The organism is Enterobacter mori LMG 25706, assembly GCF_000211415.1.
In the GTDB taxonomy this organism is placed as follows: Bacteria; Pseudomonadota; Gammaproteobacteria; order Enterobacterales; family Enterobacteriaceae; genus Enterobacter; species Enterobacter mori.
In genome coordinates, this window is the sequence record NZ_GL890775.1 from 110,844 (window position 1) to 164,820 (window position 53,977).

At 55.8% G+C, this 53,977-nt stretch carries 49 protein-coding genes and 1 pseudogene; 37 read left to right on the forward strand and 13 right to left on the reverse strand.

Features of this window, described 5'->3' with window-relative positions; all coding sequences use genetic code 11:
- Positions 1–18 precede the first annotated feature (18 nt).
- Both olsF and hemB read right to left on the reverse strand, forming a co-directional pair.
- Positions 19–1,719 (reverse strand): bifunctional ornithine lipid synthase OlsF, encoded by a 1,701-nt coding sequence (gene olsF / locus ENTMO_RS0105590; RefSeq protein ID WP_010427976.1) that lies wholly within the window; start codon positions 1,717–1,719, stop codon positions 19–21.
- 72 nt (positions 1,720–1,791) lie between these two features.
- Positions 1,792–2,766, reverse strand: a complete 975-nt coding sequence (hemB, locus tag ENTMO_RS0105595) for a porphobilinogen synthase (protein ID WP_010427978.1) — start codon at positions 2,764–2,766, stop codon at positions 1,792–1,794.
- A gap of 451 nt (positions 2,767–3,217) precedes the next feature.
- Here hemB and ENTMO_RS0105600 point away from each other — a divergent pair, with 451 nt between their 5' ends.
- Both ENTMO_RS0105600 and ENTMO_RS0105605 read left to right on the forward strand, forming a co-directional pair.
- Positions 3,218–5,992: an autotransporter outer membrane beta-barrel domain-containing protein gene (locus ENTMO_RS0105600; protein WP_010427980.1), complete on the forward strand. Its 2,775-nt coding sequence runs from the start codon at positions 3,218–3,220 to the stop codon at positions 5,990–5,992.
- Between the two features lie 92 nt (positions 5,993–6,084).
- The gene (locus ENTMO_RS0105605) at positions 6,085–6,714 is read left to right on the forward strand and encodes a helix-turn-helix domain-containing protein (RefSeq protein ID WP_029484991.1); all 630 of its coding nucleotides are present in this window, start codon (positions 6,085–6,087) and stop codon (positions 6,712–6,714) included.
- A 1-nt stretch (position 6,715) separates the two neighbouring features.
- Here the strand turns inward: ENTMO_RS0105605 and ampH are convergent.
- Positions 6,716–7,877: pseudogene (ampH, locus tag ENTMO_RS23875) on the reverse strand (D-alanyl-D-alanine-carboxypeptidase/endopeptidase AmpH).
- Between the two features lie 204 nt (positions 7,878–8,081).
- Between ampH and ENTMO_RS0105615 the strand changes: the two are divergent.
- The 3 genes from ENTMO_RS0105615 (at position 8,082) to ENTMO_RS0105625 (ending at position 11,062) form a co-directional block, all read left to right on the forward strand.
- Entirely contained in the window at positions 8,082–8,615 is a 534-nt protein-coding gene (locus ENTMO_RS0105615) for an isochorismatase family protein (RefSeq protein ID WP_010427984.1), read from the forward strand.
- A gap of 114 nt (positions 8,616–8,729) precedes the next feature.
- The gene (sbmA, locus tag ENTMO_RS0105620; RefSeq protein ID WP_010427985.1) at positions 8,730–9,950 is read left to right on the forward strand and encodes a peptide antibiotic transporter SbmA; all 1,221 of its coding nucleotides are present in this window, start codon (positions 8,730–8,732) and stop codon (positions 9,948–9,950) included.
- 14 nt (positions 9,951–9,964) lie between these two features.
- Complete coding sequence (locus tag ENTMO_RS0105625) at positions 9,965–11,062, forward strand: DUF1615 domain-containing protein (protein ID WP_010427986.1); 1,098 nt, start codon at positions 9,965–9,967, stop codon at positions 11,060–11,062.
- Here the strand turns inward: ENTMO_RS0105625 and ENTMO_RS0105630 are convergent.
- Positions 11,059–11,361, reverse strand: a complete 303-nt coding sequence (locus ENTMO_RS0105630; RefSeq protein WP_010427987.1) for a DUF2755 family protein — start codon at positions 11,359–11,361, stop codon at positions 11,059–11,061. The genes ENTMO_RS0105625 and ENTMO_RS0105630 overlap by 4 nt on opposite strands.
- 248 nt (positions 11,362–11,609) lie before the next feature.
- Between ENTMO_RS0105630 and ENTMO_RS0105635 the strand changes: the two genes are divergently transcribed.
- A complete protein-coding gene (locus ENTMO_RS0105635) occupies positions 11,610–11,846 on the forward strand; it encodes a DUF2754 family protein (protein WP_010427988.1) in 237 nt (78 codons plus the stop codon).
- Here ENTMO_RS0105635 and ddlA read toward each other — a convergent pair.
- Positions 11,843–12,943, reverse strand: coding sequence for a D-alanine--D-alanine ligase (gene ddlA / locus ENTMO_RS0105640; protein ID WP_010427989.1), 1,101 nt, complete (start codon positions 12,941–12,943; stop codon positions 11,843–11,845). The two genes, ENTMO_RS0105635 and ddlA, sit on opposite strands and share 4 nt — an antisense overlap.
- Positions 12,944–13,045: 102 nt before the next feature.
- On the opposite strand from ddlA, the gene ENTMO_RS0105645 reads away from it, so the two are divergent.
- From ENTMO_RS0105645 to adrA, 6 genes are all read left to right on the forward strand, one after another.
- Complete coding sequence (locus ENTMO_RS0105645; RefSeq protein WP_010427990.1) at positions 13,046–13,729, forward strand: extensin-like domain-containing protein; 684 nt, start codon at positions 13,046–13,048, stop codon at positions 13,727–13,729.
- Between the two features lie 169 nt (positions 13,730–13,898).
- A complete protein-coding gene (locus tag ENTMO_RS0105650; RefSeq protein WP_010427992.1) occupies positions 13,899–15,113 on the forward strand; it encodes a multidrug efflux MFS transporter in 1,215 nt (404 codons plus the stop codon).
- Between the two features lie 206 nt (positions 15,114–15,319).
- Positions 15,320–15,580, forward strand: coding sequence for an anti-adapter protein IraP (gene iraP / locus ENTMO_RS0105655; protein WP_010427994.1), 261 nt, complete (start codon positions 15,320–15,322; stop codon positions 15,578–15,580).
- Positions 15,581–15,679: 99 nt separating this feature from the next.
- The gene (phoA, locus tag ENTMO_RS0105660) at positions 15,680–17,095 is read left to right on the forward strand and encodes an alkaline phosphatase (protein ID WP_010427996.1); all 1,416 of its coding nucleotides are present in this window, start codon (positions 15,680–15,682) and stop codon (positions 17,093–17,095) included.
- Positions 17,096–17,187: 92 nt separating this feature from the next.
- The gene (psiF, locus tag ENTMO_RS0105665; RefSeq protein ID WP_010427999.1) at positions 17,188–17,508 is read left to right on the forward strand and encodes a phosphate starvation-inducible protein PsiF; all 321 of its coding nucleotides are present in this window, start codon (positions 17,188–17,190) and stop codon (positions 17,506–17,508) included.
- Between the two features lie 102 nt (positions 17,509–17,610).
- Positions 17,611–18,714 carry a diguanylate cyclase AdrA gene (gene adrA / locus ENTMO_RS0105670; RefSeq protein ID WP_010428001.1) on the forward strand — a complete coding sequence of 368 codons (1,104 nt, stop codon included), beginning with the start codon at positions 17,611–17,613 and terminating at the stop codon, positions 18,712–18,714.
- Positions 18,715–18,730: 16 nt separating this feature from the next.
- Here adrA and proC read toward each other — a convergent pair whose 3' ends face one another.
- A complete protein-coding gene (proC, locus tag ENTMO_RS0105675) occupies positions 18,731–19,540 on the reverse strand; it encodes a pyrroline-5-carboxylate reductase (protein ID WP_010428003.1) in 810 nt (269 codons plus the stop codon).
- A 105-nt stretch (positions 19,541–19,645) separates the two neighbouring features.
- Here proC and ENTMO_RS0105680 point away from each other — a divergent pair, with 105 nt between their 5' ends.
- The 5 genes from ENTMO_RS0105680 (at position 19,646) to ppnP (ending at position 22,284) form a co-directional block, all read left to right on the forward strand.
- Positions 19,646–20,104: a YaiI/YqxD family protein gene (locus tag ENTMO_RS0105680; protein ID WP_010428006.1), complete on the forward strand. Its 459-nt coding sequence runs from the start codon at positions 19,646–19,648 to the stop codon at positions 20,102–20,104.
- Positions 20,105–20,249: 145 nt separating this feature from the next.
- The gene (gene aroL, locus ENTMO_RS0105685) at positions 20,250–20,774 is read left to right on the forward strand and encodes a shikimate kinase AroL (RefSeq protein WP_010428008.1); all 525 of its coding nucleotides are present in this window, start codon (positions 20,250–20,252) and stop codon (positions 20,772–20,774) included.
- A 44-nt stretch (positions 20,775–20,818) separates the two neighbouring features.
- Positions 20,819–21,010 (forward strand): protein YaiA, encoded by a 192-nt coding sequence (gene yaiA / locus ENTMO_RS0105690; RefSeq protein WP_010428011.1) that lies wholly within the window; start codon positions 20,819–20,821, stop codon positions 21,008–21,010.
- Between the two features lie 237 nt (positions 21,011–21,247).
- A complete protein-coding gene (locus tag ENTMO_RS0105695) occupies positions 21,248–21,925 on the forward strand; it encodes an AroM family protein (RefSeq protein ID WP_010428013.1) in 678 nt (225 codons plus the stop codon).
- A 71-nt stretch (positions 21,926–21,996) separates the two neighbouring features.
- Positions 21,997–22,284 (forward strand): pyrimidine/purine nucleoside phosphorylase, encoded by a 288-nt coding sequence (gene ppnP, locus ENTMO_RS0105700; protein ID WP_010428016.1) that lies wholly within the window; start codon positions 21,997–21,999, stop codon positions 22,282–22,284.
- A gap of 48 nt (positions 22,285–22,332) precedes the next feature.
- Here ppnP and rdgC read toward each other — a convergent pair whose 3' ends face one another.
- Complete coding sequence (rdgC, locus tag ENTMO_RS0105705; protein ID WP_010428018.1) at positions 22,333–23,247, reverse strand: recombination-associated protein RdgC; 915 nt, start codon at positions 23,245–23,247, stop codon at positions 22,333–22,335.
- 123 nt (positions 23,248–23,370) lie between these two features.
- Here rdgC and mak point away from each other — a divergent pair, with 123 nt between their 5' ends.
- Positions 23,371–24,276 carry a fructokinase gene (mak, locus tag ENTMO_RS0105710; RefSeq protein ID WP_010428020.1) on the forward strand — a complete coding sequence of 302 codons (906 nt, stop codon included), beginning with the start codon at positions 23,371–23,373 and terminating at the stop codon, positions 24,274–24,276.
- Between the two features lie 65 nt (positions 24,277–24,341).
- On the opposite strand, the gene sbcC is transcribed toward mak, so the two are convergent.
- Positions 24,342–27,473 (reverse strand): exonuclease subunit SbcC, encoded by a 3,132-nt coding sequence (gene sbcC / locus ENTMO_RS0105715; protein ID WP_010428023.1) that lies wholly within the window; start codon positions 27,471–27,473, stop codon positions 24,342–24,344.
- Positions 27,470–28,675, reverse strand: a complete 1,206-nt coding sequence (gene sbcD / locus ENTMO_RS0105720; RefSeq protein ID WP_010428024.1) for an exonuclease subunit SbcD — start codon at positions 28,673–28,675, stop codon at positions 27,470–27,472. Before sbcD ends, sbcC begins: the two co-directional genes overlap by 4 nt.
- Positions 28,676–28,862: 187 nt before the next feature.
- Between sbcD and phoB the strand changes: the two genes are divergently transcribed.
- The 7 genes from phoB (at position 28,863) to ENTMO_RS0105755 (ending at position 40,121) form a co-directional block, all read left to right on the forward strand.
- A complete protein-coding gene (gene phoB / locus ENTMO_RS0105725; RefSeq protein ID WP_010428026.1) occupies positions 28,863–29,552 on the forward strand; it encodes a phosphate response regulator transcription factor PhoB in 690 nt (229 codons plus the stop codon).
- A gap of 21 nt (positions 29,553–29,573) precedes the next feature.
- The gene (phoR, locus tag ENTMO_RS0105730; RefSeq protein WP_010428028.1) at positions 29,574–30,869 is read left to right on the forward strand and encodes a phosphate regulon sensor histidine kinase PhoR; all 1,296 of its coding nucleotides are present in this window, start codon (positions 29,574–29,576) and stop codon (positions 30,867–30,869) included.
- A 409-nt stretch (positions 30,870–31,278) separates the two neighbouring features.
- Positions 31,279–32,598, forward strand: coding sequence for a branched-chain amino acid transporter carrier protein BrnQ (gene brnQ, locus ENTMO_RS0105735; RefSeq protein WP_010428030.1), 1,320 nt, complete (start codon positions 31,279–31,281; stop codon positions 32,596–32,598).
- A gap of 81 nt (positions 32,599–32,679) precedes the next feature.
- On the forward strand, positions 32,680–34,053 hold the full coding sequence (proY, locus tag ENTMO_RS0105740; RefSeq protein WP_010428032.1) for a proline-specific permease ProY: 1,374 nt from the start codon (positions 32,680–32,682) through the stop codon (positions 34,051–34,053).
- Positions 34,054–34,217: 164 nt separating this feature from the next.
- Entirely contained in the window at positions 34,218–36,035 is a 1,818-nt protein-coding gene (malZ, locus tag ENTMO_RS0105745) for a maltodextrin glucosidase (RefSeq protein WP_041951369.1), read from the forward strand.
- Positions 36,036–36,123: 88 nt separating this feature from the next.
- Entirely contained in the window at positions 36,124–38,739 is a 2,616-nt protein-coding gene (locus ENTMO_RS0105750) for a DUF2339 domain-containing protein (protein WP_010428034.1), read from the forward strand.
- Positions 38,736–40,121 (forward strand): DUF3999 domain-containing protein, encoded by a 1,386-nt coding sequence (locus ENTMO_RS0105755; RefSeq protein WP_010428036.1) that lies wholly within the window; start codon positions 38,736–38,738, stop codon positions 40,119–40,121. Before ENTMO_RS0105750 ends, ENTMO_RS0105755 begins: the two co-directional genes overlap by 4 nt.
- A gap of 42 nt (positions 40,122–40,163) precedes the next feature.
- Here the strand turns inward: ENTMO_RS0105755 and ENTMO_RS0105760 are convergent, their stop codons facing one another.
- Together ENTMO_RS0105760 and acpH are read right to left on the reverse strand one after the other, a co-directional pair.
- Complete coding sequence (locus ENTMO_RS0105760; protein ID WP_010428037.1) at positions 40,164–40,766, reverse strand: peroxiredoxin C; 603 nt, start codon at positions 40,764–40,766, stop codon at positions 40,164–40,166.
- Positions 40,767–41,017: 251 nt separating this feature from the next.
- Complete coding sequence (acpH, locus tag ENTMO_RS0105765; RefSeq protein WP_010428038.1) at positions 41,018–41,599, reverse strand: ACP phosphodiesterase; 582 nt, start codon at positions 41,597–41,599, stop codon at positions 41,018–41,020.
- Positions 41,600–41,691: 92 nt separating this feature from the next.
- Between acpH and queA the strand changes: the two genes are divergently transcribed.
- The 7 genes from queA to ENTMO_RS0105800 all read left to right on the forward strand — a co-directional run bounded on the left by queA (position 41,692) and on the right by ENTMO_RS0105800 (position 48,359).
- Entirely contained in the window at positions 41,692–42,762 is a 1,071-nt protein-coding gene (gene queA / locus ENTMO_RS0105770; RefSeq protein ID WP_010428039.1) for a tRNA preQ1(34) S-adenosylmethionine ribosyltransferase-isomerase QueA, read from the forward strand.
- A gap of 55 nt (positions 42,763–42,817) precedes the next feature.
- The gene (gene tgt, locus ENTMO_RS0105775; RefSeq protein ID WP_010428041.1) at positions 42,818–43,945 is read left to right on the forward strand and encodes a tRNA guanosine(34) transglycosylase Tgt; all 1,128 of its coding nucleotides are present in this window, start codon (positions 42,818–42,820) and stop codon (positions 43,943–43,945) included.
- Between the two features lie 22 nt (positions 43,946–43,967).
- Positions 43,968–44,300, forward strand: a complete 333-nt coding sequence (yajC, locus tag ENTMO_RS0105780; RefSeq protein ID WP_003021544.1) for a preprotein translocase subunit YajC — start codon at positions 43,968–43,970, stop codon at positions 44,298–44,300.
- A 27-nt stretch (positions 44,301–44,327) separates the two neighbouring features.
- Complete coding sequence (secD, locus tag ENTMO_RS0105785; RefSeq protein WP_010428058.1) at positions 44,328–46,175, forward strand: protein translocase subunit SecD; 1,848 nt, start codon at positions 44,328–44,330, stop codon at positions 46,173–46,175.
- A gap of 10 nt (positions 46,176–46,185) precedes the next feature.
- Complete coding sequence (gene secF, locus ENTMO_RS0105790; protein ID WP_010428060.1) at positions 46,186–47,157, forward strand: protein translocase subunit SecF; 972 nt, start codon at positions 46,186–46,188, stop codon at positions 47,155–47,157.
- A gap of 141 nt (positions 47,158–47,298) precedes the next feature.
- A complete protein-coding gene (locus tag ENTMO_RS0105795) occupies positions 47,299–47,664 on the forward strand; it encodes a VOC family protein (protein WP_010428062.1) in 366 nt (121 codons plus the stop codon).
- Positions 47,665–47,678: 14 nt separating this feature from the next.
- On the forward strand, positions 47,679–48,359 hold the full coding sequence (locus ENTMO_RS0105800) for a helix-turn-helix transcriptional regulator (protein WP_010428064.1): 681 nt from the start codon (positions 47,679–47,681) through the stop codon (positions 48,357–48,359).
- Positions 48,360–48,477: 118 nt separating this feature from the next.
- Here the strand turns inward: ENTMO_RS0105800 and ENTMO_RS0105805 are convergent, their stop codons facing one another.
- Entirely contained in the window at positions 48,478–49,362 is an 885-nt protein-coding gene (locus tag ENTMO_RS0105805; protein WP_010428066.1) for a nucleoside-specific channel-forming protein Tsx, read from the reverse strand.
- 268 nt (positions 49,363–49,630) lie between these two features.
- The gene (locus ENTMO_RS0105810) at positions 49,631–50,170 is read right to left on the reverse strand and encodes a SadB/YajI family lipoprotein (protein ID WP_010428067.1); all 540 of its coding nucleotides are present in this window, start codon (positions 50,168–50,170) and stop codon (positions 49,631–49,633) included.
- Positions 50,171–50,322: 152 nt separating this feature from the next.
- On the opposite strand from ENTMO_RS0105810, the gene nrdR reads away from it, so the two are divergent.
- The 5 genes from nrdR to thiL all read left to right on the forward strand — a co-directional run bounded on the left by nrdR (position 50,323) and on the right by thiL (position 53,928).
- A complete protein-coding gene (gene nrdR / locus ENTMO_RS0105815) occupies positions 50,323–50,772 on the forward strand; it encodes a transcriptional regulator NrdR (protein ID WP_006176872.1) in 450 nt (149 codons plus the stop codon).
- Between the two features lie 4 nt (positions 50,773–50,776).
- Positions 50,777–51,880, forward strand: coding sequence for a bifunctional diaminohydroxyphosphoribosylaminopyrimidine deaminase/5-amino-6-(5-phosphoribosylamino)uracil reductase RibD (gene ribD / locus ENTMO_RS0105820; RefSeq protein ID WP_010428073.1), 1,104 nt, complete (start codon positions 50,777–50,779; stop codon positions 51,878–51,880).
- 87 nt (positions 51,881–51,967) lie between these two features.
- The gene (gene ribH, locus ENTMO_RS0105825) at positions 51,968–52,438 is read left to right on the forward strand and encodes a 6,7-dimethyl-8-ribityllumazine synthase (RefSeq protein WP_006176874.1); all 471 of its coding nucleotides are present in this window, start codon (positions 51,968–51,970) and stop codon (positions 52,436–52,438) included.
- 21 nt (positions 52,439–52,459) lie between these two features.
- On the forward strand, positions 52,460–52,879 hold the full coding sequence (gene nusB / locus ENTMO_RS0105830) for a transcription antitermination factor NusB (protein WP_006809908.1): 420 nt from the start codon (positions 52,460–52,462) through the stop codon (positions 52,877–52,879).
- Positions 52,880–52,956: 77 nt separating this feature from the next.
- Positions 52,957–53,928, forward strand: coding sequence for a thiamine-phosphate kinase (gene thiL, locus ENTMO_RS0105835; protein WP_010428077.1), 972 nt, complete (start codon positions 52,957–52,959; stop codon positions 53,926–53,928).
- Positions 53,929–53,977: the final 49 nt, after the last annotated feature.

Sequence of the window (53,977 nt, forward strand, 5' to 3'; positions counted from 1 at the left end):
ACTACAAAAACCGCACATTTAAAGGTGCGCCTCAATATACCGCTGATAGCGGTTCGCCTTCAGGTAACACAAATCCACCAGCACCAGCCCGTCGACGCAGTTGTTGAACGCCGGGTCGCTGCCGAAATCAATAAACTGTACGCCGCCGGGTTCACAGAGTTCGGAATATTGTTTGTAGAGCGGCGGAATGCCACAGCCCAGATTGCCGAGCAGGGATTTCAGCTTCGTCAGATCGTCCACGTAATCCACGCCGCCAAACTGCGCAAGCACGTCCGGCAGCGAGGCGGGATACGGCTGACGTGAGGCGGCTAGCGGATGCGTCGCCGGGAACCACAGGCGGTAAAATGCCACCAGCAGATCCCGCGCGGCAGGCGGTAAGCCGCCGGAGATGGAGACCGGGCCAAACAGGTAGCGGTAGTGCGGGTAACGCGCCAGATAAGCCCCAATCCCGGACCATAAATAATCCAGGCCGCGGCGTCCCCAGTAGCGCGGCTGAATGAAGCTGCGCCCCAGTTCAATACCGTGTTCCAGCACGTCCTGCATTTTGTCGTCGTAGTGGAACAGGCTATAGCTGTACAACCCTTCCAGACCGCGACGTTCAACCTGCTTTGCGGTCGGCATAAAGCGATATGCGCCGACGATCTCCAGATCCTCTTCATCCCAGAGGATCAGGTGTAGATAATCGTCATCATAGCTGTCCGTGTCCCGGCGTTTGCCGCTCCCTTCCTCCACGGCGCGAAAGGCAATCTCGCGCAGGCGGCCTAGTTCGCGCAGCAGAGGAGCCTCTTCTTGCCCGTTGCGCTGCCACAGATAGATGGTTTTGCCGTCGCTGGTTTTCCCCAGGCACTCGGCCTGCGCCAGTTCACGCCTCAGCGTAGCCCGGTCTTCAGGACGGGCAATGGCGCACTGGGTTTTAAAGACGCCAGGCACTCCCTTGCCAAGACGCATCACGTGCTGACGACACTGCTCGGCCATCTCACGCGACGAAAGGGTGGCGCTATGCCAGTGATGCCACGCAATCTGCTGGCCGATTTTAATCGGCAGCTGGCCATGGCGTCGGCGGAACATCTGCTGCATCAGCAGCAGCAAGGACAGCGTCGGCGACACCAGCGTGCTGGCATAAAAGAGCAGGCTGTTATGCGCCTGAATATGCACCGGCAGCAGCGGCGCACGCAGCTTGCTGGCGAGTTTGATAAAGCCTGAGTGCCATTTTTTATCGCGGACGCCTTTTCGCGTCGGACGGGAAACTTCTCCCGCCGGGAAGAAGATCAGCACGCCCGCGTTTTGCAGATGCTGTTCCATCTGAACCAGGGATGTTTTCGCCGTCCTGCCGCCCATATTGTCCACCGGAATAAACAGCGAACTGAGGGGCTCAAGGTGAGTCAGCATCCGGTTGGTCACGACTTTAACGTCGCGTCGCACGCGGGAGACGGCGTACATCAGCGCCAGCCCGTCCAGCGTACCCGTCGGGTGGTTGGCAATAATGACCAGCGGGCCATGTTCGGGGATTTGTTCGAGATCGCGGGCGGAAACGGTGCAGAGAATATCAAGGTGTTCCAGAACTTGCTCCACCATATCCAGCCCTTTCAGGTGGCGGTGGGCTGCGGCAAATTGCTGAAATTCGTCTTCGTAAAACAGTCTTTTTAACAGACTTTTTTGCCAGGGGGCAGGCCTCGCCTGAGGCCAAAGATCGTCGAGAACGCTATCGAGGCTAAACATGGTTACTCCTCCTGCCGTCTTGCGAAGACAGTAGAAGGAGCAGATGTCGGTTGTATTGCAGTTTGGTGAAGATTAGCGGAGGATTTTCTTCTCAGCCAGATCCAGCGCGAAGTAGCTGAAGATCAGGTCCGCACCAGCGCGTTTGATCGCGCCCAGGCTTTCGAGGACCACTTTCTCTTCGTCAATCGCCCCTGCCCGCGCGGCGAATTTGATCATCGCGTACTCGCCACTGACCTGGTAAGCGCCCAGCGGCAGCTCGGTGCGCTCGCGGATGTCGCGCAGGATGTCGAGGTACGCGCCCGCTGGTTTCACCATCAGGCAGTCTGCGCCCTGGGCTTCATCCAGCAGGGATTCACGAATCGCCTCGCGGCGGTTCAGCGGGTTCATCTGATAGGTTTTACGATCGCCCTTCAGCGCCGTACCCGCCGCTTCACGGAACGGACCGTAGAAGGAGGAGGCAAATTTAGTGGAGTAGGACATGATGGCGGTATCGGTAAAGCCCGCCGCGTCCAGCGCCTGACGAATCGCCTGAACCTGTCCGTCCATTGCCGCAGATGGGGCGATGAAGTCCGCACCTGCAGCGGCAGCGACGACCGCCTGCTTGCCGAGGTTCAGCAAGGTGGCATCGTTGTCCACGCCGTGATCGCACAGCACGCCACAGTGGCCGTGAGACGTGTATTCGCAGAAGCAGGTGTCGGACATTACCACCATTTCCGGCACGGTCTCTTTGCAGATGCGGGACATGCGGGCGACGAGGCCATCTTCTTTCCATGCATCGCTGCCGGTGGCGTCGGTATGGTGAGAGATGCCGAAGGTCATCACCGAGCGGATCCCCGCGTTGGCGATGCGTTCAATCTCACGCGCCAGATGTTTTTCCGGAATGCGCATCACGCCCGGCATCGCCTCGATGGCTTTGTAGTCATCGATCTCTTCTTCGACAAAAATCGGCAACACCAGATCGTTTAAGGTCAGGGTTGTCTCTTCAAACATAGCGCGCAGTGCAGGTGACTTGCGCAGGCGGCGGGGACGTGCAATTAAATCGGTCATGGTATGCCTGATGTTTGTGGAACAAAGAAGACCAGTGTACATGAAAGTGAAGAGGGGTGTTTTACGAAATTGGGCATTTTGATGTTGCGAAATGCGCCAAAACAAGCCGCATAAAATGTCGATATTATAGAAAGAATGATGGCTTTTTAGGTGGCGTGAAATATTGGCGGAAGTTTTGAATTGAATGGAAGGTATAATTATAAATCATCTATTGTTTTTTATTATATTGGCTGGGTCAATAAAATAGAATTGTAATTTGCTGATTTTATAATATTTATTCAGGGTGATTCTTATTGTTTCGTTTTTTAGACGTGAGTTGTCTGGATACGGACTTAATTGAATCATTCATTGAACCTTTTAGAAATGAAACTGCATAATCCCCTCCGCAATTAAACATTGCAAAATGATTTGACGGACAAACTTGCTTACGTCCCTGAGGAGGGATGACCCAATGCAAACATGGAAAAAGAAACTGGTTGTATCTCAACTTGCATTAGCCTGCACCCTGGCTATCGCTTCTCAGGCTAATGCGAAGGATATTTCCGGCACGACGTATAATACGTTTGGATATGATAATACCGCCTCTACCCCCTGGTATTATGGTTATGCAGACTGGGATTACTCGGATGCCACCCATGATGGTGATATTTATCCGGTGATTAACAAGTCCACGGTAAACGGTGTTATTTCAACATACTATCTGGATGATGGCGTTAATGGCCGGGCGAATGCGTTAAGTATTTCCAACAGCACCATCAACGGCATGATCACGTCTGAGTGTATGACCACGACGTGTGCCGATGGCACGGAGACGGATGGTACTGCACATACGCAATATGACCGTTTCAGCCTGACGGTAGATAACAGCACCATCAATGACACCTACGAGCATTATGCTTATGACGTTGTGAATGGTGACACCACCGAAACCCATTATCTGGACACCTACGGTCTGGGTAACGCCATTACGCTGGATGTAGAGTCTGATATCGTTATTCAGAATAACTCCCACGTAGCCGGTATCACGCTGACGCAGGGTTATCAGGAACTGGATAATACCCCGTATGACGGTGTGGAAGGCGTTGCCAATAGTAGCAACATCTTTACCGATACCCTGGTGGTGAAAGACTCCGTGCTGACCTCCGGCGCATACAGCGATCTGGGCACCAGCGGTTTCTATGGTCAAACGGCCAAGCCGAGCGACTACGGTGAAACCAACGCGATGGCGGCGGATGACGCAGCGCTGATCGTGGCTGCCAGCGCGTCTGACAACGCGATGCAGACGACAGCGACGTTCGATCACTCCACCGTTACAGGTGACATCCTGTTCTCCAGTACCTTCGATAACAACTTCTACGAGAATGGCGACCCGGCAACCGATACCACCGATGACGGTGTGTATAACCCAACCACCAACGGCTGGGATGGCACCGATACACTGGATGTCACTCTGACTAACGGCAGTAAGTGGGTGGGTGCAGCGCAGTCCAGCGTCGAAGCCATCGGCACCGCGCAAATGTACGGTCAGGGCTATAGCGATGTCGACTGGCGTACGCTCTCGCCAAACAGCATCTGGCCTGATTCTACCTTCGACACCAACGGTCACGTTGCGGGTGAAGAGGTTTATCAGAGCGGTCTGTTCAACGTGGCGCTGGATAACGGTTCCGAGTGGGATACCCGTAAAGTCTCCAACATTGACGCGCTGACGGTGAATAATCAGTCGCAGGTCAATGTTGAAAACTCTGGCCTGCTGGCGGACACCATCACGCTGACCAATGCTTCAACGCTGAATATCGGCGACAGCGGCGCCGTCGCGACCGACAGCCTGTACCTGGACAGCTACAGCCGCGCAGCGCTGACTGAAGAGACCGCTGAGCTGTATGCCAACACCATTACCGTAGACAACGGTGCCGAGCTGGCGCTGGGTATGGGTCAGGTTGATACGCACAACATGGTGCTGACCGACGGCGGCGTGCTGAACGTGGCCAGCCGCGATTACGTGCTGAACAGCGATCTGAACAACGCGCGCTATATCACCAACGATAAGTACAATGCCGATTACGACTACGGCGTTGTGGCGATTAATTCTGATGGCCATCTGTCAGTGAACGGTGACGTTGCACGTAACTACAAAGTGCGCATCGATGATGCGACCGGTGCCGGTTCCGTTGCCGATTACAAAAATAAAGAGATCGTCCGCATCTATGACAATAACGCGGATACCACAGCCAGCTTTACTGCCGCGAACAAAGCCGATTTAGGTGCCTACACCTATCAGGCGCAGCAGAAAGGTGACACCGTTGTTCTGCAGCAGAAAGAGCTGACCGACTATGCCAACATGGCGCTGAGCATCCCGTCTGCTAACAGCAACATCTGGAACCTGCAGCAGGATCCCGTCGGCACGCGTCTGACCAACAGCCGCCACGGCCTGGCGGATAACGGCGGAGCGTGGGTGAGCTACTTCGGTGGTAACTTCGACGCTGATAATGGCAACGTTAGCTACGATCAGGACGTGAGCGGCATTATGGTTGGTCTGGATACCCAGATTGACGGTAACAATGCGAAATGGATCGTCGGTGGTGCTGCAGGCTTCGCGAAGGGCGATATCAGCGATCGTACCGGTCAGGTTGATCAGGACAGTCAGACTGCGATGGTCTACGCATCTGCGAAATTTGCGAACGATGTGTTCCTCGACAGCTCCCTGAGCTACACCCGCTTTAACAACGAGCTCTCGGCCACCATGAGCAACGGTCAGTACGTTGACGGTGACACCACGACCGATGCGGTCGGCTTTGGGATGAAACTGGGCTACGACTGGAAACCAAACCTGTCTGGCTACATCACGCCTTACGCGGCGGTATCCGGCCTGTTCCAGTCCGGGGATGATTACCGGCTGAGCAACGACATGCGAATTGATGGGCAGTCATACGACAGCCTGCGTTATGAGCTTGGCGTAGATGTGGGTTATACCTTCAATTACGGCGGAGAGCAGGCGTTGACGCCTTACTTCAAGCTGGCTTACGTGTATGACGATGCCGACAACAATGCTGATGTGAACGACGACAGCATCGACAACGGTGTTGAAGGTTCTGCGGTTCGTGTGGGTCTGGGCACGCAGTTCAGCTTCACGAAGAACTTCAGCGCATATACTGATGCAACTTATCTCGGTGGCGGCGACGTTGACCAGAACTGGGGTGCAAATCTGGGTGTGAAATATACCTGGTAAAATATAAAAAGCGGGGGAATATTTCCCCCGCTTTTTTATATAACAATTAAAAATAATCGAGAACCGACAGATACAGATGACTTGAGGTCTGCATGAATGTTAATGCGAAGCCACTTTCTGAATTAAGCCGGATCGTACAGTGCCTGGAAGTCGCCAGCACCCCTTTTAAGACCGCGCCACAGAAATTAATTTCAACCGCTAATAATGAGGATGATGTTCCATACACATTTGTAATACAAACCGGCGTCGTTGCCATCCACAGAAAGTCAGATGAACTTCTCGTGGGAATTGCAAAGGCACCCTATATCTATGGTTTAAGCGCGTGGGTAAATAATAGCCATCAGGAATATGTGATGATGGCGCATTCACATTGCTCAGGTTTTTATTTACCGGCCTCTTCACTGTACCAACGGCTTCAGCAAGCCTCACTCTGGCAAGACGCCTTTTGTTGGCTGTCGTGGATCAACCATCATCTGGGTAAACGTGACATGCAACTGGTGGGGAATAACTCTTACAGCCAGATCCGGGCCATGCTCATTAATATGGCCGAGTGGGATGAAACGCTGCGCTCAAAAATTGGCGTTATGAATCATATTCAGCGTAGCACAGGGATCTCACGCTCTGTGGTCGCGGAAGTACTGGCAGCGCTGCGGCAGGGTAATTATATTACGATGAGCCGGGGCAAACTGGTTAGCATCAACCGTCTGCCCGCGGACTATTAGGTCAGTTAGACGCCGTCAGCACCTGCGCTTTATTCGCGCTCAGCTCAGCAACCAGATTATTGATGCCATCGCTCATGTTAACGAAGCGCGTGTTTGGCGAGCGGGTGACGACCACAAACGCCCCTACGGTTGGACTGCGGGATCATCGCCATATAGGTGATGAATCCGCCACCGCCGCCGGTTTTCTGAATAATGCCCGGGCGGCCGTCTTTCGGCGCCATGTACACCCAGCCCAAACCGAGGGCGTCGGCTTTACCCGGTACGTCCATACCGATAACGCGGGTCAGTTGGGTACGCTGATAAATCAGCGTTTGCATGCGGTCGGCCTGGTGGGTGCGAGAGTAGAAATCCGAAGAGAGGAACTGCTGCATCCAGCGCATCATGTCGCCAGGCGTTGAATACACACCACCGCTGCCGATCGCCGCCAGGGTGTTATTACACGGGCTGGCACCTTTTTCAGCGACCATCAGGCGACGGCACTGGTCAGGGGAGGGGGTAAAGGTGGTGTCCTTCATCCCCAACGGACGGGTAATCTGCTCTTCAAACAGCTGAGGATAGGGTTTACCCGAAGCGGTCGATAACGCATCGGCCAGCAGATCAAACGCGAGGTTTGAATAGGCGGCCTGCGAACCCGGCGTGGTTTTCAGCGTCGCGGTGCTCAGGTAATTCCAGCGCTGTTCGCGCGTCGGCCAGACAAAGACGGGACGATGTGCCGCGCCGCCAGGTTGTTCTCGCGGCAGGGCACTGGTGTGGGTCGCCAGGTTGACCAGTCTGATGGGGGCACCCTGATAAGTCGGGACGCGAGCGCCTGGCGGTGCGTATTTGCTGAGCGGGTCGTCGCGTTTAACCACGCCCTGGTCGAGAAGCTTCACCAGCATTTCGCTGGTCATCAGCTTGGTGATGGAGGCAATACGGATCACCGAATCCAGCTGCGGGTGAATGTTATTCCCCGGGCGCGTTTCACCAAAGCTGCGAAACACGCGCTGGTTACCGTCAATGACCACCAGCGCCATTCCCGTCCCGCCGCTACCGTAATAGATCAGGTTCGCGTAGCGATCGGCGATATCAGAGGCTAAAACCGGGGCCGTCAGCGGCTGCGCTGCCTGGGCGGTGGAAAAGCTCACCGCACATAGCGCGGCGAAAGAGAGCAGACAACGTTCCAACGAAAAGCATCCATCAAGTAAATAAGGAAAGTTAGGGGTATTTATACTACTAATCGGTAAGCTGCAAAGGCCCGAATTGCATAACGATAGCGAGAAAAACGTAACCATGGGTAAATATGAACAATTTACTTGCGGCCTGGATCCCATTTTGTGACATCGGGCTTATGATAGGCACCAGTGCGACTCAATCTTGCGGAGAACGGTATGTCTGATAAGCGTGTGGTTATGGTGGTTGATATGCAGAACGGGGTATTCGAGACGCCGCGTCATCAGCGCGAGAAATGTGTCTCTCTGATCAACCAGCTTACGCAGGCAGCCGATAGGGTGGTTTTTATACAGCATACTGAAGCCGGGGGCCTGGAAGAGGGAAGTGAAGGGTTTGCGTTGCTTCCTGAGCTAAATCAGCCAGCAGGTGCGTTGTACGTCACCAAAACCGCCTGTGATGCCTTCTATAACACCGCGCTTGAGACGCTGCTGCGTGAACAGGGCATTCGCGAGTTTGTCATTTGCGGCTGTGCCACCGATTACTGTGTCGATGCCACCCTCAAAAACGGCGTCAGCCGGGGCTACCACATCACGGTTGCTGAAGATGCCCACACCACGGCCAATCGCCCGGCGGCGGAAGCCCAGGTTCTGATTGCGCACTACAACGATGTCTGGCGTAACTTCATCGCCCCTGCCAATCCACCTTCGGTGAAACGCACCGAAACAATTCTCGAAAACTGGAAAGCGAACTAATAATAAACCCACGGGTCTGACCTTTTTGCCTGCGCCGCTGGCGGGTTCAGGTCAGATTTTCGTGTGGCGATGTGTTGAGCACAGCAACAGCCAGAACAACAAAAAGGAAGCACAATGTTTAAGTCTTTTTTCCCAAAGCCGGGGCCTTTTTTCCTGTCGGCATTTATTTGGGCACTGATTGCTGTCATTTTCTGGCAGGCGGGCGGTGGCGCATGGCTGACGCGTATCACGGGGGCAACGGGTGAGGTGCCAATTAGCGCCGCGCGCTTCTGGTCGCTCAGCTACCTGCTGTTTTACGCCTACTACACGGTCTGCGTAGGGCTGTTTGCGGTTTTCTGGTTTATCTACTCTCCACACCGCTGGCAATACTGGTCGATTCTGGGCACCTCGCTGATCATCTTTGTGACCTGGTTCCTGGTCGAAGTCGGCGTGGCGGTGAACGCCTGGTATGCCCCCTTCTACGATCTGATCCAGACGGCGCTGAGTTCCCCGCATAAGGTGACGATTAACCAGTTCTACCATGAGGTGGGTATCTTCCTCGGCATCGCCCTGATTGCGGTCATCATTGGCGTGATGAACAATTCCTTCGTTAGCCACTATGTCTTCCGCTGGCGTACCGCCATGAACGAACACTATATGGCGCACTGGCAGCACCTGCGTCATATCGAAGGTGCCGCGCAGCGTGTGCAGGAAGACACCATGCGTTTTGCCTCTACGCTTGAAGACATGGGTGTCAGTTTTATCAACGCCATTATGACGCTGATCGCCTTCCTGCCGGTGCTGGTGACGCTTTCCGCACACGTGCCGGAGCTGCCGATTATTGGTCACCTGCCGTATGGTCTGGTTATCGCCGCGATTGTCTGGTCGTTGATGGGCACGGGGCTGCTGGCGGTGGTCGGCATCAAGCTGCCGGGTCTGGAATTTAAAAATCAGCGTGTTGAAGCGGCCTACCGTAAAGAGCTGGTTTACGGCGAAGATGATGCTAACCGCGCCTCGCCACCGACCGTTCGCGAGCTGTTTGGCGCCGTGCGTCGCAACTATTTCCGCCTCTATTTCCACTATATGTATTTCAACATTGCACGCATTCTGTATCTGCAGGTTGATAACGTTTTCGGTTTGTTCCTGCTGTTCCCGTCGATTGTTGCGGGTACGATTACGCTGGGCCTGATGACGCAGATCACCAACGTCTTTGGTCAGGTGCGCGGTTCGTTCCAGTATCTGATCAGCTCCTGGACCACGCTGGTGGAACTGATGTCCATCTACAAACGTTTACGCAGTTTCGAGCGCGAGCTGGACGATAAAGATCTGCAGGAAGTCACCAACACATTGAGCTAATACAGGGAGTTGCTATGTCTTTTGCCGTACCGCGTACGTTATCGCTGTCCTTACTTGCTGCCCTGGTACTGGCGGGGTGTGCCGAGAAAGGGGCCACGCCACTCAAAAAAGGGGAAAAGCCCGTGGACGTGGAGAGCGTTGTCCGGCAAAAAATGCCCTCCAGCGTGAAGGATCGCAATGCGTGGGCGGACGCGCTGGCAAAGACCTTTGAAAGCCAGAAAATTGCCCCTACCGAGGAGAATATCTGCTCGGTGCTGGCGGTGGCGCAGCAGGAATCAATGTACCAGTCAGACCCGGTCGTGCCGGGTCTGAACAAAATTGCCTGGAAAGAGATCGACCGCCGCGCGGAATCGATGCATATCCCGGTATTCCTGGTCCATACCGCGCTTAAAATCACCTCGCCAAACGGCAAAAGCTATAGCGATAGGCTGGATACGGTGAAAACTGAGAAACAGCTAAGCGCTATTTTTGATGACTTCATCAACATGGTGCCGATGGGGCAAAAACTGTTTGGCTCGCTTAACCCGGTACACACCGGCGGTCCGATGCAGGTCAGCATCGCGTTTGCAGAAAAACATACCGATGGTTATCCGTGGAAAATTGACGGAACGGTGCGTCAGGAGGTCTTCTCCCTGCGCGGCGGGCTCTGGTTTGGCACTTATCATCTTCTTAACTACCCGACGAATTACAGCGAGCCGCTGTACCGCTTTGCAGACTTTAACGCGGGCTGGTATGCCAGCAGGAACGCAGCGTTCCAGAATGCCGTGAGCCGGGCATCCGGGGTGAAGCTGGCGCTGGATGGCGATCTGATTGCCTACGGCAGCAGCGAAGCGGGTACGACCGAACGGGCAGTGCGCAAACTGGCGACAAAGCTGGATATGAGCAACAGTGATATTCGCCGTCAGCTGGAGAAGGGCGACAGTCTGGCGTTTGAGAAAACGGATTTGTATCAGCAGGTCTTTGCGCTGGCAGAGAAGAAAAGTGGAAAAGCGTTACCGAGGGCTATCCTGCCCGGTATTCAGCTCGAGAGCCCGAAGATCACGCGTAACCTGACTACTGCATGGTTTGCGAAACGCGTCGATGACCGCCGGGCTCGCTGTATGGGGCTTTAGAAACGACGGCGCAGGCGAAGCACTAAGGCAATGACGCCAAGAACCATGCACCCGACGAGGAAGGGGACCAGGCCAAACAGGGTGCTTACCCCGAAACCGATCTCAACGCGTGGGCGCCCGCTATCCTGAACCTGCATCAGGTGTTCATAAACGCCAGGCGCATGAACCAGCATGTTGAGAAGCTGTGAGCCTGCCCAGAAGCAGAACAGCACAAACAGGGCATAGGCGATATTACCCGCCGTGGAGGTTTTTGGTTGTTTGCCGCCAAAAATCGGTTTCGACAATGTAAAATCAGCCATAAAGACCTCCCGAAATGTCACTCTGTTTTATACGTTTCGTATAGGGTGAGTTTGACAGGTCATCGCATTTGTCAATATCAGAATCGTGGTAATTTACCCTCAGGAATGCTCCTGGATTGATGATTTCTGCATCACATCACAATTTGATCACTTAAGTTAAATTGCGTCGCGTTTCAGAATTTCCGCATTCGCCACAGACCCGGCCATAAAACTGTGAGAGGATGTCTTTTTATCCTGCCGGAGTTGTTATGAAGCTCACGTCCAAACTACGCCGTGACTGGCATTACTACGCCTTTGCTATTGGGCTGATCTTTATTCTTAACGGTGTTGTGGGGCTATTGGGGTTTGAGGCAAAAGGCTGGCAAACCTATGCCGTGGGGCTGGTCACCTGGGTCATCAGTTTCTGGCTGGCAGGGTTGATTATCCGCCGCCGCCCTGAAGAGACGACAGCGGAAGAGACGGAAACGGTGAAGAAAACCGATTAACCGTTTACGGAGCTTTTAAGGGCGCTGTCAGCGGCGTGACGCTCCAGCGCCAGTTCGATCAGGCGAGTGATGAGTTCCGGATAGCTCATTCCGCTGGCCTGCCACAGTTTCGGATACATGCTGATGTTGGTGAAGCCTGGCAGCGTGTTGATCTCGTTAATAACCACGTCGTTTTCCGGCGTCAGGAACACATCAACGCGAGCCATACCGCAGCAGCCCAGCGCCTGATAAGCTTCTACGGCGATCGCGCGGATCTTATCGTTGATGACCGGATCGATAACCGCAGGTACCACAACCTGCGCTCCTTTATCATCAATGTATTTGGTATCGTAAGAGTAGAAATCGCTGTTCAACACCACTTCACCGCAGGTGCTCGCTTGTGGGAAATCATTCCCCAGCACGGCGCACTCAATTTCGCGGCCTTTGATACCCTGTTCAACCACCACTTTGTGGTCAAACTCAAACGCCAGACGCACGGCGTCGGTAAATTGCGCTTCGGTGGTGACTTTGCTGACGCCAACGGAGGAGCCCTGATTCGCCGGTTTGACGAACAGCGGCAGGCCGAGCTGGCTGGAAATCTGCGCGAAATCGAATTTCTCGCGGTTGGCGCGGGTGAGCGTGACAAACGGCGCAATATTCAGCCCGGCATCGCGCAGCAAACGCTTGGTGACGTCTTTGTCCATACAGGCGGCGGAGCCCAGCACGTCGGAGCCGACAAACGGCAGGTTCGCCATGCGCAGCATCCCCTGCAAAGAGCCGTCTTCGCCCAGCGTGCCGTGCACGATAGGGAAAATAACGTCAATCTGAGCCAGCGCCTGCGCATTACCGGCGTTGATAAATTGCCCCTGAACCAGGCCTGGTACGGTCGCGACGCTGGTTTCTGAAGGATTAAGGGCGATGTGCGCCGGATCGTTAGCATTGATCAGGTACTGGCTGGCATCGTTAACATGCCACTGACCCTGTTTATCAATACCCAGCAGCACCACGTCGAAACGGCTTTTATCGATCGCATCGACAATATTTTTGGCCGATTGCAATGACACCTCGTGCTCTGCTGATTTTCCCCCAAAGACAATACCTACGCGCTGCTTTGCCATCTCACTCCCTTCCAGTCTGTCGAAAAGCCAATAACATACCACGATGCCCTGCGGGTTTCGCGGCCTTCTGCCATAATGTTTTGGGGTTATCATGGGGGGCGCGTGAAAGGAAAAAGTCTGCTAACCGTTTTCATTATTGTGGCTGCTGCAACGGCGGGTTACCGCTGGTTGCCGTCTCATTACAACCCTTTTACGCCGCTTACCCTTGACGATCCTCCCGGAAAAATCACCCAGTTTAAGCTTCGGCGCTTAACGCCGGAGGCCTGCGAAAGCCTGTTAACCGAAGCAAATCAAAGAGCGCTTATCCGCACGCAGCCGGTGGCTGACAGCGCGGGAACATGCCCGCTCAGTAACGTGGTGCGCGTGAGTAACTTCGGTCCGGTCAGCCTGAACAGCAGTTTTCTGGCCAGTTGCCCTCTGGCATTAAGCTCTGCACTGTTTGTCAGTCAGCAGGCCCGGCCGCTGACGAAAAGCTGGATGGGCAGCGAGCTTACGCGCATCGACCATCTGGGAAGCTATGCCTGTCGTAATATTTACGGCCGCCCGGATGCGCGTCGCAGTGAACATGCCACGGCAGAGGCGCTGGACATCAGCGCATTTCGGCTGGCAAACGGTGAGCGGATCACCATTCTGAGGGGCTGGTCATCGGCTAAAACTCAGCCGTGGCTTCAGGCTCTGCTGGCGGCGAGCTGTGGGTATTACGGTAACGGTCTGGGGCCAGAATATAACGCGGCCCACGCTAATCATTTCCATCTTGGGATGCGCGGCTTTGGCCTGTGTCGCTGAAGCATAATCTTTCGTCAGAAAGTGGATAATTTGTGACTTGTTTCACAAATATGATGACTGGGAAGATAAAACACCAAAGTCAGCAAGGCCGCATCTCTGGTGCGACGTCAACGCGCGTAACTTGCTAATCTGTCGGCGAATTCGCCTAAAAATGAAGACTATTTCTGTTATGGAATCCTGGAAAGTTAACCTCATCTCGGTCTGGTTCGGCTGTTTCTTTACCGGACTGGCCATTAGCCAGATTTTACCCTTTCTGCCGCTGTACGTGTCTCAGCTGGGGGTGACCTCCCATGAAGCCCTCTCTATGTGGTCAGGGTTGACGTTCAGCGTCACGTTTCTGGTTTCGGCCATCGTCTCGCCGATGTGGGGCAGCCTGGCGGACAGAAAAGGCCGCAAGCTGATGCTGCTGCGTGCATCCCTCGGTATGGCGATCGCCATTTTGCTTCAGGCCTTTGCCACCAACGTCTGGCAGCTGTTTATCCTGCGGGCAATCATGGGGCTGACTTCCGGGTATATTCCCAACGCGATGGCGCTGGTGGCCTCGCAGGTGCCGCGTGAACGTAGCGGCTGGGCGCTGAGTACGCTCTCTACCGCGCAGATTAGCGGGGTCATCGGCGGTCCGCTGCTGGGGGGCTTCCTCGCGGATCACGTGGGGCTGCGCGCGGTATTTTTCATCACCGCGATACTGCTGGTGATCAGTTTTCTGGTGACGCTTTTCCTGATCAAAGAAGGGGGCCGTCCCGTTGTCAGCAAATCAGAACGCCTGAGCGGCAGGGCGGTCTTTGCCTCGCTGCCTTATCCTGGCCTGATGATCAGCCTTTTTGTCACCACCATGGTGATCCAGCTGTGTAATGGTTCCGTCGGGCCTATTCTGGCGCTGTTTATCAAGTCGATGGAGCCAGACAGCAATAATATCGCCTTTCTCGCGGGGTTGATTGCGGCGGTGCCTGGCGTGTCGGCGCTGATCTCTGCGCCGCGGCTTGGCAAACTGGGCGACAGGATTGGCACGGCGCGCATCCTGATGGCCACGCTGATATTTGCGGTCATACTCTTTTTCGCTATGTCGTTCGTAACGACCCCGCTTCAGCTTGGCGTTCTACGCTTCTTGCTTGGTTTTGCCGATGGAGCCATGTTGCCCGCCGTGCAAACACTGCTGGTGAAATATTCCAGTGACCAGGTCACCGGGCGTATTTTTGGTTACAACCAGTCGTTTATGTATTTGGGCAACGTCGCCGGTCCGCTTATTGGTGCATCCGTTTCCGCGATGGCCGGTTTCCGTTGGGTATTTGCCGCGACGGCAGTGGTGGTGTTGATAAATATTATCCAGCTGGCTATTGCACTGCGTCGTCGCAGACAATTAGCGGAGGCAAAAGGAGCCCGTTAACCCTGGGGATGTATTATATATTTTTATGGCTGCCGCTTTTTTATATAACAAAAAGCGGCCTGTTGTTATAGAAAAACGTTTCGCTGCGGTGCGCGCTACGCTATTTTTGACGTAACGTCACTTTTGCATAAGATAATACTTTTCTCCTCTTTGCATAAATCATTGAGAGTGCTAATTTCAGGAAAAACCCATAAGGAAATAGCACCATGAAGAATCTCATTACTGAGTTGTTGGTTAAGCTTGCACAAAAGGAAGAAGAGTCGAAAGAATTGGTCGCCCAGGTTGAGGCGCTGGAAATAGTCGTCACCGCGCTACTCAGACATATGGCTTCCCAGGATCAACAGGCGTTAATTGACAGCATTGAAAGCGCGCTGGACAACGCCAAACCTGATTCACAGGTTCCACCTGAGGACGCCGAAATGCTCCATCAATACATAAAAAAGCTGTTAAGGCATCCGCGCAGCTAAACTGTCACAATGCGTGACGGGCTGTCATAGAAATGTCATGCCGGTTGCCTATAGTCGCTCTGTTTTTATTTTTATGTATTTGTACATGGAGAAAATAAAGTGAAACAGAGCGCGCTTTTTATCGCATTAATCCCACTGTTATTTGCCCCCGCTATTCACGCTGAAACCGCGAATATGAACGTCCTCGAACATCGTGCTGCGCAGGGAGATATCACCCAGCCCGGTGGTGCGCGCCGTCTCTCAGAGGATCAGACTGCCGCCATTCGAGCTTCTCTGAATGAAAATCCTGCTAAAAATATTATTCTGCTGATTGGCGACGGAATGGGGGATTCCGAAATTACGGCGGCGAGAAATTATGCCGAAGGGGCGGGCGGCTATTTTAAAGGCATCGATGCGCTGCCTCTGACGGGACAATATACCCATTACTCGCTGGATAAAAAAACCGGTAAACCGGATTACGTCACGGATTCAGCCGCGTCAGCAACGGCGTGGGCAACCGGTGTGAAAACCTATAACGGTGCGCTGGGCGTCGATATTCACGAGAAAGATCATCAAACCATTCTGGAAATGGCGAAAGCGGCGGGGCTGGCAACCGGCAACGTCTCTACCGCTGAGCTTCAGGATGCCACCCCGGCCGCGTTGATGTCGCACGTGACCTCGCGTAAATGCTATGGCCCGTCGGTGACCCGCGAAAAATGTCCGACCAATGCGCTGGAAAACGGCGGTAAAGGCTCGATTACAGAACAGATGCTGAACGCGCGCCCTGACGTGACGCTGGGCGGTGGGGCGAAAACCTTTGCCGAAACGGCGACGGCCGGTGAGTGGCAGGGTAAAACGCTGCGCGAGCAGGCGCAGGCGCGCGGCTATCAGCTGGTAAGCGATGCGGCTTCTCTGGCGGCGATTACCGAAGCAAACCAGGACAAACCGCTGCTGGGACTTTTCTCTGACGGCAACATGCCGGTGCGCTGGGAAGGGCCAAAAGCCTCTTACCACGGCAATATCGATAAGCCAGCGGTGACCTGTACGCCAAACCCGAAACGGAATGACAGCGTTCCTACGCTGGCGGCGATGACGGACCAAGCCATCTCTCTTCTGAGCAAGAGCGAAAAAGGCTTCTTCCTGCAGGTAGAAGGGGCGTCAATCGATAAGCAAGACCACGCGGCGAACCCGTGCGGGCAGATTGGCGAAACGGTGGATCTCGACGAAGCGGTGCAAAAAGCGCTCGAGTTTGCGAAGAAAGACGGTAACACGCTGGTGGTGGTCACCGCTGACCACGCGCATTCCAGCCAGATTATCCCTCCCGATACCAAAGCACCGGGTCTGACGCAGGCGCTGACGACCAAAGACGGTGCCGTAATGGTGATGAGCTATGGCAATTCTGAAGAAGAGTCTATGGAACATACCGGCACACAGCTGCGCATCGCGGCGTACGGCCCACATGCTGCGAACGTGGTGGGTTTGACTGACCAGACCGATCTGTTCTACACCATGAAGGCCGCGCTGGGGCTGAAATAAGTTCGTCACCCGGCGGAAATCGTGGCTGCCGGGTGGTATTTTCCCCGTCACGAACCAGACTTAGAGTGGAAATTCACATAAAGGATAGTGCAATGAAAACGACAATACTGGTTACCTTACTCTCAGGCGTGTTCTTAATGGCTTCTGCCAATGCGGAAGAAAAGACCTTAACGCCCCAACAGCAGCGTATGACAACCTGTAATCAACAGGCGACCTCGCAATCTCTGAAGGGCGATGCCCGTAAGACCTACATGAGCGACTGCCTTAAAAACGGTGCCTCGAAACCGGATGAAAAAAGCCTGACGCCGCAGCAGCAAAAAATGCGCGAGTGTAATGCGAAGGCAACCGAGCAGTCCCTGAAAGGGGATGACCGCAGTAAGTTCATGAGCGCCTGTCTGAAGAAAAAAGTGTAGTTCTAACGGGTGAGTTGCCGTCGCGGCTCACCCGAAATTTCATACTTTCCCCGAAATCCCCCTCTCTATAATTTGGGAAAATGTTTCAGAATATTCCCAAAAATGATGAATGATGAAATCTATTACAACAAAGAGAGCATTCAGGAAGAGTGGAATAAACATCTTTCTCAGGATGACTCACACCGCTCCGGGATACGATTCTGCCGGCGGATCCGGCTGGCGCGCGTGGTGGGGCTGGCAGCCATGTTTTTCCCGATTGCGGGTGTGCTGGTTACCCATTTTCTCCCAGGCGGCTGGTGGTTATTGTTGGTGGGGTGGGCCTTCGTCTGGCCACATCTCGCCTGGCAACTTGCCTGCCGCTCATCCCAACCGTTTTGCAGTGAAATCGTTAACCTGAAGGTAGATGCAATCATCGCCGGTGTCTGGATTGGCCTGATGGGCCTGAATGCACTGCCCACGGCGGCGCTGATCATGATGATCGGCATGAATATGATGGGATCGGGCGGTTTTCGGCTGTTTATTGCCGGTATTATCATTACCTTGTTTTCCGCTATGGTCACGCTGCAGCTGAACGGCAGCATGATTACGCTTTACTCTGAGCCGCTGGAGTGGTGGCTGACGCTACCGGTTCTGATACTGTACCCGATGCTGTTTGCCTGGGTCAGTCACCGGACGGCGGTTCGGCTGGCTGAGCATAAACGGCGGCTTGAGCTAATGAGCACGCGCGACGGGATGACGGGGGTGTTCAATCGCCGCCACTGGGAAACGCTTTTACGCAATGAATATGAGCAATGCCGTCGCAGCCATCAAACGGCGACAATATTGCTCATCGACATTGATCACTTTAAGAGCATTAACGATACATGGGGCCATGACGTCGGCGATGAAGCGATAGTGGCTATCACCCGCCAGCTGCAGTTGACGCTACGCTCGTGTGATTTTATTGGCCGTTTTGGTGGCGATGAATTTGCCGTGATTATGTCCGGTACGCCTGCGGAAAGTGCTATTGCCGCGATGTCCCGTGTACACGAACGTCTGGTCAACATGCCGCTACCCGGAGCACCTTCAGAAAGGATCCGTATTAGCGTCGGGGTTGCCCCCTGGGGACCGCAATTCGGACACTACCGCGAATGGTTAAAAGCAGCAGATGTTGCCCTCTATAAAGCGAAAAATGCCGGACGAGGTCGCACCGAAGTGGCAGCCTGACGCCCGGCTCTGTTTATCAGGATTTACTCAGCTTCTCTGATTTTTCCATGCATTTTGCCATCGCCTCGATGACGGCAGCACGGAATCCGCGCTCTTCCAGCACGCGCACGGCTTCAATCGTTGTGCCGCCCGGAGAGCAGACCATATCCTTCAGTTCACCCGGATGTTTACCCGTCTCCAGCACCATTTTGGCTGAGCCCATGACGGCCTGCGCGGCAAATTTATACGCCTGCGCGCGCGGCATACCGCCCAGCACCGCAGCATCCGCCATCGCTTCAATAAACATAAAGACATACGCGGGGGCCGAACCGCTTACGCCGACAACCGGATGGATCATCGCTTCAGAAATGACTTCTGCCTCACCGAAGCAGCGGAAAATGTTCAGGACATCCGCCACGTCTTCGGCGGTGACCAGCGCGTTAGGGGTGATAGATGTCATCCCGGCGTTCACCAGAGAAGGGGTATTTGGCATCGCGCGGACGATTTTACGGTCGTGACCGAGCGCGCGAGCCAGCTGGTCGAGCGTCACACCGGCGGCAATGGACACCACCAGCGTCTCTTTATTCAGACTGGAGGTGATATCCCTCCGCACTTTGATCATGATGTTCGGCTTCACGGCACCAAAGACGATATCCGCGACCTGGGCGACGTCCTGTGCGCTTTCGGCGGCGTTCATACCGTACTCATCATGCAACGCCGCGACTTTATCCGGTGATGGGGTATAGACCCAAATCTGTCCCGGCAGTACCTGCCCGCTGGCGATCAGGCCACCCAGGATGGCTTTGCCCATGTTACCGCAGCCGATAAACCCGATTTTCTTGTCCATCACGTCTCTCCGTTATTATGCGTTGTTATCTCTGATTGATAGGCTTATAGCTTAACAACGAAAAGCAGGCGACAATAGCCGTCAATGCGATACAAGGGTGACAATATGGCGATTTGGGTTGATGCGGATGCCTGTCCGAATGTGATTAAAGAGATTTTGTTCCGCGCCGCCGAGCGCGTGCAGATGCCATTAACGTTGGTGGCGAACCAGAATATCCGCGTGCCGCCTTCCCGGTTCATCCGCTCTTTGCGCGTACCGGCCGGGTTCGATGTGGCGGATAACGAGATTGTGCGTCTGTGCAGCGCCGAGGATTTAGTGATCACGGCGGATATCCCCCTGGCCGCAGAAGTGCTGGAGAAAGGGGCGGCAGCGCTGAACCCGCGTGGTGAACGTTATTCGCCGTCGACCATTCGCGAAAAGCTCACCATGCGCGATTTTATGGACACCATGCGCGCCAGCGGCGTGCAGACTGGCGGGCCTGATAGCCTGTCTCAGCGTGACCGTCAGCAGTTTGCTGCCGAGCTGGATAAATGGCTGCTGGAAGTGAAGCGCCGCACGGCGTAATGATAACCATTGTCAAAATGTGGTACAGTGTGGCCTCCACAGGGTTGTCATCCCGTACCGCTTTGCAGTAAAGTAAACGCAACATCTTCTGCAATCATTTCTTTACAGTCTTCAGCCTTCCGGCATCAAGGGGAAACACCTGGTTATGAACCCACCCATCTTTTTAGTTGGCCCTCGAGGCTGTGGGAAAACCACCGTTGGCCTGGAACTGGCGCGCGTGTGCCAGAGTCAATTTGTTGATACCGATCACTGGCTTCAGGAACATGCGGCTCAAACCATCGCAGAGATTGTCGAAAAAGAGGGCTGGGAGAGCTTTCGCGCGCGTGAAACCGCCGCGCTGGAAGCGGTAACGTCACCTGCAACTATCATTGCAACGGGTGGGGGCATTATCCTGGCGGAGTACAACCGGCAGTTTATGCGCGAAAAAGGGATTGTGATTTATCTCTGCGCGGCGGTCTCTACCCTTGTTGGACGTCTTGAAGCGTTTCCGGAAGAGGGGCAGCGTCCTGCGCTGACCGCGAAGCCGCTCAGCGAAGAAGTGAGTGAGGTGCTTGCGGAACGCGATGCGTTATACCGCGAGGCGGCACACCACGTTGTGGATGCCTCTGCTTCACCTGAAGAGGTTGTTATTCAGATTATTACCGCCCTTCGTTTGGCCTGCGCCAGCTAACTGCCGTCTATACTCATAGCTCAGACATAAAAAAAGGATGAGCTATGCCAACCAGACCTCCCTATCCGCGTGAAGCACGCATTGTTACCGTTGAAAAGGGTCATGCCGACCATACCGTGACCTGGTATCAGCTGCGTGCCGATCACCCCAAACCCGATTCGCTGATCAGCGAACATGAAACCGAACAAGAAGCGCTGGATGCGAAACGGCGTTACGAAGATCCCGATAAGTCCTGATTAAATTCCTAAACCACGCAAAACCGTGCCTGAATCACATTTTTAACGCATCGTGAATGTTAAGCACGGGTTAATATTTAGTTATTACAGGGTGATTCGGCATGGGCCTGGGATCTTTACATTTCGGTGCAGAGATCCCCTGCTACGCTTGGTGCTGTTTTGTTGAAAAAACGAACGGTGCAGCGTAGTGAGCCTGTACCTGTGTAACGGTTGTGGTAGTAATGGAAGGCGATCAAAATGAAGGCGACATTGGCGATCCTCACTATTGGTGTGGTCCCTGTAAGCGAAGTATTACCGCTCTTAACCGAGCATGTCTCTGAGCAACAGATCGCTCATCTTAGCCTGTTGGGTAAGATGAGTCGTGAAGAGGTCATGGAAGACTACGCGGTGGATGAAGGGGAAGATCCCCTCGCGACGTTATTAAGTGACGGTAAACTGGCGCATGTGTCACGCCAGAAAATCGAGCGCGCGCTTCAGGGTGTTATTGAAGTGCTCGATAATCAGGGTTATGACGTCATTTTATTAATGAGCACGGCACCGATAACAGGACTGGTTGCGCGTAATGCGATTTTGCTGGAACCGATGAGAATTATTCCGCCGCTGGTGGCCTCGATTGTCGACGGTCATCAGGTGGGGGTCATTGTTCCCATCGAGGAACTGATGGATAACCAGGAGGCAAAATGGCAGGTGCTGGAAAAAGTCCCGCTGTATGCGCTGGCTAATCCGTTCTGGGACAGTGAAGCGGCGCTCATTGCCGCAGGACGGGAGCTGATGGAGAGAGGCGCGGATGTGTTGATTCTGGACTGCCTCGGCTTCCCTCAGCACCATCGCGATTTACTGCAAAAAGCACTCGATATACCGGTGCTGTTGTCCAATGTTCTGATGGCGCGTCTGGCGTCTGAATTACTGGTGTAATGATTTTGCGTGACAGGCCATGAGCATGGCCCCTATAGTGGATTTTTATCTATAAATATAAGGGCCAGTTCATGCTTCAAAGTAACGAATACTTTTCCGGTAAAGTGAAATCCATCGGTTTTACCAGCAGCAGCACTGGCCGCGCCAGTGTCGGCGTTATGGCGGAAGGGGCATATACCTTTGGCACTGCGGAAGCAGAAGAGATGACGGTTGTTAGCGGTGCGCTGAACGTCTTACTGCCGGGTGAAACGGAATGGAAAGTTTACGCTGCCGGGCAAGTATTCAACGTCCCTGCCCACAGTGAATTCCATCTGCAGGTTGCTGAGCCTACCTCTTATCTGTGCCGCTATCTGAAATAAAAAATAAGCCGGGTGGCGTTAACGCTTACCCGGCCTACGTTTTGTCTGTTATCTCTGCGCTTCGCCGCCGAGACCTTCCACCAGATTCTGAATCAACGCGGCCAGCTCGCCGGTCATCAGGATGAAGTCCGCGTCAAAACGCTGGGCATAATCTTCCCGGTCGATATCTTCGTTCTGATCGCGCAACTCATCGCAGAACTTGAGGCGTTTCACCGAGCCGTCATCGCACATCATGAACTGAATGCGCTGCTGCCAGTCGAGTGCCAGCTTGGTCACGACTTTGCCCGCTTCAATGTGTACGGCGATCTCGTCGCTCACCAGATCCTGCTTTTTCGCGCGGATCACACCGCCATCTTCCAGCAGGGCTTTCAGCTCCGCTTCATCCAGGATCTGGAAACCTTGCGCGGCAGTCCCGCTGCGTACCCACTCGGTCAGCGTCAGCTCAATCGGCGTTTCCAGCGCCAGCGGAACGACCGGTAAAGAGCCGATGCTTTTGCGCAGCAGGGCCAGCGTGTCTTCTGCTTTCTTGGCGCTGGCGCAGTCCACCATGATCAGCCCGTTTACGGTGTCGATCCACATCATGGTCTGGCTGAAGCGGCTAAACGCGCGAGGCAGCAGGGAGTGCAGCACTTCGTCTTTCAGCGAATCTTTTTCGGTCTTTTTCAGCTTGCGGCCCTGTTCGGCTTCCAGCTTGAAAATTTTCGCTTCGAGCGCCTGCTTGACGACCGGCGTAGGGAGGATTTTTTCCTCTTTACGCGCACAAACGATGATTTGACCGGTGCTGCTGGCGTGGGTCAGGGCATCGCTTTGTGAACCCATTGGCGGAACCCAACCGGTTTTTGCCATATCCTGGCTACCGCAAGGGGAAAAGGTGTAAGCGGCTAACTGTTTTTCCATCTCTTCTGCACGCAGCGAAACGTCGCGGCTGAGACGGTAAACCATCAAATTTTTGAACCACAGCATGATAATTTCCACGGCCTTGTCGTTAAATCAGCGGGCATGATAACGAATTGTCGCATCGCTTGCATTGCTAATCGGGTAGGCGGCTTCTACTCTGTTGATAATCAAAATAATGAGGAGTCTCTTGTGCGTATTGGGATCGATTTAGGCGGCACCAAAACTGAAGTGATTGCGTTGAGCGAGCAGGGGGAACAGCTGTTTCGCCACCGCTTGCCTACGCCGCGTGATGATTATCACCAGACTATCGAGACGATTGCCCGGCTGGTTGAGATGGCCGAGCAGGCAACAGGGCAGACGGGCAGCGTTGGAATGGGGATCCCCGGGTCGATCTCGCCGTACACCGGCGTGGTGAAAAACGCCAACTCTACGTGGCTCAACGGCCAGCCGTTTGATAAAGATTTGAGCGCGCGTCTTAAACGCGATGTGCGTCTGGCTAACGATGCCAACTGTCTGGCGGTATCGGAAGCTATCGACGGTGCAGCTGCAGGCGCCCAGACCGTTTTTGCGGTCATTATCGGTACGGGCTGCGGCGCGGGTGTGGCCTTCGGCGGTCGCGCCCACATTGGTGGCAACGGCACGGCGGGCGAGTGGGGGCATAATCCATTACCGTGGATGGACGAAGACGAACTTAACTATCGCGCGGAAGTGCCGTGCTACTGCGGAAAGCAGGGCTGTATCGAGACCTTTATTTCCGGTACGGGGTTTGCTACGGACTACCATCGCCTGAGCGGGCAGCCGCTGAAGGGGAATGAGATTATGCGTCTGGTTGAAGAACAGGATCCGGTCGCAGAACTGGCGCTTAGCCGGTATGAAATGCGGCTGGCGAAATCGCTGGCGCACGTGGTTAACATTCTCGATCCGGATGTGATCGTGCTTGGCGGTGGGATGAGCAACGTTGACCGGCTGTATGCCACGGTGCCGAACCTGGTGAAACAGTGGGTCTTCGGCGGCGAGTGTGAAACCCCGATCCGCAAAGCGGTGCATGGGGATTCCAGCGGCGTGCGCGGCGCGGCGTGGTTGTGGCCAGAATAAACGTTTTTTCCCTCTCCCTGTGGGAGAGGGCCAGGGTGAGGGCACCAGACCGCACCGCCCCCCATTTATTCCACCGCAAACACCTTATCCAGCCTGCTATACCCCAGCCCGTTAATCTTCTTCACCTTGATCTGCACCGGAATGCGCTCTTTCATCGCTTCAACGTGGCTGATCACGCCGATGGTTTTGCCGGTGGCGTTCAGCGCGTCGAGCGCATCCAGCGCGGTATCCAACGTTTCGCTGTCCAGCGTGCCGAATCCTTCGTCGAGGAACAGGGAATCGATCCGCGTCTTGTGACTCACTAAATCCGACAGCGCCAGGGCCAGCGCCAGGCTCACCAGGAAGCTTTCGCCGCCCGAGAGCGTACGGGTATCGCGCACCGCGTCCGCCTGCCAGGTATCGACCACTTCCAGCTCCAGCGCATCGCTGACTTTCCGCTGAAGCAGATAGCGTCCGTGCAGGCGATTAAGCTGTTGATTAGCGAGCCAGACCAGATTATCCAGCGTCAGCCCCTGAGCGAATTTACGGAATCGGTCGCCGGTGCTGGAGCCAATCAGGGAGTTCAGATAGCCCCAGTCGTCCGCCAGGCGCGCGGCCTCTTCTATTTGCTGCATAAGCGCCTGCTGGTGCAGACGGTTATCGCTGTCCTGCTTGAGCTGCTGGCGGATCTCACCCTGATGCGTAGTGTTCTCACGAAGTTGATGTGCCAGTTGCTGCAATTGCGTTTGTAATGTTTGAACATCGGCGTCCAGCCCTTCCGGACGCAGCGCCTGATGGTCCTCTCGCTGCCGGGTCGCTTGCGCGGAGAGCGCTGTCGCCTGCTGTACCTGGTTTTCCAGCGTCTGCTTTAGCTGCTCAAGTCGTCGAACGGTGTCGGCATCCAGCAGCGCAGAAAGGAACGCGTCTTGATCCTCAAAACAACTTTCCGCCAGTGCCGTGGCGAATTGCGCCTGTGACTGCTGCAAACGTTCGTTCTCCAGCGCCTCCTGCTGTTGCTGCGCGGTAAGCTGACTTTGCAGCGACACGCATTCGTCATGAATTTCGCGCCAGTTCGCGGGGATCGCCGTTTCGGCTTCAGTGGCCTCCGTTGCCGGAAGGGTATCGAGCAGCGGCGTCAGGGCGTTAATACGTTCCAGCGTCGCGCCATGCTGGGTCTGTTTCTCCTGCCACTGCGCGTATTCGCTTTCACGTGAGGCGAGCCAGACGGATTCAGTGCCTGCATCCGGAATACCCAGCGACAGCGTATGCAGGGACGTTTCCACTGCCTGACGCGTCGCCGCCAGCTGTTGCTGGTACTGACGTTCCTGTTCTTCCTGCTCGCTAAGCTGGGTTTGTAGGGTCAAACGCTGGCTGAGCTGATAAAGCTGCTGCTCGTAGTGCTCCTGCTCGCTCATCCAGGGGGCAATATCCTCCTGAATATTCAGCGTAATATTCAGAGAAGCACACACTTCCAGCCACTCTTTAGTGAGCGCTTGCTCTTCCTGAGAGAGCGCCTGCGCTTCGTCTGTCTCGCGTTGGATCTGCTGTGACAGGGCGTTAACCTGGCCGAGAACTAACAAACCTTCGTCTTTAAGTGCGGCGACCTCTTTAGCTAACTGATCGCGGCGGCGTTGATTTTCACTGAGTTCCAGCGCCTGGTATGCCGTCACGGCCGGATGGGTAGTGGAGCCGCACAGCGGGCAAGATAGCCCGGCCTGGAGTTGAGCACGCTCCGCCTCAAGGCTTTTGATTTTCTCTTCCTGCCTGCAGAGTGTTTCAACGTCCAGATAGTGCTGGTTTTTTTCTTTATACTGCTGGCGGCGCTGTGCCAGCGTTTCGTTAAGCGCGACCAGCCCGGTCTGTGCTTTTTGGACGCTTTCGGCGTTCTGACGCTGACGTTTTTGCAGCGGTTGATAGCGGGCATGGAGAGCGGTCAGGCGCTGGCGCGCAGACCGGGTTTGCGCCCGTTGCTCCATCGCCATTGCGACCTCGTCAGCCGTCAGCGTGAGAGAACTTTCTGGCAGACCCGTCAGCTTATGGCGTAATTCAGTGATGCGCGCAGCAAGCGTAGTCAGCTGATTTTTATCGCGATTTAGCTGAGAGAAGTGAGCCCGCCAGCCTGCAATCTCCTGGCCCCACAGGCGGTACCGATCGTGGTCTGTCAGCCACTGTGCCAGTGCCGCCAGTTCTGTCTGAAGCTGCGTATGAGTATGCAAAGCGCCGTTGCGGATCCGCGAGCGCAAGGCGGTTTTTTCCAGTAAGCGAGTATTTACTTCAACAATACGCTGCTTTGTTTGCGCCAGGCGTGATGCCTGTTCTTGCTGATGTTCCCACAGCGGGCGGAGCTGGGACGCGGGTTGCGCGAGCTGGAGCTTTGCCAGATCGGGGGCTGCATCAGTCAGCGCCTGTTGCGTCTGCTGCTGTAAGGTCGCGGCGCGCTGCTGTTCGCGGATAAGCTCTTCGCTGCGCGTAAGCCACTGAAATTCTTTCTGATGGTTCTGCTGCTGCGCCAGCAGGGTTTTCTCTTCGTCAGTAAGTGCCTGCAAACTTTGCTGCAACTGCTGCTGCTGTTCTTCACTCAACAGGACAACGCCCGCCGCTTGCGCTTCGCACATCTCAAGCGCATTGCGCGCGGCTTTGTGTTTTTCAAACACCATGGCGGAAATCTGGCCGTAGATCTCGGTGCCGGTAAGTTCCTCGAGTAGCTCCGCGCGATCGCTCGGTTTGGCATTCAGGAAGGCGGCAAACTGTCCCTGAGAGAGCAGCATCGAGCGGGTAAAACGGCCGTAGTCCAGCCCGGTAAGTGCTGCCGTTTGTTCCAGTTTATCCGTCACTTTGTCGGCAAGGATTTTTCCGTCCTCGCAGCGTGCCAGCTCCACGCGCGGGGCCTGCAGGTTCCCGTCAGGCTGATTGCGCGCACGGTTCTGGCTCCAGAACGCGCGATAGGCGATGCCCTTTACCTCGAACTCCACTTCCGCCAGGCACTCGGCGGTGTCGCGCGTCATCAGGTCGTTTTGCGCCTGAGAGACCTTTTGCAGTCGTGGCGTTTCGTGGTAAAGCGCCAGGCAGATGGCGTCGAGCAGGGTGGTTTTCCCGGCACCGGTGGCACCGGTAATGGCAAACAGCCCATTGCTGGCAAACGGCTCAGCGGTAAAGTCGATTTTCCACTCGCCCTTGAGCGAGTTCAGGTTTTTCAGGCGCAGGCTGAGAATTTTCATGCATTTTCTCCCTCATCGTTAAGCGCATGCAGGGTATGCGTGAACAGCTCGTTGAGCCTTACTCGCTTCGCGTCGTCAATCTCTTCCTGAGACAACCGGCGCTCAAACACCTCTTCGACCCGCAGTTCACTGAGCGTTTCACGCTGCGCACCTGACAGAATTTTCTCGCGCTGCTCCCGGCTGCGGCGAACCAGTAAGACCTCGACGGGCAGATCCTCCGTCAGCACCTGAATTTTTCTTTGCATATCATGCAGGTAGTCATCGGTGGTGATTTCGATATCCAGCCAGACGGGCGGAACCTGCTCGACACCACGCCACTGCTCAAGCTGTTCAGTGATGGCCGCCAGATCGCCTTTTAGCACCGCCAGCGGCTGGGTGACGGGCACGTCCAGCGTCTCGACAGCGCTGAGTTTTCCGTCGGTAAAACTGACCAGATGCACGGATTTGGCTTTGCCTGTTTCATCGAAGCTGAGTGAAATGGGCGAGCCGCAATAGCGGATATGCTCGCAGCCGCCGACGATCTGCGCGCGGTGAATGTGCCCGAGCGCGATGTAGTCGGCAGGCGGGAAGTTCTGCGCCGGGAAGGCATCCAGCGTGCCGATATAGATGTCACGTACGGCGTCACTTTTACTGGCACCAACGGTGGTGAGATGCCCGGTCGCAATCACCGGGATTGCCGCTTCGCCGCGCAAGGCGCAGGCATCGGTATGCTGCTGGTGATAATAATCAGTGATAGCCTGTAATAAATGCTGTTGCTTTTCGCCGCCGGAAAGTCCCGCCTGGCTTTGTACGATATCGCGCGGGCGCAAAAACGGAATGGGGCACAGCACGGCACCCGGCGTGCCGTCACGTTTTTTCAGGATCTGCGGGGCATGTCCGGCGCTGGCCACCACGGTGGTATTGAGAAACGCCAGAATATCGCGGGATTCATTCAGCGTGGCCACAGAATCGTGGTTTCCGGCGACAATCACCAGATGGCAGCCGGTCTGCTGCAGATTCACCACGAAACGGTTATAGAGCTCACGCGCATAGCTCGGTGGGGAACCGGTATCGAAGATGTCACCCGCGACAATAATCGCATCGACGTCATGCGATTGTGCCGTCTCCAGCAGCCAGTTCAGGAAGGCTTCGTGTTCCGCCGCCCGGCTTTTGCTGTAAAAGTTTTGACCCAGATGCCAGTCTGAAGTGTGAAGTATGCGCATAGCTGATCCGTGGCGAAAAGAGTTGATGGCGATTATAAACGCTCAGGGGATGGAAAATAACCGCTGTAATAAAACAACAGTTTGCCATTTATGGTGGTAATGTTTTTCATAAATCTGTCATAAATCTGACGCATAATGACGCCGCATTACAAACTTGTAACTTAAATAAGATAAGACAGGGCAAAGTATGGCGAGACGTATTCTGGTCGTAGAAGATGAAGCTCCAATTCGTGAAATGGTGTGCTTCGTGCTCGAACAAAATGGCTTCCAGCCGGTTGAAGCGGAAGATTATGACAGCGCGGTGAACCAGCTGAATGAACCCTGGCCCGATCTGATTCTGCTTGACTGGATGTTGCCTGGCGGCTCTGGACTGCAGTTTATCAAACATCTTAAACGTGAAGCGATGACCCGCGATATTCCGGTGGTCATGCTGACTGCGCGCGGTGAAGAAGAGGATCGCGTGCGCGGTCTGGAAACCGGCGCGGACGATTACATCACCAAGCCGTTCTCCCCCAAAGAACTGGTTGCTCGTATCAAAGCCGTTATGCGCCGCATTTCGCCGATGGCGGTAGAAGAGGTGATTGAGATGCAGGGCCTGAGCCTTGACCCCACCTCACACCGCGTGATGACGGGCGAAAATCCCCTCGACATGGGGCCTACCGAATTCAAACTCTTGCACTTCTTTATGACCCACCCGGAACGTGTCTACAGTCGCGAGCAGTTGCTGAATAACGTCTGGGGAACTAACGTGTATGTGGAAGACCGGACGGTTGATGTGCATATTCGCCGCCTGCGTAAAGCGCTGGAGCTGAGCGGTCACGATCGCATGGTGCAGACGGTCCGCGGTACGGGTTATCGTTTTTCGACCCGTTTCTGAACAGTGACAGGAGTGTGACGCGTGCTGGAACGTCTGTCATGGAAAAGGCTCGTCTTTGAACTGATCTTATGCTGTATTCCGGCCTTCATTTTGGGGGCCATCGTTGGGCATCTGCCGTGGTTTTTGCTGGCGGCAGTGACCGGGTTACTCGTCTGGCATTTCTGGAACTTACTGCGCCTCTCCTGGTGGCTGTGGGTAGACAGAAGCATGACCCCTCCGCCGGGAAGCGGCAGCTGGGAACCGCTGCTGTATGGCCTGCACCAGATGCAGATGCGTAATAAAAAACGTCGTCGCGAGCTGGGAAGCTTAATCAAACGCTTTCGCAGCGGCGCAGAGTCGCTGCCGGATGCCGTCATTCTGACCACTGAAGAAGGCACCATTTTCTGGTGTAACGGTCTGGCGCAACAGCTGCTGGGCCTGCGCTGGCCGGACGATAATGGGCAAAATATCCTTAACCTGCTGCGTTATCCGGAGTTCACGCTGTATCTGAAAAAGCGTGATTTTACGGGGCCGCACAATCTGAGGCTCAACAACGGGCGTCATCTGGAAATCCGCGTGATGCCTTACAGCGATCGGCAGTGGCTGATGGTGGCGCGGGATGTCACCCAGATGCACCAGCTGGAAGGGGCGAGACGCAACTTCTTCGCGAACGTGAGCCACGAATTACGCACCCCGTTGACCGTGCTTCAGGGCTACCTGGAGATGATGCAGGAGCAAACGCTCGAAGGTGCGCCGCGTGAAAAAGCGCTGCACACCATGCGCGAGCAAACGCACCGTATGGAAGGCCTGGTCAAGCAGCTGCTGACGCTCTCGAAGATTGAAGCCGCGCCTTCACTGGCACTGAATGACACCATCGATGTGCCGATGATGCTGCGGGTGGTGGAGCGGGAAGCGCAAACGTTAAGCCATAAAAAACATCACATTAGCTTTGAGGTCGACAGTACCCTGAAGGTGCTCGGCAGTGAAGATGAACTGCGCAGCGCCATCTCCAACCTGGTGTATAACGCGGTGAATCATACGCCGGAAGGGACCCATATCGTGGTGCGCTGGCAGCGTGTTACCGCGGGCGCTGAGTTTAGCGTTGAGGACAACGGGCCGGGGATTGCCCCTGAGCACATACCGCGTCTGACCGAGCGATTCTACCGTGTGGATAAAGCGCGCTCGCGGCAGACCGGGGGAAGCGGCCTGGGGCTGGCGATTGTGAAACACGCGGTGAATCATCATGAAAGCCGTCTTGATATTCAGAGTACGCTGGGTAAAGGAACCCGCTTCAGCTTTGTTATTCCGGAACGATTAATTGCCAAAAAGATCGCCTGACGGCAGGCGTGTCATTTTACCTTTCCACGGGCCAGCATTTGCTGGCCCGTTTGCTTTGCTGTCAAGCGAAACGCGAGTGAATATTATACGGTTGATGCTTTTTTGTTCGCATGATTAGCCATGGGTTTTTCTTATAATTAGTGCATTGTGCTGGTCTGTTTTTTCATGCTGGCATATTGTTCTGGTTTTACGATCCCTCCTTGCCTTTAAACGTTATAAGCGTTTAAATTGCCCCCCAGATACTGTCAGACCGACTGTATTTGCGTGGTAAATCGAAAAACTATTCTTCTCCACGCCAGGACGGGAGCATTTCCCGCTGAAATTGAGCAAATTTTCCGCTGTATCGTCCCGACAGGGATAGCGAAAATCTCAACGTTTTCAACACCACATCCACAGGCAGTAAGGTTTTATGACCCATCACTTAAAATCGCGTGACATCATCGCGCTGGGCTTTATGACATTTGCGCTGTTCGTTGGCGCAGGTAACATCATTTTCCCTCCAATGGTTGGCTTACAGGCGGGTGAACACGTCTGGACAGCTGCGTTTGGCTTCCTGATTACTGCCGTGGGTCTACCGGTTCTCACCGTTGTCGCGCTGGCGAAAGTCGGTGGCGGCGTGGACAGCCTCAGCACCCCGATTGGCAAAGTGGCTGGCGTTCTGCTGGCGACCGTCTGCTATCTGGCCGTTGGTCCGCTGTTTGCGACCCCGCGTACGGCGACCGTTTCCTTTGAAGTGGGGATTGCTCCGCTGACGGGTGACGGCGCGATGCCGCTGTTTATCTACAGCCTGATCTACTTCGCGATTGTGATTCTGGTTTCCCTCTACCCGGGCAAATTGCTGGATACCGTGGGTAACTTCCTGGCGCCGCTGAAAATTGTGGCCCTGATCGTGCTGGCGGTAGCCGCTATCGTCTGGCCTGCAGGCCCGATTAGCGACGCGATGGACGCCTATAAAAATGCTGCGTTCTCCAACGGCTTTGTAAACGGCTATCTGACGATGGATACGCTGGGCGCGATGGTGTTTGGTATCGTTATCGTCAATGCCGCGCGTTCCCGCGGCGTGACTGAAGCGCGCCTGCTGACTCGCTATACCATCTGGGCTGGCCTGATGGCCGGTGTGGGTCTGACGCTGCTGTATCTGGCACTGTTCCGCCTGGGTTCCGACAGCGCCATGCTGGTCGATCAGAACGCCAACGGTGCAGCTATCCTGCACGCTTACGTTCAGCACACCTTCGGTGGTGCGGGCAGCATGCTGCTGGCGGCGCTTATTTTCCTGGCGTGTCTGGTGACGGCGGTTGGCCTGACCTGTGCCTGCGCAGAGTTCTTTGCACAGTATCTGCCGCTCTCTTACCGCACCCTGGTGTTTATCCTCGGCATCTTCTCTATGGCGGTGTCCAACCTCGGTCTGAGCCACCTGATTCAGGTCTCTATTCCGGTACTGACGGCGATTTATCCGCCGTGTATCGTGCTGGTGGTGCTGAGCTTTACTCGCCCGTGGTGGAACAACTCGTCGCGAATTATCGCGCCAGCCATGTTTATCAGCCTGATTTTTGGTATCCTTGACGGGATTAAAGCATCAGCTTTCGCAGACATCCTGCCTGCATGGACACAGCGTCTGCCGCTGTCTGAGCAAGGCCTGGCCTGGCTGATGCCTACCGTTGTTGCACTGGTTCTGGCGATTATCTGGGACCGTGCTGCAGGGCGTCAGGTCGCATCGAACGCCCATTAATCAACGGCAACAAACTGTTTAACCACGGGGCTTAAGGCCCCGTGGTTTTTTGTTTTTTTCGTGTTGAATGGCAAGATTTAAATGGAAAGCACTAACAAACTTAAACGTGGATTGAGCACGCGCCACATCCGCTTTATGGCGCTGGGCTCGGCTATCGGCACCGGTCTTTTTTATGGCTCGGCAGATGCCATTAAAATGGCCGGTCCCAGCGTTCTGCTGGCGTACATCATCGGCGGCGTGGCGGCCTATATCATCATGCGCGCGCTGGGTGAGATGTCGGTTCACAACCCGTCAGCCAGCTCCTTCTCGCGCTACGCGCAGGAAAACTTAGGCCCGCTGGCCGGGTTTATCACCGGCTGGACCTACTGCTTTGAAATCCTGATTGTGGCGATTGCCGACGTGACCGCGTTTGGCATTTATATGGGCGTCTGGTTCCCGGCGGTGCCGCACTGGATATGGGTGCTGAGCGTGGTGCTGATCATCTGCGCCGTCAACCTGATGAGCGTGAAGGTGTTTGGTGAGCTGGAGTTCTGGTTCTCCTTCTTTAAAGTCGCGACCATTATCATCATGATCCTCGCCGGTTTCGGCATCATCATCTGGGGTATTGGTAACGGCGGCCAGCCGACCGGTATCCATAACTTGTGGAGCAACGGCGGCTTCTTCAGTAACGGCTGGCTCGGCATGGTGATGTCGCTCCAGATGGTCATGTTTGCCTACGGCGGTATCGAGATAATCGGTATTCCCGCTGGTGAAGCGAAAGACCCGGAGAAATCCATTCCGCGCGCCATCAACTCGGTGCCGATGCGTATTCTGGTGTTCTATGTGGGTACGCTGTTTGTGATCATGTCCATTTACCCGTGGAACCAGGTAGGCACCAACGGCAGCCCATTTGTTCTGACCTTCCAGCACATGGGCATCGCCTTTGCCGCCAGCATTCTCAACTTTGTAGTACTGACCGCGTCGCTTTCCGCGATCAACAGCGACGTCTTTGGCGTGGGCCGTATGCTGCACGGCATGGCGGAACAGGGCAGTGCGCCGAAGGTGTTCGCCAAAACCTCACGCCGCGGCACGCCGTGGGTGACCGTCGTGGTCATGACCGTGGCGCTGCTGTTCTCGGTTTACCTGAACTACATCATGCCGGAAAATGTCTTCCTGGTGATTGCATCGCTGGCGACTTTCGCGACGGTGTGGGTGTGGATCATGATCCTGCTGTCGCAGATTGCGTTCCGCCGTCGTCTGTCGCCGGATGAGACGAAAGCGCTGAAGTTCAAAGTACCGGGCGGGGTGGCAACCACCGTCGTTGGGCTGATCTTCCTGGTGTTTATCATTGGCCTGATTGGCTACCACCCGGACACCCGTATTTCCCTGTACGTGGGCTTCGCGTGGATTGTTCTACTGCTGGTGGGCTGGATGTTCAAATGCCGCCGCGACCGTCAGCTGGCGGAAGCACAGTAAGGTAAAAATGCCGGGTGGCGCTGCGCTTACCCGGCCTACACTCCCTTTTGCCCCGGAAAAAAATCTCCTCCTCCTTTCTCCTCCCCCAATAATCCCGATCGTGATGAGCTATCCTTAACCACCCTGTGGCAAGGTGACGTCAATTTCATCAAAGGGGATTCGTGATGTTAAACGCCTGGCACCTACCGGTTGCCCCATTTGTTAAGCAAAACAAAGACAACCTTGTGATTACGCTCTGGCTGGCGGGGGAAAACCAGCCTGAACGCGTGACGCTCCGCGCCGAAATAGATAACGAAGAGACCGGGCTGAAAATGCACAAGCTGCGCAGCCAGCCGCAGCCGGGGATCACGGCGTGGCGAGCGAATATCGACCTGAGTAGCGGACAGCCGCGTCGCCGTTACAGCTTCAAACTGTTGTGGAACAACCGTCAGCTGTGGTTTACCCCGCAGGGGTTTAGTCGTTTCCCGCCCGCACGGCTGGAGCAGTTTGCGGTCGATTACCCGGATAATGGCCCGCAGTGGGTTAACGATCAGGTCTTTTACCAGATTTTCCCGGACCGCTTTGCGCGCAGCGAAAAGCGCACCGCACAGCAGGATAAGGTTTATTACCACCACGCGGCGGGTCACGACGTCATTATGAAAGCGTGGGATGACCCGGTGACGGCGCAGGCTGGCGGCTCGACCTTTTACGGCGGCGATCTCGACGGTATCAGCGAAAAACTGCCGTACCTGAAAAAGCTTGGCGTGACGGCGCTCTACCTGAACCCGGTGTTTAAAGCCCCAAGCGTGCACAAATACGATACGCAGGATTATCGCCACGTTGACGAACAGTTTGGCGGTGACGAGGCGCTGCTGCGCCTGCGTAAGAACACCCAAAATGAAGGCATGCGCCTGATCCTGGACGGCGTGTTCAACCACAGCGGAGATTCACACGCCTGGTTTGACCGCCATAATCAGTCGATGGGCGGGGCATGTCATAACCCGGACTCGCCGCAGCGCGACTGGTACAGCTTTAGCGAAGATGGACGCGCCCTGGACTGGCTGGGTTACGCCAGCCTGCCGAAGCTGGATTTCCAGTCGCCAACGCTCGTGAATGAAATATACGGCGGCGAAGACAGCATCGTCCGCCACTGGCTGAAAGCGCCGTGGACCATGGACGGCTGGCGTCTGGACGTGGTGCATATGCTCGGTGAAGCGGGCGGCGCGCGGAACAACCTTCAGCACGTCGCGGGGATCACGCGCTCGGCAAAAGCGGCCCAGCCTGAAGCGTTTGTCTTCGGCGAGCACTTTGGCGACGCGCGCCAGTGGCTGCAGAACGATGCGGAAGATGCGGCAATGAACTATCGCGGCTTCACCTTCCCGCTGTGGGGATTCCTCGCTAACACCGATATCTCCTACGATCCGAACCATATAGACGCTGAAACCTGCATGGCGTGGATGGAGAACTATCGCGCCGGTCTGTCTCATCAGCAGCAGCTGCGGATGTTTAACCAGCTCGATAGCCACGACACCGCGCGCTTTAAATCCCTGCTCGGCAAGGATGTGGCGCGTCTGCCGCTGGCGGTGACCTGGCTCTTTACCTGGCCTGGGGTGCCGTGTATTTATTACGGCGACGAAGTGGGGCTGGACGGCAACAACGATCCGTTCTGCCGCAAAACCTTCCCGTGGGAGCCGGCGAAACAGGACAAGGTGCTGTTCAGCCTGTATCAGCGGCTGGCGAAGCTGCGTAAACAGAATCAGGCTCTGCGCTACGGTGGCTGTCAGGTGGTCTATGCGCACGATAACGTGGCGGTGTTTGCCCGCGTCTATAACCAGCAACGCGTGCTGATCGCCATCAACCGGGGCGAGGCCTGCGAAGTGGTGCTCGATGATTCACCGCTGCTGAAGGTGGCGACGTGGAAAATTAAAGAGGGCAAGGCGACGATACAGGACGGCGTGCTGGTGCTGCCTGCGGTATCCGCGACGATCTGGTTCGGCAGCTAAGCGCTGTTAATGTTTCCACCTTTTAAGATGGCGCAAATGCAACTATTTGTGTCAATCTTAACGGATCGTTTACGGTGAAGGTGGAAACATGGACGAGCTTTACATCCTTGGCTGTTTGTTCCTGGTTTTTGCGCTGGTGGTGGCACCCGTGCTGGCGGTTATAGGTTTTAATCGCAGCACGGCGGCGCGCCAGGAGATCGCCCGGCTACGCCAGCGCATTGAGGCGCTAGAGCAGCGCGGCGTGCCTGAAAGCGCGCCGGAGCCGGTGCAAGCCACCGCACCGGTGGCTGTGACCGCGCCGGTGGTTGAGGACGCTCCCGCGCCTGTCGACCCCTGGCGCCCCGATACTCCCGCTGCCGTGGCAAAACCCGCTCCCGCCCCGGCGCCTGCGGCAAAACAGCCTTCTGCCTTTGGCGGCATACTAACGTCGCTGGTGCGCTGGTTCATGCAGGGTAATCCGCTGGCGAAACTTGGGATCTTGCTGCTCTTCCTCGGTCTTTCATTCCTGCTGCGCTATACCGTTGAACATTCCCTGTTCCCGCTTGAGCTGCGCCTCGTGGCAACGGCGCTATTTGCCATCGTTCTGCTGGCGGTTGGGTGGCGGCTGCGGCACAGGCAGCGTGTCTATGCGCTGATCCTCCAGGGCGGGGCTACCGGCGTGCTCTACCTGACGGTGTTTGGCGCATTCCGGCTCTGGCAAATGCTGCCGATGACGCTGGCCTTTGCGCTTCTGGTGGTGATATGCGCGGCGAGCGTCGGGCTGGCGGTGCTGCAGAAGGCGCTGAGTCTCGCCATGCTGGCGAGCCTCGGCGGGTATCTTGCGCCGCTGCTGTTGTCCACCGGGGGCGGCAGCTTTGTCGCGCTGTTCTCTTTCTATCTTCTGCTTTCTATCGGGATTCTCGTTATCAGCATCTGGCAGCACTGGCGCGAGCTGAATCTGCTCGGGCTGCTGTTTACGTTCGGCGTGGGCGGCCTGTGGGGGCTGAATGACTACCAGCCTGAAAACTACTGGGTCTGCCAGCTGTTCCTGATTGCCAATACGCTGATATTCGGCGTCCTGAGCGTGGCGCTGTCGCTGCGGGCGCAGGAGAAAGGGAAGCAAATTATTGACGGCGTGCTGCTGTTTGCCCCGCCGCTGATCGGTTTCGGAATGCAGTACGGCATGACCCGGCACTGGGAATATGGCCCGGCCCTGAGCGCGCTGGGATACGGCGCATTTTATCTTACCCTCGCGTTCCTTGCGCTGCGGCGCTATCCCTCTATCGGACGACCGCTGGTCATGGCTGCGCTGGCCATCGGCGGCGGGTTCGCGACGCTCGCGATTCCGCTGGCGCTGTCGGCGCGCTGGACGGCGATGGCCTGGGCGCTGGAAGGGCTGGGTATCCTCTGGCTGGGCGTGCAGCAGCATCAGCGTCGCATGAGCTATAGCGGGACGGCGCTGCTGGTGCTGGCGCTCGGCAGCGCGCTGTGGGCGCAAACGAACGGCGTTTCGTCGCTGAGCCTGCTGCTGATCTTCATCATCCTCAGCCTTTGCTGGCTGGCTGCGGCCTGGCTGTGGCGGACTCTCTTTATGCCGGTCAGTTGGGCGCTGCTTGCCGGTGGGCTGCTGTTCTGGCTCGTGGCGCTATTGGGCGCATCGGGGCTGGTGATGACGCAGGAATTACCGATTCTGGCGGGCGTGCTGGCGCTGACGGCGGCGTCGGTCTGGGGCTGGCGGCAGGTGGCTGCGCGTTTAGCGTGGCGGGAGCTGGATGCCAGCAAATGGCTGCTGTGGCCGGTTATGCTGCTGATGGTGGGGTATCAACTCTGGCACCAGCAGATCGTTGCCGCCGGCTGGTCGAATCTCGCCTGGTGCGTTGCGCTTCCTGCCGCACTGATGCTGCTGCGGCGCGACGGTAAAAGGCTCCTGCCGCGCATCGCGATGGGGCTGCATCTGTCGCTGTTCTGGATGATTTTACTGGCGTTGGCCGCCGAGCTTTACTGGTTTACCCGGTCGTTGCCGTGGGGCATGGCTGCCTGGGGCAGCGGATTAGCGATGGCTGCAGGCGGCGGGGTGATTATGGGGCTCTCTGCAGCCGTAAGGCGTCGCGGGTGGCCGTTCCGGGAGTGGCCTGCACTCTATGCCTGCCTTGCACCGATCCCCGTGGTCGTGGCGCTGCTGGTATTGCTGGTGGTGACCAATTTCCAGGACGGCGTGGTCTATCGTCAGACCTGGCTGCCGCTAGTAAACCCGCTTGAGGAAGGCGCGGCGTTCGCGCTGCTGGGGCTGGTGGTCTTTTATCGGGCTGTGGATCGCTACTACCCGGCGTGGCTCTCGCAGGCCCGCCCGTGGCCTGCCGTCGCGATGATGGCGTTTGGCTTCTGGTGGCTGAACGGTGCGCTGATGCGCGCGCTGGCCTGGTACGGTGATGTGGCCTGGAATATGGCATCGCTGTGGGATTCGCGGCTTATCCAGACCCGTTTTGCCCTGTTCTGGATGCTGAGCGCGCTGGTGGTCATGATCCATGCCACCCGTCGGGCTTCCCGGCAGGAGTGGCTTAGCGGTGCCGCGCTGCTGGGCGTGGTAATGGTTAAACTGATGCTGGTGGACAGCGCGGGCGGAGGCGGTTTGTCGCGCGCGGTGGCGTTTATCGGCGTGGCGATACTGGTTCTGATCGTGGGGTATTTCTCACCGCTACCGCCCAAAACAGGAGATGAAAAATGAAATGGATGAAAGCGGTAGCCTGTACCGCGCTGCTGGCGCTTTCCGGCCCGGCGTTCTGCGACGAGGGACAAACGGAAGCGCCCCAGGACTATGCCTTTGGTCTTTCACTCGATACATCTGTTCCTTCCCGGTGGTATCGGGTGATGCTGCCGCTGGCCGTCTATGAGCAAAGCACGTCGCCGGATCTGCACGATGTCCGCGTCTTTAATCAGTCGGGCGAGCCGGTTCCCTTCAGCCTGGTCACCGCGACGCGTCCACAGGCGCCTGTGCAATCTACGGCGCTGCGCCTCTTTCCCCTGGACGCCTCGCCGCTTGCGCCTGCGCGAGACGGTGGTGATAGCGATAAGATCCTGCTTCGTTCCGGAAGCGGCGTGGAGATTGTGCTCGAGGGGCAAAAAGCCGCCGCAGCCGGGCAACATTATCTGCTGACCCTGCCTGAGCAGGCGACGGGGGAGATGGCTCTATCCCAGCTGCAGCTGCTCTGGAATCCCCCTCAGACGCCGTGGCAGGGAACGGCATCGGTCTATTACAGCGAAGATCTTAAACGCTGGTATACCCTGCGCGAGGATATGCCCTTGCTGGACGTCGTCAGCGGCCAGGATCGTCTTAAGCTCGATCGGATCGATACCGATACGGTTTTATCTCCCGATGCGAATCGCTATCTCATGGTGGTGCTGAACGCGCAGAGCCAGGGGATAACCCTGACCGGCGTAAACGCAATTAGCGCACCTGCTCAGGCGGTCCCGGAAGCGGTCAATCTTGAGGGGGAAGGGAAGATGTTATCGACAAGTGAAGCGCAGTGGCGCTGGGCGCACCCGCAGCCGCTGAGTGCTGTCAGCATCTCACTGAATGGCGATGGCGTCCTTCCCGTGGAGATAGCGTGGCGGAGTTCGGAAAAAGACGCGTGGCACCCCCTGAAGAAAGAGGTCCTGTACCGTCTGGAGGGGAAAACGTCGCCACCGGTTTCGCTTCACGGGGGGCTTGTGCAGGCAGTGAAAATCACAACGCTGAACGCGCGTCTGCCAGCATACCTGCCGAGCGTGACGGGACATCGCGACCGCTACGATCTGGTGTTCAACGCGCAGGGGAAAGCGCCGTACGTGCTCGCCTGGGGCAACGGCGCCGCAAAACCTGCCAGCGTGCAGCCCGGCATGCTGATCCCAGCCGACCTCCGCAAGACCTATGATATGGCGAACCTGCCGCAGGCCGACATTCGTGATGATGTCGCGTTAGGCGGCGAGGAGCGTCTGACCGCCACCTCTGCGGCCGAGCGGGAGAGCAGGATGAACACGCTGCTGGTATGGGGCGTGCTGATTGCAGGGGTGATTCTGCTGGCGGGCATGGCCTGGCGCATCTGGCGAGAGACGCAGCGTAAGGCATAAAAAAAGCCCGCATTTGCGGGCCTTCGTCGTAAACCGTGCCGATTACAGGCTGGATACGTTCTCGGACAGGTATTTAGCCACGCCGTCTGGAGACGCGTTCATACCTTCTTTTCCTTTTTCCCACTGAGCCGGGCACACTTCACCGTGCTCTTCGTGGAACTGCAGCGCGTCAACCATGCGCAGCATTTCGTCGATGTTACGACCCAGCGGCAGATCGTTCACAACCTGGTGACGAACGATGCCGTTTGCGTCGATCAGGAAAGAACCACGCAGGGCAACGCCAGCGTCCGGATGTTCGATACCGTAAGCCTGCTGGATTTCGCGTTTGATGTCCGCAACCATTGCGTATTTCACCGCACCGATGCCGCCATTTTCGACAGGGGTGTTACGCCATGCGTTGTGTACAAATTCAGAGTCGAAGGAGACGCCAACCACTTCCACGCCACGCTTCTGGAATTCTTCATAACGTTTGTCGAACGCGATCAGCTCAGACGGGCAAACGAAAGTGAAGTCCATTGGCCAGAAGAACAGAACGGTCGCTTTACCGTTGGTGTGCTGTTTGAAGTTGAAGTTTTCAACGATTTCCCCGTTGCCCAGAACTGCTGCAGCTGTAAAATCCGGAGCCGGACGAGTTACCAGAACCATATGATTCTCCTGTAGATACTAAGGTTATTTGGAACGCAACGCGGGCCAGTATAGAGAGTGTTCGGGAATAAGACAAAGAGGTGGTGACAATCGTTCCGCCAGCTTTTACCTATCAATGTCATTTTTATACACAAAATCATTCAAGTTGCATCAAGGCGGCAAGTCTGGGAATCCCCGGGAGCTTACTGAAGTAAGTGACTGGGGTGAGCAGACGTAGCCAACGCAGAGTCAGCTTGAAGGATGAAGTGTATTTAGAGCTGTTTGTTTTTCGCCTGCGCCATCATGCGCGGGTAAAACTGCCAGAAACGCGTTTCCAGCGCATCGTAATGTTCATCCAGGTCATACCAGGAGTCGCGCAGCGCATCCAGACGCGGGCGGCGGCTCGCCATCCCGTCCAGCACGTTCTGGATGAAATCCATCTCGCCGTAGCGCTCCAGCCAGCGTTCCGACCACAGGTAGTTATTCAGATTCACAAATCGCGGCGGTGAGTCCGGTAAAATAATCGACACCTGCTGATGGGCATAGCGCACAAATTCGGGCAGCGGCATCTCCGGCGACAGCTGTTCCCAGTGGCGCGACAGGAAGTGATCCCACATCACATCAAGCGTGATCGGCGCAACGCGGCGCGTCTCAGGGCGAAACCACGCTTTGGCTTCCGTCACTTCCGGCAGGTTATCGGTCAGCACGTCGATGCGGCGGTGCATAAAAATTCCGTCGACAACCTCAGGGGAATACGCTTCTGCGGGGTTGCCGCGTACAAAATCGGCCAGCAAATTGCCGGAAAGGGAGCTGTCAGCGAGGTGTGCGAGATGCAGGTGAGCGAGAAAATTCATGCGTTTTATTTGTCCGGGGGCGGCTAGTTGTTGCAGCAAAAGAGTGTGAGCACTAGACTATGCCGCCTGTTTTTAAGTCACGAGTATACGTCATGCGCGTCGCCGATTTCTCCTTTGAACTACCTGAATCCCTGATTGCTCACTATCCCATGCCTGAGCGCAGCAGCTGTCGCTTACTGTCACTGGATGGGCCAACGGGCGAGCTGACGCACGGTACTTTCACCGATTTGCTCGACAAGCTCAACCCTGGCGATCTGCTGGTCTTTAACAACACCCGCGTGATCCCGGCGCGCCTGTTTGGCCGTAAAGCCAGCGGCGGCAAGATTGAAGTGCTGGTCGAACGTATGCTCGATGATAAACGTATTCTGGCACATATTCGCGCCTCCAAAGCGCCGAAGCCGGGCGCTGAACTGCTGCTGGGCGATGACGAGAGCATCAAAGCGACCATGACCGCGCGTCACGACGCGCTGTTTGAGGCGGCGTTTGACGACGAGCGCACGGCGCTCGATATCCTGAACGCCATCGGCCATATGCCGCTGCCGCCGTACATTGAGCGTCCGGACGAAGAGGCCGACCGCGAGCTGTATCAGACCGTCTACAGCCAGAAGCCGGGTGCCGTAGCCGCACCAACCGCGGGCCTGCACTTTGATGAGCCGCTGCTGGAGAAACTGCGCGCGAAGGGCATTGAGATGGCGTTCGTGACGCTGCACGTCGGTGCAGGCACCTTCCAGCCGGTGCGCGTGGACAGCATTGAAGACCACATCATGCACTCTGAATACGCCGAAGTGCCGCAAGAGGTTGTGGATGCGGTGCTGGCGGCGAAAGGCCGCGGTAGCCGCGTGATTGCTGTGGGCACAACTTCCGTACGTTCGCTTGAGAGCGCCGCGCAGGCCGCCAAAAGCGATCTTATCGAGCCGTTCTTTGGCGATACGCAGATCTTTATCTACCCGGGCTATCAGTACAAAGTGATTGATGCACTGGTGACCAACTTCCATCTGCCTGAATCGACGCTGATTATGCTGGTTTCCGCGTTTGCCGGTTATCAGCATACGATGAACGCCTACAAGTCTGCGGTAGAACAAAAATATCGCTTTTTTAGCTACGGGGACGCGATGTTTATCACGTACAATCCGCTGGCTTTGAATGAGCGTGTCGGGGAATAAGTCCGCGGCACCAGAATAATGTGCTGGACTGTTTTTCTGGCACAGAGGAATAAAAATGAAATTTGAACTCGATACCACCGATGGCCGCGCGCGTCGCGGTCGCCTGGTGTTTGATCGCGGCGTGGTGGAAACCCCCGCGTTTATGCCTGTGGGCACGTACGGCACCGTAAAAGGGATGACGCCGGAAGAAGTTGAAGCCACTGGCGCACAGATTATCCTCGGTAACACCTTCCACCTGTGGCTGCGTCCGGGTCAGGAGATCATGAAGCTCCACGGCGACCTGCATGACTTCATGCAGTGGAAAGGTCCCATCCTGACCGACTCCGGCGGCTTCCAGGTATTCAGCCTGGGCGATATCCGCAAGATCACCGAAAAGGGCGTTCACTTCCGAAACCCAATCAACGGCGATCCGATTTTCCTCGATCCCGAAAAATCGATGGAGATTCAGTACGATCTCGGCTCCGACATCGTAATGATCTTTGACGAATGTACGCCGTACCCGGCGGACTGGGACTACGCCAAGCGCTCCATGGAAATGTCCCTGCGCTGGGCGCAGCGCAGCCGCGACCGTTTTGACTCCTTACAGAACAAAAATGCGCTGTTCGGCATCATCCAGGGCAGCGTTTACGAAGATTTACGCGATATCTCCGTTAAAGGTCTGGTAGAGATAGGTTTTGATGGCTACGCTGTCGGCGGTTTGGCTGTGGGTGAGCCGAAGGAAGACATGCACCGCATTCTGGAACATGTCTGCCCGCAAATCCCGGCGGATAAACCACGATACCTGATGGGTGTGGGTAAACCAGAAGACCTGGTTGAAGGCGTTCGTCGCGGCATTGATATGTTCGACTGCGTTATGCCAACCCGCAACGCGCGTAACGGTCATCTGTTCGTGACCGATGGCGTGGTGAAAATCCGTAACGCGAAGCATAAGAGTGACACCAGCCCGCTCGATTCCGAGTGCGATTGCTATACCTGTCGCAATTATTCTCGCGCGTATCTGCATCATCTCGATCGTTGTAACGAGATTTTGGGCGCGCGTCTCAATACCATTCATAATCTTCGTTATTATCAGCGCTTAATGGCTGGTTTACGTCAGGCTATCGAAGAGGGCAAATTAGAGAGCTTCGTGACCGATTTCTACCAACGTCAGGGCCGGGATGTCCCACCTTTGAACGTTGATTAATTTTAATAATGAGGGAATTTGAATGAGCTTTTTTATTTCTGATGCGGTAGCAGCAACAGGTGCTCCAGCGCAGGGCAGCCCGATGTCTCTGATTCTGATGCTGGTTGTGTTTGGTCTGATCTTCTACTTCATGATCCTGCGTCCACAGCAGAAGCGCACCAAAGAGCACAAAAACCTGATGAACTCCATTGCGAAAGGCGATGAAGTACTGACCAACGGTGGCCTGGTCGGTCGCGTGACCAAAGTAGCGGAAAGCGGCTACATTGCAATCGCGCTGAACGACACCACTGAAGTGGTTATCAAACGTGACTTCGTAGCTGCCGTTCTGCCGAAAGGCACCATGAAGGCGCTGTAATCCCAACTTTTCCCAAAGGGAACTGCCGTGTTAAACCGTTATCCTTTGTGGAAGTACATCATGCTGGTCGTCGTGATTATCGTCGGCCTGCTGTACGCGCTTCCCAACCTGTATGGTGAGGATCCGGCCGTTCAAATCACTGGCGCGCGCGGTGTCGCCGCCAGTGAGCAAACGCTGATCCAGGTCCAGAAAACGTTACAAGAAGAAAAAATTACCGCTAAGTCTGTGGCACTGGAAGAGGGCGCAATTCTTGCTCGCTTCGACACCACCGACACGCAGCTCCGCGCCCGTGAAGCGCTGATGGGCGTGCTGGGTGATAAGTATGTCGTGGCGCTTAACCTTGCTCCTGCAACCCCGCGTTGGCTGGCTGCGCTGAACGCAGAGCCAATGAAACTCGGTCTTGACCTGCGTGGCGGCGTTCACTTCCTGATGGAAGTGGATATGGATACCGCGCTTGGCAAGCTGCAGGAACAGAACATCGACAGCCTGCGCAGCGATCTGCGTGAGAAAGGCATTGCGTACACTACCGTGCGTAAAGAAGATAACTACGGTATGAGCATCACGTTCCGCGACAGCGCGGCGCGCGACCAGGCTGTAACTTCCCTGTCTCAACGTCACCGCGATCTGGTCATCACCTCTCAGGGCAGCAACCAGCTGCGTGCAGTGATGACGGATGCGCGTCTGAGCGAAGCGCGTGAATATGCCGTTCAGCAGAACATCAACATTCTGCGTAACCGTGTAAACCAACCGGGCGTGGCCGAGCCGCTGGTACAGCCTCAGGGTGCTGACCGTATCGTGGTGGAACTGCCGGGTATCCAGGATACCGCGCGTGCGAAAGAGATTCTGGGTGCAACTGCAACCCTGGAATTCCGCCTGGTTAACTCCAACGTCGATCAGTCTGCTGCCGCCTCTGGCCGTATCCCAGGCGACTCCGAAGTGAAACAGACCCGCGAAGGTCAGCCGGTTGTGCTGTACAAACGCGTGATACTGACCGGTGACCACATCACCGACTCCACTTCCAGCCAGGATGAATACAACCAGCCGCAGGTTAACATCTCGCTGGATAGCGCGGGTGGTAACATCATGTCTAACTTCACCAAGGACAACATCGGTAAACCGATGGCGACCCTGTTCGTGGAGTACAAAGACAGCGGTAAGAAAGACGCCAACGGTCGTGCCGTGCTGGTGAAAGAGGAAGAGGTGATTAACATCGCCAACATCCAGTCTCGCCTGGGTAACAGCTTCCGTATCACCGGTATCAACAACCCGAACGAAGCTCGCCAACTGTCACTGCTGCTGCGTGCCGGTGCGCTGATTGCGCCAATTCAGATTGTTGAAGAACGTACCATTGGTCCAACCCTGGGCATGCAGAACATCAAGCAGGGTCTGGAAGCATCTCTGGCCGGTCTGGTGGTTTCCATCATCTTCATGCTCTTCTTCTACAAGAAGTTTGGTCTGATTGCGACAAGCGCGCTGCTGGCGAACCTGGTGCTGATTATCGGTATTATGTCTCTGCTCCCAGGGGCAACGCTGACCATGCCGGGTATTGCGGGTATCGTTCTTACCCTTGCGGTGGCGGTCGACGCCAACGTACTGATAAACGAGCGTATTAAAGAAGAGCTGAGTAACGGTCGCTCTGTGCAACAGGCGATTGAAGAAGGCTATAAAGGGGCGTTCAGCTCCATCTTCGATGCGAACGTAACAACACTGATTAAGGTTCTTATCCTGTATGCAGTGGGTACTGGCGCGATCAAAGGCTTTGCAATTACAACCGGTATCGGTGTTGCAACGTCGATGTTTACCGCTATTGTCGGCACCCGTGCCATCGTGAACCTGCTGTACGGCGGCAAGCGCGTCAAAAAGCTGTCTATCTGAGGAGTGCGTTGTGGCACAGGAATATACTGTTGAACAATTGAACCACGGCCGTAAAGTCTGGGACTTTATGCGCTGGGACTACTGGGCCTTCGGCATTTCAGGTTTTCTGCTGATTCTGTCCATCGTCATTATGGGCGTGAAAGGCTTTAACTGGGGTCTCGACTTTACCGGTGGTACGGTCATCGAGATCTCCCTGGAAAAACCGGTCGATATGGACCAGATGCGCGAATCGCTGCAGAAAGCGGGCTTTGAAGAGCCGCTGCTGCAGAACTTCGGCAGCAGCCGCGACATCATGGTGCGTATGCCTCCGGTACACGACGCCAACGGCAGCCAGGAGCTGGGTAGCAAGGTTCTGAAGGTTATCAACGAATCGACCAGCCAGAATGCGGCGGTGAAGCGTATTGAGTTCGTTGGCCCGAGCGTGGGTGCGGACCTGGCGCAAACCGGCGCGATGGCGCTGATGGTGGCGCTGATTTCCATCCTGATCTACGTTGGCTTCCGCTTCGAGTGGCGACTGGCTGCAGGTGTGGTTATCGCGCTGGCGCACGACGTGGCCATCACCATGGGCGTACTGTCTCTGTTCCATATTGAGATTGACCTGACGATTGTGGCATCCCTGATGTCCGTTATCGGTTACTCACTGAACGACAGTATCGTGGTATCTGACCGTATCCGTGAAAACTTCCGTAAGATCCGTCGCGGTACGCCGTACGAAATCTTCAACGTGTCGTTGACCCAGACGCTGCACCGTACCTTGATCACATCCGGAACGACCTTAATGGTTATCCTGATGCTGTATCTCTTCGGTGGTCCGGTGCTGGAAGGCTTCTCGCTGACCATGCTGATCGGTGTGTCTATCGGTACGGCGTCGTCTATCTACGTCGCGTCCGCACTGGCACTGAAACTCGGCATGAAGCGCGAGCACCTGCTCCAGCAGAAAGTCGAAAAAGAAGGGGCGGATCAGCCGTCAATTCTGCCGTAAGACAGTGTCTTAGGCGTTATCGAAATCCCGGTCTGTTGGCCGGGATTTTTTTTATCTGCTCCTGACAAACACTCCTGACAGTATGCTGTCAGGAGCCCTGTCGTAGACTTCTTCTGAACCCAACAACAGGCAGGAGGAAGTATGAAAAGTGTGATTAACTGGTTTGAAATTCCGGTCGCCGATATGGATCGCGCCATCAAATTTTATGAACCGGTAATGCAGGTTACGCTGAAGCGCGAGAAAATGGACGTGGCAGAGCTGGCGATTTTCCCGCATGAAGACCCGGCAACCGGCGGGGCGCTGGCGAAATTTGACGGCATTACGCCGTCGCAGCAGGGCGCTATTATTTATCTGCATACTGACAATCTGGCGGCCACGCTCGATCGCATTGCCTCTGCGGGCGGTGCGTGCGTCTTTGGTCCGCTGGAATTGCCGCGAGGCATTGGCACCATTGCCTTGTTCACCGACAGCGAAGGTAATCGCGTCGGCCTTCATCAACCGGCCTGAGAGCAAAAGAGACGATGACCCGACGCGCTGACCGTTTGTTTCAGATTGTGCAGATCCTGCGGGGCAGGCGTCTGACAACGGCAGCGCATCTGGCGGAGAGGCTCGGCGTCTCCGAGCGCACTGTTTATCGCGATATCCGCGACCTGTCTCTCTCTGGCGTGCCGGTAGAGGGCGAGGCGGGAAGCGGATACCGGCTTCTGTCGGGCTTTGACCTGCCGCCGCTGATGCTGACCAATAAAGAGTCCGAGGCGCTGATGGTGGCAATCCGTCTGCTGAAAACCTGGGGCGGAGAGTCGTTGTCGCGCGAGCTGGAGTCGGCTCAGGAGAAGGTGCTGGCGATCCTGCCCGAGGAGAGCCGACGCAAGGCGGAGCAGACGCGTATATATGCGCCGGATATTGCGCTTCAGCCCCATTCCCGCAGCGGATTTGATGTGATTCATCAGGCGATATCTGCGCAGCGCGTGCTGGCGCTGCATTACCGTGATGAGGCCGGGCAGTTAACCTGGCGTGAGGTGCAGCCGCTTGGGGTGTTCTTCTGGGGGGAGCACTGGCTGTTGGCTGCGTGGTGCGAGCGGCGCGATGACTACCGCTGTTTCCGGCTCGACCGATGCCTCAATATTGTGCAGACGGAGAGGCGGTTTAGCGAGAGTGCTGACAGGTCATTGGCGGATTTTTTGCGGAAGGTGAAGCAGTAAAAAGCCAGGTGGCGAGGTAAAAGCAAAACGGCAACATCGTTGCCGTTTTTTGTGTTTGCGCCCTCTCCCACGGGAGAGGGAAGGGGTGAGGGCACCAGCCCGCACAATCTCGCACAGGTTAGAAGTTATAACCTACAACCAGGTAACCACCCCAACCGGTAGAACGGACGCTGAAATCGCCGTTACCGAAGTTCAGGCTCGCGTCGTCGTTCCACTGACCACCGTTATGCCAGTAACGCGCAACAACAGAGTAGTGCCAGTGATCGTAGTTCAGCGCCAGGATGTGGCTGGAAGCGATGGAGTCGTTGGTGCGCGCTTTCTTACCGTTCAGATCGCGGAAGTCGTTGTCGCCCAGGTCTGAGCCCCAGTCAAAGTTGGTGAAGCCGATGTAGCTCAGGTTGCCGCCCCACAGCTGGGTGATTGGCACAAAGTATTTCACTTTGAAACGGTAGCCGTCCCACTCGTTTTCGTTCGCGGCGCCGTAGTTCTGCCACTGGTACTTCGCGTACACGTTCATGGACAGGCTCATTGGCAGACCGGTATCGATGTCCGTACCCAGACCCATGTACCAGGTGCTCTGACGACCGGACTTGTTACGGCCCATGTCGTAGATATAGTTGTTTGCGAAGTACCACTCTTTGAACGGACCAAACGCCAGGCTGGTGCCAGTCAGCTTATCAATAGAGAAGCGTGGTTCGATCTCCATGAACAGCGGGGAACCGTGGTTCCAGATACCTTTCGCGTCGGTGTTACCACCGAAGAAGACCGGTGCATCCATATAACCATAGAAATCAAACCAGTCTTTCTTGGCGAACGCTTCGTATTCCAGGTAGGTATCGTTACGGATCTGAGGTCCGAAACGGGTGTGGTAGCTGCCAACCACGTTAACGCTCTGGTGCCACCAGTCGGAGAGGTATTGTGGTTTATCGTTTTCCGCTGCGTTAACAGTGAAAGAGGAGGAGAGTGCCAGTACAGCACCGGCTGCGAGTAATGTTTTTTTCATAATCATGCCACTGATTGAAATTCCCTTCCGGGAGTGAAAAATGCGCGATTTGCGTATCAAAATATTTCGTGTTTCTGCGGAGCCTATTATAGGAATCCTTGCTCACAAAAATATGTGTTGTTTCACATATCTCTCACATGCGTAATCGATTGCGTTCACGTTTGCGTACTTTAAACGGCCGGGATTGTAACGGCAAACATTTATGTTGCCAATCCATACGAAATGTAAATGTTAGCGGAGTGACATTTCACTCCGCTAAAAGAGGAGGTTATTGCGCGGCGGGTTGAATGTCGTGAATGCGGATAAAGCCCAGCTGTTCTGGGGTGAGCCCACTCAGCTGTAGCGGGATATCAACATCGCTCGGGGCCAGCGTGCTGGCGGGGGCGGTGAAGAGCTGGTTCTTCACGTTCACTTCCTGGTAGCTTTCCGTGGTGCCCTGAATCTGGCCCCACTCTACGGTGCCGCTGAACGCGGGAAGCGGATCGTTGGATTCACCCTGAATGCGTAATGTTGCGCGAGTACCATCGGCATTCGCTGCAACATTCACCAGAGACATCTTTAACGTGCCAATCTGGCTGTTCAGGCGGGCAGGCGTGTTGGCACCCGGCAGCAGATAAACGCCGCTGCTGGACTTCGCATTCAGCGCATTTTGCTGGGTGATTTTCACGGTCTCTTTGTTCAGCTTGTCCATGGCCGCATTGAGCGTGTTCACGCTTTGTTTCATTTCGCGGACTTCAGTTTGCTGTGCACAGGCGCTAAGGGTAAAGAGGCTCCCCACCAGCAGAATTCTCAGGTAACGTCTTGTCATTGCGTTTATTTCCTTGAAATAACGGATCGCCTATATGGTAGCCAGCTTCATTGTGTCTGACATAGATCCTTTGTCTCAAAAAGCTCTTCCTTTGTTGTCAGGCCAGATCAGGGTAAAATGAAAATCAGTTAATCGGATTACAGGGATACCGTATGCATTGCCCATTCTGCTCCGCTGTGGATACCAAAGTCATCGACTCTCGCCTGGTGGGCGAAGGGTCTTCCGTACGCCGTCGCCGACAGTGTCTGGTGTGCAACGAGCGTTTCACGACCTTTGAAGTTGCAGAGCTGGTAATGCCGCGCGTGGTGAAAAGTAACGACGTGCGCGAGCCGTTCAATGAAGAAAAGCTGCGCAGCGGAATGCTGAAAGCCCTCGAAAAACGGCCCGTCAGCGCAGACGATGTCGAAATGGCGTTAAACCACATCAAGTCTCATCTTCGTGGCTTAGGTGAGCGCGAGGTGCCGAGCAAAATGATCGGTAACCTGGTGATGGAACAGCTGAAAAAGCTCGATAAAGTCGCCTATATCCGCTTCGCCTCTGTCTACCGCAGTTTCGAAGATATCAAAGAGTTCGGCGAAGAGATCGCCCGCCTACAGGATTAAGCCCATGCAGGACGAGATGTACATGGCACGAGCCATGAAGCTGGCGCAGCGTGGTCGTTTTACTACCCATCCGAACCCGAACGTGGGGTGCGTTATTGTCAAAGAGGGCGAGATCGTGGGCGAAGGCTATCACCTTCGTGCGGGCGAGCCCCACGCCGAGGTGCATGCCTTGCGCATGGCGGGCGAGAAGGCGCGCGGTGCCACGGCCTACGTTACGCTGGAGCCCTGCAGCCATCACGGGCGTACGCCGCCGTGCTGTGAGGCGCTGATTGCAGCGGGTGTGTCGCGCGTTGTTGCATCAATGCAGGATCCGAATCCGCAGGTGGCTGGACGCGGTCTGTATCGACTTCAGCAGGAAGGCATTGACGTCAGCCATGGGCTGATGATGCAGGACGCGGAAGCGATTAACAAAGGCTTCCTGAAGCGTATGCGTACCGGGTTCCCGTACATTCAGCTCAAGCTGGGCGCCTCGCTGGACGGTCGTACGGCGATGGCAAACGGCGAGAGCCAGTGGATCACCTCGCCGCAGGCAAGGCGCGATGTGCAACGTCTGCGTGCGCAAAGCCATGCTATCCTCACCAGCAGTGAAACCGTTTTGGCTGACGATCCGGCCATGACCGTGCGCTGGGACGAACTGAGTGCCGATACCCAGGCGCTTTACCCGCAGGAGAACCTGCGTCAGCCGCTGCGCATTATTATTGATAGCCAGAACCGCGTGACGCCGGATCACCGCATCGTGCAGCAGCCGGGTGAAACCTGGATTGCCCGCACGAAGGAAGATACGCGTGAATGGGCGGAAGGCGTGCGCAGCATCATGGTGCCGGAGCATAACGGGCATCTGGATTTAGTCGTGCTGATGATGTTGCTCGGCAAGCAGCAGGTCAACAGCATCTGGGTCGAAGCCGGGCCTACGCTCGCCGGTGCGCTCTTACAGGCTGGGCTGGTGGATGAATTGATTGTCTACGTTGCGCCTAAACTGTTAGGGCACGACGCGCGCGGCCTGTTTGTGCTGCCTGGCCTTGAAAAACTGGCCGACGCACCACAACTCAGATTCAGCGAGATTCGTCCGGTGGGTCCGGATGTCTGCCTCCATTTAACGACAGCGTAATTGCTCCCGAAATAGGGAAGCAGTGCGCAAAGTATTATGATAAAATCCGCCCCCCTGCGGGGCCAAATGAACCCGTAAAGGAAGAGTATGAACATTATTGAAGCTGCTGTAGCTACCCCGGACGCTCGCGTCGCCATCACCATTGCGCGTTTCAACAACTTCATCAACGACAGCCTGCTGGAAGGTGCGATTGACGCCCTGAAACGTATCGGCCAGGTTAAAGATGACAACATTACCGTTGTTTGGGTTCCAGGTGCTTACGAACTGCCACTGGCGGCGGGCGCGCTGGCGAAAACCGGTAAATACGACGCGGTGATTGCGCTGGGTACTGTTATTCGTGGCGGCACTGCGCACTTCGAATACGTTGCGGGCGGTGCAAGCAATGGTCTGGCTCACGTTGCACAGGATGCTGAAATTCCTGTCGCATTCGGCGTGCTGACTACCGAAAGTATTGAACAAGCCATCGAACGTGCTGGCACCAAAGCCGGTAACAAAGGTGCAGAAGCTGCACTGACCGCGCTTGAAATGATCAATGTATTGAAAGCCATCAAGGCCTGATTTTTTTGTAAGGGGAATTCCGTGAAACCTGCTGCTCGTCGCCGCGCCCGTGAATGTGCCGTTCAGGCGCTTTACTCCTGGCAGTTGTCCCAGAACGACATCGCTGATGTTGAATACCAGTTCCTGTCAGAACAGGACGTGAAAGATGTTGACGTTCTGTACTTCCGTGAACTGCTGTCGGGAGTGGCGACTAATAGCGCGTATCTCGATGGCCTGATGAAGCCATACCTGTCTCGCCTGCTCGAAGAGCTGGGCCAGGTGGAAAAAGCAGTGTTGCGTATCGCGCTGTTTGAGCTGTCTAAACGTGATGATGTGCCGTACAAAGTGGCCATCAACGAAGCGATCGAACTGGCGAAAACCTTCGGCGCTGAAGACAGCCACAAGTTTGTAAATGGCGTACTTGATAAAGCAGCACCTGCGATCCGTCCCCACAAAAAGTGATCCGCAAACCGGAGTTCTGCATTGCCTGACGGGCAGTGCGGCTCCGGTTTTTTCTTTTATTTGCTGAGGCATAACGTATGGCATGCGGCGAATTCTCCCTGATTGCCCGTTATTTCGACCGTGTCAGAACCTCTCGTCTTGATGTTGAAACCGGCATTGGCGATGACTGTGCACTTCTCAATATTCCCGAAAAACAGACGCTGGCAATCAGCACCGACACCCTGGTGTGCGGGCGTCATTTCCTGCCCGATATCGATCCTGCCGATCTGGCGTATAAAGCGCTGGCGGTGAACGTTAGCGATCTGGCGGCGATGGGTGCCGATCCTGCCTGGCTGACGCTGGCTCTGACGTTGCCAGAGGTCGATGAAGCCTGGCTGGAAGCGTTTAGCGACACGCTGTTTGAACAGCTGAATTATTACGATATGCAGTTGATTGGCGGTGATACCACTGCCGGGCCGCTGTCGATGACGCTGGCGATCCACGGCTATGTGCCGCTCGGCCGCGCGCTGAAGCGCTCGGGCGCAAAACCAGGCGACTGGATCTACGTGACCGGTACGCCGGGTGACAGCGCGGCAGGGCTGGCGGTCCTTCAGAACCGTTTAACGGTTGGAGATGCTGATGATGCGGCGTATCTGGTGAAGCGCCATCTGCGGCCAACGCCGCGTATTCTGCACGGCCAGGCGCTGCGCGAGCGGGCAAGCTCGGCTATCGATCTCTCTGACGGGCTGATCTCCGATCTCGGGCATATCCTGAAGGCCAGCGGCGTGGGCGCACGCGTTGACCTGGATCTGTTCCCGCTGTCGGAGCAACTGCTTCGCCATGTCGAACCTGAGCAGGCGCTGCGCTGGGCGCTTTCCGGGGGTGAAGACTACGAGCTGTGCTTCACCGTACCGGAGCTGAACCGCGGAACGCTGGACGTGGCGTTAGCGCACCTCGGCGCGAAATTTACCTGCATCGGGCAGATTATGCCGGAGAGCGAAGGGCTGAAGTTTGTCCGTGAAGGTGCGCCGGTGACGCTCGACTGGAAAGGGTACGATCACTTCGCGTAAGTTTGTGCGCTCTGTATTACCGGGTGGCGCTGCGCTTACCCGGCCTACA

Coding starts and splice junctions, on each gene's coding strand:
- ENTMO_RS0105755 (WP_010428036.1), top strand. CDS start 38,736: ATGAAATGGATGAAAGCGGTAGCCTGTACCGCGCTGCTGGCGCTTTCC.
- ENTMO_RS0105760 (WP_010428037.1), bottom strand. CDS start 40,766: ATGGTTCTGGTAACTCGTCCGGCTCCGGATTTTACAGCTGCAGCAGTT.
- hemB (WP_010427978.1), bottom strand. CDS start 2,766: ATGACCGATTTAATTGCACGTCCCCGCCGCCTGCGCAAGTCACCTGCA.
- sbmA (WP_010427985.1), top strand. CDS start 8,730: ATGTTTAAGTCTTTTTTCCCAAAGCCGGGGCCTTTTTTCCTGTCGGCA.
- thiL (WP_010428077.1), top strand. CDS start 52,957: ATGGCATGCGGCGAATTCTCCCTGATTGCCCGTTATTTCGACCGTGTC.
- malZ (WP_041951369.1), top strand. CDS start 34,218: ATGTTAAACGCCTGGCACCTACCGGTTGCCCCATTTGTTAAGCAAAAC.
- ENTMO_RS0105615 (WP_010427984.1), top strand. CDS start 8,082: ATGTCTGATAAGCGTGTGGTTATGGTGGTTGATATGCAGAACGGGGTA.
- sbcC (WP_010428023.1), bottom strand. CDS start 27,473: ATGAAAATTCTCAGCCTGCGCCTGAAAAACCTGAACTCGCTCAAGGGC.
- olsF (WP_010427976.1), bottom strand. CDS start 1,719: ATGTTTAGCCTCGATAGCGTTCTCGACGATCTTTGGCCTCAGGCGAGG.
- proY (WP_010428032.1), top strand. CDS start 32,680: ATGGAAAGCACTAACAAACTTAAACGTGGATTGAGCACGCGCCACATC.
- psiF (WP_010427999.1), top strand. CDS start 17,188: ATGAAAACGACAATACTGGTTACCTTACTCTCAGGCGTGTTCTTAATG.
- ENTMO_RS0105650 (WP_010427992.1), top strand. CDS start 13,899: ATGGAATCCTGGAAAGTTAACCTCATCTCGGTCTGGTTCGGCTGTTTC.
- aroL (WP_010428008.1), top strand. CDS start 20,250: ATGAACCCACCCATCTTTTTAGTTGGCCCTCGAGGCTGTGGGAAAACC.
- sbcD (WP_010428024.1), bottom strand. CDS start 28,675: ATGCGCATACTTCACACTTCAGACTGGCATCTGGGTCAAAACTTTTAC.
- phoB (WP_010428026.1), top strand. CDS start 28,863: ATGGCGAGACGTATTCTGGTCGTAGAAGATGAAGCTCCAATTCGTGAA.
- ppnP (WP_010428016.1), top strand. CDS start 21,997: ATGCTTCAAAGTAACGAATACTTTTCCGGTAAAGTGAAATCCATCGGT.
- ribH (WP_006176874.1), top strand. CDS start 51,968: ATGAACATTATTGAAGCTGCTGTAGCTACCCCGGACGCTCGCGTCGCC.
- ENTMO_RS0105695 (WP_010428013.1), top strand. CDS start 21,248: ATGAAGGCGACATTGGCGATCCTCACTATTGGTGTGGTCCCTGTAAGC.
- brnQ (WP_010428030.1), top strand. CDS start 31,279: ATGACCCATCACTTAAAATCGCGTGACATCATCGCGCTGGGCTTTATG.
- ENTMO_RS0105605 (WP_029484991.1), top strand. CDS start 6,085: ATGAATGTTAATGCGAAGCCACTTTCTGAATTAAGCCGGATCGTACAG.
- ENTMO_RS0105630 (WP_010427987.1), bottom strand. CDS start 11,361: ATGGCTGATTTTACATTGTCGAAACCGATTTTTGGCGGCAAACAACCA.
- ENTMO_RS0105750 (WP_010428034.1), top strand. CDS start 36,124: ATGGACGAGCTTTACATCCTTGGCTGTTTGTTCCTGGTTTTTGCGCTG.
- ENTMO_RS0105635 (WP_010427988.1), top strand. CDS start 11,610: ATGAAGCTCACGTCCAAACTACGCCGTGACTGGCATTACTACGCCTTT.
- ENTMO_RS0105800 (WP_010428064.1), top strand. CDS start 47,679: ATGACCCGACGCGCTGACCGTTTGTTTCAGATTGTGCAGATCCTGCGG.
- nrdR (WP_006176872.1), top strand. CDS start 50,323: ATGCATTGCCCATTCTGCTCCGCTGTGGATACCAAAGTCATCGACTCT.
- tgt (WP_010428041.1), top strand. CDS start 42,818: ATGAAATTTGAACTCGATACCACCGATGGCCGCGCGCGTCGCGGTCGC.
- yajC (WP_003021544.1), top strand. CDS start 43,968: ATGAGCTTTTTTATTTCTGATGCGGTAGCAGCAACAGGTGCTCCAGCG.
- ribD (WP_010428073.1), top strand. CDS start 50,777: ATGCAGGACGAGATGTACATGGCACGAGCCATGAAGCTGGCGCAGCGT.
- ENTMO_RS0105625 (WP_010427986.1), top strand. CDS start 9,965: ATGTCTTTTGCCGTACCGCGTACGTTATCGCTGTCCTTACTTGCTGCC.
- ENTMO_RS0105805 (WP_010428066.1), bottom strand. CDS start 49,362: ATGAAAAAAACATTACTCGCAGCCGGTGCTGTACTGGCACTCTCCTCC.
- ENTMO_RS0105810 (WP_010428067.1), bottom strand. CDS start 50,170: ATGACAAGACGTTACCTGAGAATTCTGCTGGTGGGGAGCCTCTTTACC.
- rdgC (WP_010428018.1), bottom strand. CDS start 23,247: ATGCTGTGGTTCAAAAATTTGATGGTTTACCGTCTCAGCCGCGACGTT.
- adrA (WP_010428001.1), top strand. CDS start 17,611: ATGATGAATGATGAAATCTATTACAACAAAGAGAGCATTCAGGAAGAG.
- queA (WP_010428039.1), top strand. CDS start 41,692: ATGCGCGTCGCCGATTTCTCCTTTGAACTACCTGAATCCCTGATTGCT.
- ddlA (WP_010427989.1), bottom strand. CDS start 12,943: ATGGCAAAGCAGCGCGTAGGTATTGTCTTTGGGGGAAAATCAGCAGAG.
- ENTMO_RS0105600 (WP_010427980.1), top strand. CDS start 3,218: ATGCAAACATGGAAAAAGAAACTGGTTGTATCTCAACTTGCATTAGCC.
- acpH (WP_010428038.1), bottom strand. CDS start 41,599: ATGAATTTTCTCGCTCACCTGCATCTCGCACACCTCGCTGACAGCTCC.
- yaiA (WP_010428011.1), top strand. CDS start 20,819: ATGCCAACCAGACCTCCCTATCCGCGTGAAGCACGCATTGTTACCGTT.
- iraP (WP_010427994.1), top strand. CDS start 15,320: ATGAAGAATCTCATTACTGAGTTGTTGGTTAAGCTTGCACAAAAGGAA.
- ENTMO_RS0105795 (WP_010428062.1), top strand. CDS start 47,299: ATGAAAAGTGTGATTAACTGGTTTGAAATTCCGGTCGCCGATATGGAT.
- ENTMO_RS0105680 (WP_010428006.1), top strand. CDS start 19,646: ATGGCGATTTGGGTTGATGCGGATGCCTGTCCGAATGTGATTAAAGAG.
- proC (WP_010428003.1), bottom strand. CDS start 19,540: ATGGACAAGAAAATCGGGTTTATCGGCTGCGGTAACATGGGCAAAGCC.